The organism is Brachybacterium sp. GU-2 (assembly GCF_030866705.2).
GTDB classification, from domain to species: Bacteria; Actinomycetota; Actinomycetes; order Actinomycetales; family Dermabacteraceae; genus Brachybacterium; species Brachybacterium conglomeratum.
On record NZ_CP133037.2, the window covers coordinates 2385108 to 2441317 of the forward strand.

Annotated in this window: 52 protein-coding genes and 1 pseudogene (2 of these 53 cut by a window edge); 39 read left to right on the forward strand and 14 right to left on the reverse strand. The window is 73.3% G+C overall.

What is annotated here, in order from left to right; all coding sequences use genetic code 11:
- Window positions 1-273, forward strand: the 3' portion of a protein-coding gene (locus RBL05_RS10885) for a GNAT family N-acetyltransferase (RefSeq protein ID WP_263311173.1). Its footprint begins 150 nt before the window's first position; the window shows 273 of its 423 coding nt (coding positions 151-423); its start codon lies off the left edge, out of view; it ends in the stop codon at window positions 271-273.
- Between the two features lie 63 nt (window positions 274-336).
- Here the strand turns inward: RBL05_RS10885 and hutG are convergent, their stop codons facing one another.
- A complete protein-coding gene (gene hutG, locus RBL05_RS10890) occupies window positions 337-1386 on the reverse strand; it encodes a formimidoylglutamase (RefSeq protein ID WP_308739470.1) in 1050 nt (349 codons plus the stop codon).
- Window positions 1387-1585: 199 nt separating this feature from the next.
- Between hutG and RBL05_RS10895 the strand changes: the two genes are divergently transcribed.
- From RBL05_RS10895 to RBL05_RS10930, 8 genes are all read left to right on the forward strand, one after another.
- The gene (locus RBL05_RS10895; RefSeq protein WP_308739469.1) at window positions 1586-2524 is read left to right on the forward strand and encodes a formate/nitrite transporter family protein; all 939 of its coding nucleotides are present in this window, start codon (window positions 1586-1588) and stop codon (window positions 2522-2524) included.
- 73 nt (window positions 2525-2597) lie between these two features.
- On the forward strand, window positions 2598-3398 hold the full coding sequence (locus RBL05_RS10900) for an IclR family transcriptional regulator (protein ID WP_308739468.1): 801 nt from the start codon (window positions 2598-2600) through the stop codon (window positions 3396-3398).
- Between the two features lie 185 nt (window positions 3399-3583).
- Window positions 3584-5266 (forward strand): urocanate hydratase, encoded by a 1683-nt coding sequence (gene hutU, locus RBL05_RS10905; protein WP_308739467.1) that lies wholly within the window; start codon window positions 3584-3586, stop codon window positions 5264-5266.
- A gap of 11 nt (window positions 5267-5277) precedes the next feature.
- Window positions 5278-6606, forward strand: a complete 1329-nt coding sequence (locus RBL05_RS10910; protein ID WP_308739466.1) for an amidohydrolase family protein — start codon at window positions 5278-5280, stop codon at window positions 6604-6606.
- 52 nt (window positions 6607-6658) lie between these two features.
- Window positions 6659-8068 carry a YjiH family protein gene (locus tag RBL05_RS10915; RefSeq protein WP_308739465.1) on the forward strand — a complete coding sequence of 470 codons (1410 nt, stop codon included), beginning with the start codon at window positions 6659-6661 and terminating at the stop codon, window positions 8066-8068.
- A 94-nt stretch (window positions 8069-8162) separates the two neighbouring features.
- Window positions 8163-9722, forward strand: coding sequence for a histidine ammonia-lyase (gene hutH / locus RBL05_RS10920; protein ID WP_308739464.1), 1560 nt, complete (start codon window positions 8163-8165; stop codon window positions 9720-9722).
- A 149-nt stretch (window positions 9723-9871) separates the two neighbouring features.
- Window positions 9872-10858: a TerC family protein gene (locus RBL05_RS10925; RefSeq protein WP_308739463.1), complete on the forward strand. Its 987-nt coding sequence runs from the start codon at window positions 9872-9874 to the stop codon at window positions 10856-10858.
- Window positions 10859-11402: 544 nt separating this feature from the next.
- Window positions 11403-12341, forward strand: coding sequence for a M4 family metallopeptidase (locus RBL05_RS10930; protein WP_308739462.1), 939 nt, complete (start codon window positions 11403-11405; stop codon window positions 12339-12341).
- 193 nt (window positions 12342-12534) lie between these two features.
- Here RBL05_RS10930 and RBL05_RS10935 read toward each other — a convergent pair whose 3' ends face one another.
- The 3 genes from RBL05_RS10935 to RBL05_RS10945 all read right to left on the reverse strand — a co-directional run bounded on the left by RBL05_RS10935 (window position 12535) and on the right by RBL05_RS10945 (window position 15569).
- The gene (locus RBL05_RS10935) at window positions 12535-13353 is read right to left on the reverse strand and encodes an SDR family oxidoreductase (protein ID WP_308739461.1); all 819 of its coding nucleotides are present in this window, start codon (window positions 13351-13353) and stop codon (window positions 12535-12537) included.
- Between the two features lie 147 nt (window positions 13354-13500).
- Window positions 13501-14073, reverse strand: coding sequence for a cysteine hydrolase family protein (locus RBL05_RS10940; protein ID WP_308739460.1), 573 nt, complete (start codon window positions 14071-14073; stop codon window positions 13501-13503).
- Entirely contained in the window at window positions 14070-15569 is a 1500-nt protein-coding gene (locus RBL05_RS10945; protein ID WP_308739459.1) for a purine-cytosine permease family protein, read from the reverse strand. The genes RBL05_RS10940 and RBL05_RS10945 overlap by 4 nt, the downstream gene beginning before the upstream one ends.
- Window positions 15570-15784: 215 nt before the next feature.
- Here RBL05_RS10945 and RBL05_RS10950 point away from each other — a divergent pair, with 215 nt between their 5' ends.
- The 5 genes from RBL05_RS10950 to RBL05_RS10970 all read left to right on the forward strand — a co-directional run bounded on the left by RBL05_RS10950 (window position 15785) and on the right by RBL05_RS10970 (window position 19478).
- The gene (locus RBL05_RS10950) at window positions 15785-16840 is read left to right on the forward strand and encodes an FUSC family protein (RefSeq protein WP_308739458.1); all 1056 of its coding nucleotides are present in this window, start codon (window positions 15785-15787) and stop codon (window positions 16838-16840) included.
- A 61-nt stretch (window positions 16841-16901) separates the two neighbouring features.
- Entirely contained in the window at window positions 16902-17426 is a 525-nt protein-coding gene (locus tag RBL05_RS10955; RefSeq protein WP_308739457.1) for a PH domain-containing protein, read from the forward strand.
- A gap of 49 nt (window positions 17427-17475) precedes the next feature.
- Window positions 17476-17997, forward strand: a complete 522-nt coding sequence (locus tag RBL05_RS10960) for a PH domain-containing protein (protein ID WP_308739456.1) — start codon at window positions 17476-17478, stop codon at window positions 17995-17997.
- A gap of 60 nt (window positions 17998-18057) precedes the next feature.
- Window positions 18058-18864 carry a methyltransferase domain-containing protein gene (locus RBL05_RS10965; protein ID WP_308739455.1) on the forward strand — a complete coding sequence of 269 codons (807 nt, stop codon included), beginning with the start codon at window positions 18058-18060 and terminating at the stop codon, window positions 18862-18864.
- Between the two features lie 182 nt (window positions 18865-19046).
- Window positions 19047-19478: a hypothetical protein gene (locus RBL05_RS10970; RefSeq protein WP_308739454.1), complete on the forward strand. Its 432-nt coding sequence runs from the start codon at window positions 19047-19049 to the stop codon at window positions 19476-19478.
- Window positions 19479-19518: 40 nt separating this feature from the next.
- Here the strand turns inward: RBL05_RS10970 and RBL05_RS10975 are convergent, their stop codons facing one another.
- Window positions 19519-20616: a hypothetical protein gene (locus RBL05_RS10975; protein ID WP_308739453.1), complete on the reverse strand. Its 1098-nt coding sequence runs from the start codon at window positions 20614-20616 to the stop codon at window positions 19519-19521.
- 498 nt (window positions 20617-21114) lie between these two features.
- On the opposite strand from RBL05_RS10975, the gene RBL05_RS10980 reads away from it, so the two are divergent.
- From RBL05_RS10980 to RBL05_RS10995, 4 genes are all read left to right on the forward strand, one after another.
- Window positions 21115-22128 carry a siderophore ABC transporter substrate-binding protein gene (locus tag RBL05_RS10980; RefSeq protein ID WP_308739452.1) on the forward strand — a complete coding sequence of 338 codons (1014 nt, stop codon included), beginning with the start codon at window positions 21115-21117 and terminating at the stop codon, window positions 22126-22128.
- 156 nt (window positions 22129-22284) lie between these two features.
- Entirely contained in the window at window positions 22285-23286 is a 1002-nt protein-coding gene (locus tag RBL05_RS10985; protein WP_308739451.1) for an ABC transporter permease, read from the forward strand.
- Entirely contained in the window at window positions 23279-24415 is a 1137-nt protein-coding gene (locus RBL05_RS10990; RefSeq protein WP_308739450.1) for an iron chelate uptake ABC transporter family permease subunit, read from the forward strand. The genes RBL05_RS10985 and RBL05_RS10990 overlap by 8 nt, the downstream gene beginning before the upstream one ends.
- Window positions 24412-25176 carry an ABC transporter ATP-binding protein gene (locus tag RBL05_RS10995; protein WP_270408626.1) on the forward strand — a complete coding sequence of 255 codons (765 nt, stop codon included), beginning with the start codon at window positions 24412-24414 and terminating at the stop codon, window positions 25174-25176. The genes RBL05_RS10990 and RBL05_RS10995 overlap by 4 nt, the downstream gene beginning before the upstream one ends.
- A 185-nt stretch (window positions 25177-25361) precedes the next feature.
- Here RBL05_RS10995 and RBL05_RS11000 read toward each other — a convergent pair whose 3' ends face one another.
- The gene (locus tag RBL05_RS11000; protein ID WP_308739449.1) at window positions 25362-26216 is read right to left on the reverse strand and encodes an aldo/keto reductase; all 855 of its coding nucleotides are present in this window, start codon (window positions 26214-26216) and stop codon (window positions 25362-25364) included.
- Between the two features lie 132 nt (window positions 26217-26348).
- Between RBL05_RS11000 and RBL05_RS11005 the strand changes: the two genes are divergently transcribed.
- The 15 genes from RBL05_RS11005 to RBL05_RS11075 all read left to right on the forward strand — a co-directional run bounded on the left by RBL05_RS11005 (window position 26349) and on the right by RBL05_RS11075 (window position 45549).
- A complete protein-coding gene (locus RBL05_RS11005; RefSeq protein WP_308739448.1) occupies window positions 26349-27917 on the forward strand; it encodes an LssY C-terminal domain-containing protein in 1569 nt (522 codons plus the stop codon).
- Between the two features lie 127 nt (window positions 27918-28044).
- Window positions 28045-29508, forward strand: coding sequence for an APC family permease (locus RBL05_RS11010; protein WP_308741179.1), 1464 nt, complete (start codon window positions 28045-28047; stop codon window positions 29506-29508).
- Between the two features lie 61 nt (window positions 29509-29569).
- Entirely contained in the window at window positions 29570-29983 is a 414-nt protein-coding gene (locus RBL05_RS11015) for a universal stress protein (RefSeq protein ID WP_263311198.1), read from the forward strand.
- Between the two features lie 260 nt (window positions 29984-30243).
- Entirely contained in the window at window positions 30244-32295 is a 2052-nt protein-coding gene (locus RBL05_RS11020; RefSeq protein ID WP_308739447.1) for a PhoX family protein, read from the forward strand.
- 457 nt (window positions 32296-32752) lie between these two features.
- Window positions 32753-35815 (forward strand): DUF4040 family protein, encoded by a 3063-nt coding sequence (locus tag RBL05_RS11025; RefSeq protein WP_308739446.1) that lies wholly within the window; start codon window positions 32753-32755, stop codon window positions 35813-35815.
- Window positions 35812-36141 carry a sodium:proton antiporter gene (locus tag RBL05_RS11030; protein ID WP_308739445.1) on the forward strand — a complete coding sequence of 110 codons (330 nt, stop codon included), beginning with the start codon at window positions 35812-35814 and terminating at the stop codon, window positions 36139-36141. The genes RBL05_RS11025 and RBL05_RS11030 overlap by 4 nt, the downstream gene beginning before the upstream one ends.
- Window positions 36141-37679, forward strand: a complete 1539-nt coding sequence (locus RBL05_RS11035; RefSeq protein WP_308739444.1) for a proton-conducting transporter membrane subunit — start codon at window positions 36141-36143, stop codon at window positions 37677-37679. Before RBL05_RS11030 ends, RBL05_RS11035 begins: the two co-directional genes overlap by 1 nt.
- Entirely contained in the window at window positions 37679-38233 is a 555-nt protein-coding gene (locus RBL05_RS11040) for a Na+/H+ antiporter subunit E (protein WP_308739443.1), read from the forward strand. Before RBL05_RS11035 ends, RBL05_RS11040 begins: the two co-directional genes overlap by 1 nt.
- Complete coding sequence (locus RBL05_RS11045) at window positions 38230-38490, forward strand: monovalent cation/H+ antiporter complex subunit F (protein WP_062947068.1); 261 nt, start codon at window positions 38230-38232, stop codon at window positions 38488-38490. The genes RBL05_RS11040 and RBL05_RS11045 overlap by 4 nt, the downstream gene beginning before the upstream one ends.
- Window positions 38487-38882 carry a cation:proton antiporter gene (locus RBL05_RS11050; RefSeq protein WP_308739442.1) on the forward strand — a complete coding sequence of 132 codons (396 nt, stop codon included), beginning with the start codon at window positions 38487-38489 and terminating at the stop codon, window positions 38880-38882. The genes RBL05_RS11045 and RBL05_RS11050 overlap by 4 nt, the downstream gene beginning before the upstream one ends.
- Window positions 38883-38985: 103 nt before the next feature.
- Window positions 38986-39906 (forward strand): hypothetical protein, encoded by a 921-nt coding sequence (locus tag RBL05_RS11055; RefSeq protein ID WP_308739441.1) that lies wholly within the window; start codon window positions 38986-38988, stop codon window positions 39904-39906.
- On the forward strand, window positions 39903-40250 hold the full coding sequence (locus RBL05_RS11060) for a GntR family transcriptional regulator (protein WP_308739440.1): 348 nt from the start codon (window positions 39903-39905) through the stop codon (window positions 40248-40250). Before RBL05_RS11055 ends, RBL05_RS11060 begins: the two co-directional genes overlap by 4 nt.
- Window positions 40251-40457: 207 nt before the next feature.
- The gene (locus RBL05_RS11065; protein ID WP_308739439.1) at window positions 40458-42656 is read left to right on the forward strand and encodes a S9 family peptidase; all 2199 of its coding nucleotides are present in this window, start codon (window positions 40458-40460) and stop codon (window positions 42654-42656) included.
- 285 nt (window positions 42657-42941) lie between these two features.
- Window positions 42942-43439: a hypothetical protein gene (locus RBL05_RS11070; protein WP_308739438.1), complete on the forward strand. Its 498-nt coding sequence runs from the start codon at window positions 42942-42944 to the stop codon at window positions 43437-43439.
- A 214-nt stretch (window positions 43440-43653) separates the two neighbouring features.
- The gene (locus RBL05_RS11075; protein WP_308739437.1) at window positions 43654-45549 is read left to right on the forward strand and encodes a serine hydrolase; all 1896 of its coding nucleotides are present in this window, start codon (window positions 43654-43656) and stop codon (window positions 45547-45549) included.
- A gap of 159 nt (window positions 45550-45708) precedes the next feature.
- On the opposite strand, the gene RBL05_RS11080 is transcribed toward RBL05_RS11075, so the two are convergent.
- A complete protein-coding gene (locus tag RBL05_RS11080; protein WP_308739436.1) occupies window positions 45709-46206 on the reverse strand; it encodes a glutathione peroxidase in 498 nt (165 codons plus the stop codon).
- A 248-nt stretch (window positions 46207-46454) separates the two neighbouring features.
- On the opposite strand from RBL05_RS11080, the gene RBL05_RS11085 reads away from it, so the two are divergent.
- Window positions 46455-48020 carry an HNH endonuclease gene (locus RBL05_RS11085; protein WP_318603641.1) on the forward strand — a complete coding sequence of 522 codons (1566 nt, stop codon included), beginning with the start codon at window positions 46455-46457 and terminating at the stop codon, window positions 48018-48020.
- Window positions 48021-48193: 173 nt separating this feature from the next.
- Here the strand turns inward: RBL05_RS11085 and RBL05_RS11090 are convergent, their stop codons facing one another.
- Window positions 48194-49237: an aminoglycoside phosphotransferase family protein gene (locus tag RBL05_RS11090; RefSeq protein ID WP_308739434.1), complete on the reverse strand. Its 1044-nt coding sequence runs from the start codon at window positions 49235-49237 to the stop codon at window positions 48194-48196.
- 343 nt (window positions 49238-49580) lie between these two features.
- On the opposite strand from RBL05_RS11090, the gene RBL05_RS11095 reads away from it, so the two are divergent.
- Together RBL05_RS11095 and RBL05_RS11100 are read left to right on the forward strand one after the other, a co-directional pair.
- On the forward strand, window positions 49581-50318 hold the full coding sequence (locus tag RBL05_RS11095; RefSeq protein WP_308739433.1) for a glutamine amidotransferase: 738 nt from the start codon (window positions 49581-49583) through the stop codon (window positions 50316-50318).
- Window positions 50319-50512: 194 nt separating this feature from the next.
- Window positions 50513-51400, forward strand: a complete 888-nt coding sequence (locus tag RBL05_RS11100; RefSeq protein WP_308739432.1) for a GH25 family lysozyme — start codon at window positions 50513-50515, stop codon at window positions 51398-51400.
- 172 nt (window positions 51401-51572) lie between these two features.
- Here RBL05_RS11100 and RBL05_RS11105 read toward each other — a convergent pair whose 3' ends face one another.
- Both RBL05_RS11105 and RBL05_RS11110 read right to left on the reverse strand, forming a co-directional pair.
- Complete coding sequence (locus tag RBL05_RS11105) at window positions 51573-52037, reverse strand: hypothetical protein (RefSeq protein WP_308739431.1); 465 nt, start codon at window positions 52035-52037, stop codon at window positions 51573-51575.
- A gap of 169 nt (window positions 52038-52206) precedes the next feature.
- Window positions 52207-52956 (reverse strand): DsbA family protein, encoded by a 750-nt coding sequence (locus RBL05_RS11110; protein ID WP_308739430.1) that lies wholly within the window; start codon window positions 52954-52956, stop codon window positions 52207-52209.
- A 93-nt stretch (window positions 52957-53049) separates the two neighbouring features.
- On the opposite strand from RBL05_RS11110, the gene RBL05_RS11115 reads away from it, so the two are divergent.
- Both RBL05_RS11115 and RBL05_RS11120 read left to right on the forward strand, forming a co-directional pair.
- Entirely contained in the window at window positions 53050-53175 is a 126-nt protein-coding gene (locus RBL05_RS11115; RefSeq protein WP_308739429.1) for a hypothetical protein, read from the forward strand.
- An 83-nt stretch (window positions 53176-53258) separates the two neighbouring features.
- Complete coding sequence (locus RBL05_RS11120) at window positions 53259-54023, forward strand: AAA family ATPase (RefSeq protein ID WP_308739428.1); 765 nt, start codon at window positions 53259-53261, stop codon at window positions 54021-54023.
- A gap of 84 nt (window positions 54024-54107) precedes the next feature.
- Here RBL05_RS11120 and pdxH read toward each other — a convergent pair whose 3' ends face one another.
- The 3 genes from pdxH to RBL05_RS11135 form a co-directional block, all read right to left on the reverse strand.
- Window positions 54108-54797, reverse strand: coding sequence for a pyridoxamine 5'-phosphate oxidase (gene pdxH, locus RBL05_RS11125; RefSeq protein WP_308739427.1), 690 nt, complete (start codon window positions 54795-54797; stop codon window positions 54108-54110).
- Between the two features lie 107 nt (window positions 54798-54904).
- Entirely contained in the window at window positions 54905-55240 is a 336-nt protein-coding gene (locus RBL05_RS11130; protein WP_308739426.1) for a hypothetical protein, read from the reverse strand.
- Window positions 55237-55569: a hypothetical protein gene (locus tag RBL05_RS11135; protein WP_308741195.1), complete on the reverse strand. Its 333-nt coding sequence runs from the start codon at window positions 55567-55569 to the stop codon at window positions 55237-55239. The genes RBL05_RS11130 and RBL05_RS11135 overlap by 4 nt, the downstream gene beginning before the upstream one ends.
- Before the next feature lie 30 nt (window positions 55570-55599).
- Between RBL05_RS11135 and RBL05_RS11140 the strand changes: the two are divergent.
- Window positions 55600-55752: pseudogene (locus tag RBL05_RS11140) on the forward strand (mandelate racemase/muconate lactonizing enzyme family protein); the annotation flags it as partial.
- Window positions 55753-55851: 99 nt separating this feature from the next.
- On the opposite strand, the gene RBL05_RS11145 reads toward RBL05_RS11140, so the two are convergent.
- Window positions 55852-56210, reverse strand: partial view of a GNAT family N-acetyltransferase gene (locus RBL05_RS11145; protein ID WP_308739425.1) — the 3' portion only. The gene runs 199 nt beyond the window's last position; 359 of the gene's 558 nt are visible here — the last part of the coding sequence; its start codon lies beyond the right edge, outside the window; its stop codon occupies window positions 55852-55854.

Below are 56210 nucleotides of genomic sequence, written 5' to 3' on the forward strand. Positions count from 1 at the left end.
CGACGGGACGGGGTGCTGCTCGGCCTCGCCCGCGTGGTCGGCGACGGCGCCGTCATCGCCTATCTGCAGGACGTGCTGGTGCGCCCCGAGGCGCAGGGCCGGGGCATCGGGCGCCGCCTCGTCGAGGAGGCCCTGGCCCCCTTCGACACGGTGCGTCAGCAGGTGCTGCTCACCGACGCGGAACCGGGTCAGCGCACGTTCTACGAGGCGCTCGGCTTCGTGGAGGCCCACGATCACGACCCCGGCCTGCGCTCCTTCGTGCGGCTGCGCTGAGCGCAGGACCGACGCGGCGCGCCGCGGCCGCCCGTCGCGCCGACCCGCGGAGCGTCGGGGAGGTCAGGCGCTCGCGCCGGTCACCGTGCGCACCGCGTCGTCGATGAGCCGCGCGGCCGTGCGCGCCGTGCGGGAGTCGATGTCGAGGGACGGGTTCAGCTCCACCACGTCCAGCAGCGCCAGCTTCCCCGAGCCCGCCGCGGTGCGGACGGCCGCGGCGATCAGCGGCAGCGGCACCCCGTGCGCGGCCGGCGCCGAGACGCCCGGCGCGACCGCGGCCGGGAGCACGTCCAGGTCGATCGTCAGATAGAGGACGTCGAGCTCCGCGGCGAACTGCTCCACGAAGCGGGTGATCCCCTCGGCGCCGGCGGCGAGGCACTGCTCGTCGGTCCACCAGGTGACGCCCAGCTCCCGCGCCCTCTCGAACAGCGCGCCGGTGTTCGAGGGCTCCGCGATCCCGAGCACCGCATAGCGCAGCTCCCGGCCTGCGGCGTGCTCCGCCTCGGCCATCTGCGCGAAGGGCGTGCCGGAGGTGGGGCGCGGCTCGCTGCGCAGGTCGAAGTGCGCATCGAGGTTCAGCACGCCCCAGCGCTGCCCGGCCCGCGGGCCGAAGCCGGAGCCCATCAGTCCCAGATACGAGGACCAGGCGGTCTCGTGCCCGCCGCCGAGCACCACGGTCAGGCGTGATCCGGCCCGGTCCAGGCCGTGGGCGGTCAGGGCCGCGGCCGCGGCCTGCCCTGCCTCGAGGCCCTCGCCGACGGTCTCCGCATCGCCGAGGTCGTGCAGCTGGACCTCGCCGTGCGCGAGCGGCCCGTGCAGGGCGAGCGGGGCGAGCGCGCGGCGCAGGGCCGCGGGACCGTCGACCGCGCCGACGCGACCGCGGTTGCGCCGCACGCCCTCGTCGGAGCGGAATCCGAGCAGGGCCACATGGTCTGCGGCCGGGTCCGGGGAGCCGGCGCCGGGCGCTCCCGGCGCTGCGCCCGCCGCACCCGCCGCGCCGTCGGCCGTTCCCGTCTCCCCGACCTGCACCGCCTGATGCCAGCGGGCATGCTCCGGGCCGTCGCCGTCGTGTCGGCCCGTCCACAGGGACGCGGGGGTGGAAGAGGTCGTCATCGAGGGCTCCTCGTCGGCTCTCCAAGGGGTAGGTTCGCTCCATCATGGCATCGTGCGCGTGACCGTCCCCGGCCGCGGCGGCACAGCCGTCCGGCCCACCGGACACCGCGTGCAGCACGGCTCGTCGACCGCGTTCCCCCTGGCCGGAGCGCCGAATGCGGCGTCACGACGGGCCGGGACCCCACCACGAGGAGGCACGATGGCAGGCACCGCCCCACAGGCCGACAAGTCGCCGCGCTCGGATCCGCCGCGCGAGGACCCCCACGGCGAGGCCGAGGAGCGCCGACGTCTCGGCGCGAGCGACGACGCGGTCGAGGACGCGCTCGTCCAGGAGTTCGAGAACACCGTCACCGAGGGCGCGAACCGGTTGAACCGCACCTGGCGAGCGCTCGCGGTCACGGGGCTCTTCGGCGGCATCGACGTCGGGCTGGGCCTGCTGGCGATGCTCGCGGTGATGGACGCGACCGGCTCGAAGCTGCTGGGCGGACTCGCCTTCGGCGTGGGGCTGTACGCGCTGCGGCTGGCGCACTCGGAGCTGTTCACCGAGGAGTTCCTGGTCCCGATCAACGCCATCGTGGCCGGGCACGGCACCTGGTGGCAGCTGTTGCGGCTGTGGGCCGTGACGCTGGTGACCAACCTCGCCGGCGGCTGGGCGCTGGCCTGGCTGGTCGTCGCGGCGTTCCCTCGCTTCGAGGACGTGCTGCTGGAGTCGACCACGCAGTACATGGAGCCCGGGCTCACCCTCGAGACGGCGAGCCTCGCGATCCTCGCCGGGTTCACCATCACGCTCGTGACACGAATGAGCCAGGGCTCCAGCGAGGGCATCGCCACCCTCGCCAACTCCTTCATCTCCGGACTGCTCGTGGTGGGGCTGGGCATGTTCCACGGCGCGCTGAGCTCCGCGGTGATCTTCGCGGCGATGCACGCCGGTGCCGAGACCACCTACCTCCAGTGGCTGGTCTGGTGCGCGTGGGTGATCCCGCTGAACATTGCCGGGGGTCTCGTGATCATCACCCTGCCGCGGCTCGTGCGCACCTGGGAGCTGGTCGCCGCAGAACGGGAGGCCCAGCGCCGGAAGCGGTCGGGTGGGCAGTCGGCCGACGGGACGGGCGGCGCGGAGCCGACCCCGGAGCGGTGACCTCCGGCCCCGGCTCGGCGTCCTCCGGCCCCGTCCCGGTGATCCGCGGTCCCGTCGGTGGCATGCTTCGGCCATGCCCACCCCGAAAGTCCCGGCGGCCGACGCGACGCTGCGTCTGCTGACCTTCCTCGCCTCGCGCCGCGCCCCCGTCGCCGCCGCACGGATCGCCGAGGAGCTGGACCTGCCCCGCTCGCGCACCTACGACCTGCTCGCCACCCTCGTCGAGCACGGATACGTCCTCCACCTGGACCAGGAGCGGCTGTATGGGCTGGGCCCGTCGGCCCATGAGCTCTCCGGCGCGTACGTGCGTCAGGAGCCGCTGGCCCGGATCGGCCGGCGCGTCGTCGAGCAGATGGTCGACGCGGTGGGGGAGAGCGGCCACCTCGCGGTCCTGCATGGCCGCGACGTGCTCTACGTGGTCGAGGAGCGCGCCCGGAACCGGCCCAGCCTCGTCACCGACGTCGGCGTGCGGATCCCCGCGCATCTCACCGCGAGCGGCCGCGCGCTGCTCGCCCACCTGCCCTCCGCGCAACTGCGCGCCCTCTACGGCACCGCCGCCGACTTCTCCGCCCGCACCGACGCCCCCGCGCCCGCCACTCCGAAGCAGCTGCGGGAGCTGCTGACGACCGTGCGCGCCGAGGGCATCGCGAGCGAGTCCGGCGAGGTCAGCGACGAGATGGGCTCGGTCGCCGCCGTGGTGCGCGACCACGCGAGCTGGCCCGCCGCCGCCGTGGCGCTGACCTTCGTCGAGTCCCGCGTCGGCCCCCAGGAGCGCGAGCGCTTCGGCGCCGCCGTGCGCAGCGGCGCGGAGGAGATCACCCGCCGCCTCGGCGGGCGGGCGGAGATGACGCGGGCTCCCCTGACCGGCAGGTGACCGGGCGCCTCGGCAGCGATCCCGGTCCACGGCGGCCCGGGGCCGAGGAACAGACCCGCGACGTCCGGTATACCGGACGGGACTCCCTCTGCGCCTCTCGACCGCTGGCCGGGGTGGTGGTGTCCTGAGGGGGCCCCGAGCAGTCCCGCCCTCGTGGCGCACCGCCCTCGACCCAGGAGCCGAAGATGTCCCTCCCCGGAGCCCGTCCCGTCCGCGCCGACCGCGGCACCGACCTCACCGCCAGGTCCTGGCAGACCGAGGCGCCGCTGCGCATGCTCATGAACAACCTCGACCCGGAGGTCGCCGAGCGGCCCGACGACCTCGTCGTCTACGGCGGCACCGGCCGCGCCGCCCGCTCCTGGGAGGCCTTCGACGCGATCGTCGACACCCTCAAGGACCTCGAGGACGACGAGACCCTGCTGGTCCAGTCCGGCAAGCCCGTCGGCGTGCTGCGCACCAACGAGTGGGCGCCGCGCGTGCTGCTGGCGAACTCCAACCTCGTCGGCGACTGGGCGACCTGGCCCGAGTTCCGCCGGCTCGAGGCCGAGGGCCTGATGATGTACGGCCAGATGACCGCCGGGTCCTGGATCTACATCGCCACCCAGGGCATCCTCCAGGGCACCTTCGAGACCTTCGCGGCCGTGGCCCGGAAGCGCTTCGGCGGCACGCTGGCCGGCACCATCACTCTGACCGGCGGCTGCGGCGGCATGGGCGGCGCGCAGCCGCTGGCCGTCACCCTCAACGACGGCGTCTGCCTGATCGTGGACGTGGACCGCACGCGCCTCGAGCGCCGCGTCGCCAAGCGCTACTGCCACGAGATCGCCGATGACCTCGACGACGCGATCGCCCGCGCCAATGCGGCAAAGGCCGAGAAGCGGGGGCTGTCCATCGGCATCGTCGGCAACGCGGCCGACGTCTTCCCCGCCCTGCTCGAGCGGCACCGGGCCGGCGACCTGCAGATCGACGTGGTCACCGACCAGACCTCCGCCCATGACCCGCTGAGCTACCTGCCCACCGAGGTCGCCGTCGAGGACTGGCAGCGCGAGGCCGCCGCCGACGAGGAGGGCTTCACCAAGAAGGCCCGCGAGGCGATGGCCCGCCAGGTCCAGGCCATGGTCGAGTTCCAGGACGAGGGCGCCGAGGTGTTCGACTACGGCAACTCCATCCGCGACGAGGCGCGACACGCCGGCTACGATCGCGCCTTCGAGTTCCCCGGCTTCGTCCCCGCCTACATCCGACCCCTGTTCTGCGAGGGCCTCGGCCCGTTCCGCTGGGTGGCGCTGTCCGGCGACCCCGAGGACATCAAGGTCACCGACGCTGCGCTGAAGGAGCTGTTCCCCGAGAACGAGCACCTGCACCGCTGGCTCGACGCCGCCGACGAGTTCGTCGAGTTCGAGGGCCTGCCCGCCCGCATCTGCTGGCTGGGATACGGCGAGCGGCACAAGGCCGGGATGCTCTTCAACGACCTCGTGCGCGACGGGAAGGTCAAGGCCCCGATCGTCATCGGCCGCGACCATCTCGACTCCGGCTCCGTCGCCTCCCCCTACCGGGAGACCGAGTCGATGCTCGACGGCTCCGACGCGATCGCCGACTGGCCGCTGCTGAACGCACTGACCGCCACCAGCTCCGGTGCCACCTGGGTCTCGATCCACCACGGCGGCGGCGTCGGCATCGGCCGCTCGATCCACGCCGGCCAGGTCGGCGTCGCCGACGGCACCGAGCTCGCCCGCCGCAAGCTCGAGCGCCTGCTCACCAACGACCCCGCCATGGGCGTGATCCGCCACGTCGACGCCGGCTACTCCCGCGCCGACCAGGTCGCCCACGAGCGCGGGGTCCGGATCCCGATGACCCCGGTGCGCCGGGACTGAGGAGGCACGCCATGACCTCGACCCTGCTCACCGGCATCTCCGAGCTCTGGACCCTCGACCCCGCCCTCGACGACCCCGCCCGCCCCGGGCAGGTCACCGAGGAGCAGGTGCTGCGCGAGGCCGCCCTCGTGATCGAGGACGGCCGCGTGGCCTGGACCGGCCCCGCCTCGCAGGCCCCGTCGGCCGACGAGAGCGAGGACCTGGGAGGACGGGCCGTGCTTCCCGGCTGGGTCGACTCCCACTCCCACCTCGTCTTCGACGGCGACCGCGCCGCCGAGTTCGAGGCCCGGATGGCGGGGCACGCCTATGCCGCAGGCGGCATCGGCGTGAGCACCTCGGCGACCCGGGAGGCATCCGACGAGCGCCTGCGCACCCTCGTCCGGGCCCGGCTCGCGGAGGCCGCCGCCGGCGGCACCACCACGCTGGAGACCAAGACCGGCTACGGGCTCACCGTCGCCGACGAGGCCCGGGCCGCCCGGCTGCTGGCCGCGCTCGCCGAGGCGGGGGAGCTCGACGAGGTCACCTTCCTCGGCGCGCACCTGGTGCCCTCCGAGTACGACGGCCGGGACGGCCGGCCCGGGGCGGAGGCGTACGTCGACCTCGTCGCGGGGGAGATGCTCGAGGCGGTCGCGCCGCACGTGCGCTGGATCGACGTGTTCTGCGAGGAGGGAGCCTTCGACCCCGCCCAGTCCGAGCGGGTGCTGCGCGCCGGCGCCGCAGCGGGCCTCGGCCTGCGCGTCCACGGCAACCAGCTGGGCCGCAGCGGCGGGGTCGCGCTCGCCGCCGAGCTCGGCGCCGCCAGCGTCGACCACCTCAACCACCTCTCGCCGGCCGACATCGAAGTGCTCGCCGCGACCGCCGCCCGGCCCGTGGCGCCCGCGGACGCCGCGGCGCCGTCGGCCGACGGAGCCGGCGCGGAGAGGGCCGCGGGCCGCGTCTCCGGCCTCCTCGCCGTCGACACGGGGCCGACGGTCGCGACCGTGCTGCCCGCCTGCGACCTCTCCACCCGCGCCCCGCTCGCCCCGGCCCGGGAGCTGCTCGACGCCGGCGCCGCCCTCGCGATCGCCTCGAACTGCAACCCCGGCACCAGCTACACCAGCTCCATGAGCTTCTGCGTCGCGACCGCCGTGCTGCAGATGCACCTCTCCCTCGCCGAGGCCGTGCGCGCCGCGACCCGCGGCGGGGCCCTCGCCCTGCGCCGCAGCGACGTCGGTCACCTCGGGATCGGCGCCCGCGCCGACCTGCACGTGCTCGACGCCCCTGCCGCGATCCACCTCGCCTACCGCCCCGGCATGCCGCTGACCCACCAGGTGCGCCGCCGCGGCCGGCGGATCACCTGACCCGGCCCCGCCCCGCCGCCTCACCGCCCCTCCTCCCGAAAGGACGATCTCGATGATGACGACGTCCGACGCAGCAAGCGGCCCCCGCCGCGACCTCGACCACCAGCCCTTCGACCGCTCCGCCGCCGCGCGCGCCCGCTCCGTCACCGCCGCCGACGGCACCGAGCGGCCCGTCCCACCGCACCGCTGGCGCTTCTTCGTCTACAGCGCCATCGGCCTGGTGATGTTCTTCGTGTCCGTCGAGATCGGCGGGAAGTCCACGATCCTCGTCGACCACGCCCTCACCTTCGTGCGCTGGGTGCTGGGCCCGGCCGTGCCGTGGGTGGTGGTGGCGCTGGTGCTGCTGGGCACCGTGCGGCCCTTCGTCACCGGCTCCTGGCGCCGCGGCGCGCTGCGCACCGTCTTCGCGGTCGCGAACGTGATCGGCCTGGTCGTCGCGGTCTGCGCGGCGCTCGGCTACTACCCGGGACCGCTCGGCAACCCCGACATCGGCCCGTTCCTGTGGGAGAAGCTCGGCATCCCCGTCGGCCTCATCGTGCCCGTCGGCGCCGTGTTCCTCGCCCTGCTGATCAACTACGGGCTGATGGAGTTCATCGGCGTGCTGGTCCAGCCGATCATGCGCCCGCTGTGGAAGGTGCCCGGCCGCGCCGCGGTCGACGCCGTCGCCTCCTTCGTCGGCTCCTACTCCCTGGCCCTGCTGATCACCGACCGGGTCTACCGCGAGGGCCGCTACACCGGCCGCGAGGCCGCGATCATCGCCACCGGCTTCTCGACCGTCTCGGCGACCTTCATGGTCATCGTCGCGAGCACGCTCGAGATCATGCACCACTGGACCCTGTACTTCTTCCTCACCCTGGTGGTGACCTTCGCAGTCACCGCGATCACGGTGCGGATCCCGCCGCTCAGCCGCGTGCCGGACGTGACCTTCGAGGGCGTGGAGCACCAGGCGGAGCCGGTCTCCACCGGGAACCGGCTGCGCCATGCCTGGGACGAGGCTATGCGCGCCCTGGACGGGGCGCCCGGCCTGATCCGCGGCACCTGGGACACCTTCAAGGACGGCGTGCTGATGGCCGCCGCGATCGTCCCCTCGATCCTCTCCGTCGGGCTCGCCGGGCTGCTGCTGGCCACCTACACCCCGGTGTTCGACCTGCTGGGCTGGCTGTTCGTGCCCTTCGCCTGGCTCGTGCAGCTGCCGGACCCGGCGCTGGCCGGGAAGGCCGTCTCCGTCGGCATCGCGGAGATGTTCCTGCCCGCCACCGTGGTCGCCGGGCACGAGTCCGAGGTGCTGCGCTTCACCGTCGGCGTCACCGCCGTCTCCCAGATTGTGTTCTTCTCGGCGCTGGTCCCCTCGGTCCTGGCCACCCGCATCCCCGTGAACGTCGGCCAGCTGGTGGTGCTGTGGTTCGTGCGCGTGGTGCTGACGATCCTGATCGCCGCCCCGCTCGCGCACCTGCTGCTGTAGCCCGCCCGCCCCTCCGCGCCGCAGACGCTCTCCCGACCCTGCCCGCCCTTCCGACCTCCCCCACCCGCGCCGCTCGCGCCCCGAAAGGACCCTCATGACCACCAGCACCGGCTCCGCCCCCGTCGTCACCCTCTGCGCCGAGGGGATCACGGCCGCCGATGTGCTCGCCGTCGCCCGCCGCGGGGCCCGCGTCGAGCTCGACCCCGCCGCCCGCGAGCAGGTCGCCTCCGTCCGCGCCCACATCGACGCGCTCGCCGCGGGCGAGACCCCCGTCTACGGCGTCTCCACCGGCTTCGGGGCGCTGGCCGACACGTCCATCCCGCCCTCGATGCGCCACGCCCTGCAGCGCTCCCTGATCCGCTCCCACGCCGCAGGCGCCGGCCCCGAGGTCGAGACCGAGGTGGCGCGCGCCCTGATGCTGCTGCGCGCCCGCACCCTCGCCTCGGGCCGCACCGGCGTGCGCCCCGTCGTCGTCGAGACGATGCTCGCGCTGCTGAACGCCGGTATCACCCCGATCGTCCACGAGTACGGCTCGCTCGGCTGCTCCGGCGACCTCGCCCCGCTCTCCCACTGCGCGATCGTGCTGATGGGGGAGGGGCGCGCCCGCGATCGCGACGGCGTGGAGCGGCCCGTGCCCGAGCTGCTCGCCGAGGCGGGGATCGAGCCGGTGCTGCTCGAGGAGAAGGAGGGCCTGGCCCTCATCAACGGCACCGACGGCATGCTCGGCATGCTGCTGATGGCCCTGGCCGACCTCGACGAGCTGGTGCGCGCCGCCGACGTCACCACGGCCCTGTCCGTGCAGGCCCTGCGCGGCCGCGACACGGTCTTCCACCCCGAGCTGCACGCCCCGCTGCGCCCCCACCCGGGCCAGGAGGCGTCGGCCGCGAACATCCTCGCCCTGCTCGAGGGCTCCGGGATCATCGCCGACGTCGCCGCCGAGGGCTCTCGCGTGCAGGACGCCTACTCGCTGCGCTGCGCCCCGCAGGTCGCGGGCGGCGTGCGGGACACGATCGAGCACGCCCGCACCGTCGCCGAGCGCGAGCTCGCCTCTGCGATCGACAACCCCGTCGTGCTCGAGGACGGCACCGTCACCTCCAACGGCAACTTCCACGGCGCCCCGGTCGCGTACGTGCTGGACTTCCTCGCCGTCGTCTCCGCGGACCTCGCCTCGATCGCGGAGCGCCGCACCGACCGGATGCTCGACAAGTCCCGCTCCCACGGCCTGCCGCCCTTCCTCGCGGACGACCCCGGCGTGGACTCCGGCTTCATGATCGCCCAGTACACCCAGGCCGGCCTCGTCTCCGAGATGAAGCGCCTGGCGGTGCCGGCGAGCGTGGACTCGATCCCCTCCTCCGCGATGCAGGAGGATCACGTCTCGATGGGCTGGCACGCCGCCCGCAAGCTCCGCACCTCCGTCGAGAACCTCCGCCGGGTCCTCGCGATCGAGCTGCTCACCGCCGCCCGCGCGATCGACCTGCGGGCGCCGCTGAGCCCGTCGGCCGGCTGCGCCGCCGCGATCGCGGTGCTGCGGGAGAGTGTCGACGGGCCCGGCCCGGACCGCTTCCTCGCCCCCGACATCGCCGAGGCGGAGGCGCGTCTGGCCGACGGGACGCTGCTCGCCGCAGTGGAGGGCGTCGTCGGCGACCTGCGATGACGATCTTCACCCCGGCCTGAGCGGTCGCAGCAGGCGGCGGAGCGGTAGCCTGAGGCACGCCCTCCGGCCCCCATGGGAGCCGGGGACGGCCGCCCTTTCCCCGCCCACCGCCCGGATCCCTGCCTCCGGCGCCCCCTGAAAGAAGTCCCATGGGAGAACTGCACCTCGGCTTCGAGATCGTCGCGCTGGTCGTGCTCTGCGCGATCCTGCTCGCCGACCTCCTGCTCGTGATCAAGCGGCCCCACCTCCCCTCGATGAAGGAGTGCGCAGGCTGGATCGGCTTCTACGTCGGCCTCGCGCTCGTCTTCGCGGTGGTGCTCTTCTTCGTGGGCGGCTCGAAGCCGTCCTCGGAGTTCCTCACCGGCTGGCTGCTCGAGTACTCGCTGAGCATCGACAACCTCTTCGTCTTCATCCTGATCATGGCGAAGTTCGGGGTCCCGCGTAAGTACCAGCAGGAAGCGCTGATGGTGGGCATCATCATCGCGCTCATCGCGCGCGGCCTGTTCATCCTCGCCGGCTCCGTGATCATCGAGCACTTCGTCGGCGTCTTCTACCTCTTCGGCCTGTTCCTGCTGTACACGGCCTGGAAGCAGGCCTTCGGCGACGAGGACGACGACGCGGAGTCGCCGATCATGCGCCTGGTGCGCCGGGTCATCCCGGTCTCCGAGGAGTACGACGGCAACAAGATCCGCACCGTCGTGGACGGCAAGAAGGTGTTCACCCCGATGCTGCTGGTGTTCATCACCCTCGGCATCACCGACGTCATGTTCGCGCTGGACTCGATCCCCGCGATCTTCGGCGTGACCCGCAACCCGTTCCTGGTGTTCACCGCGAACATCTTCGCGCTGATGGGCCTGCGCCAGCTGTACTTCCTGCTCGGCGGCATGCTGGACCGCCTGGCCTACCTGCACTACGGCATCGCCGCGATCCTCGGCTTCATCGGCGTGAAGCTGCTGATCCACGCGATCCACGAGGCGCCGCTGGGCTTCATCCCCGGCTTCTCCACCCTGCAGAAGATTCCCGAGGTGCCGATCTGGCTCTCGCTGAGCTTCATCGTGGTCGCGATGGGCGTGGCGATCATCGCCTCGCTCGTGGTCGCCCGGAAGAAGGAGGACGAGGAGATCACCTCGAAGTGATCCCGCCGGGGCGGCTCGCCCCCCGCGCCGCCGCCCGACGGGCGCTGCTCAGGCACCCCCGGGCACCGCTCCCGCACTGCGCCCCCGAAGGTCCTGCACCTCGGGGGCGCTTCCCTTCGTCGGGGTGCAGGGCGAGGATGGGGGCATGAGCCCGGCCCCGCAGGACCCTCTCCCGCCCCCGCCTCGGCAGGGGGCGGAGCGCCTCCTGCCGCGGTCGACGGCACGCATCCCGGTCCCGGGACCCGTGCACGGGATCGTGCCCCCGCACCTGCTGCGCAGGATCGCCGACGGGCCGACGGGGCCGAGCGCGGACGCGGCGCGACGGACCCTCGCCCTCGGCGCCCGCACGACCGCGACCAGGGAGGTGCGAGCCGCTCGGACCGGACGGACGGACGCCCCGACGGGCATGCGGCCGCAGTCCTCGCCGGACGCTCCGAGCGCCCCGGCGGGCCTGCTGCCGCCGTACGTCGCGCAGCGGCTCCCTCGCCCGGACTCCGCCGCCCGCTCTTCGGCGCCGGGCGGACGCGCGTCCGCGGCGGGTGCGATGCCGTCGACCGCTCCGGGAGCGGCGACGTCGGCCGCGCCGGAGACGGGGCTCGGCCCGCGCCGCAGCATCCACGACGCCGCGGGCGGCACCGCGCTGCCCGGCCGGCTCGTGCGCGTCGAGGGCGCGGACCTCACCGGGGATCCGTCGGCCGACGAGGCCTATGACGGGCTCGGCGCGACCTGGGAGCTGTACGCGCGGGCGTTCGGCCGCGACTCGCTCGACGGCGCGGGGATGGAGCTGGTGGCGAGCGTCCACTACGGCCAGGACTTCGCCAACGCCTACTGGGACGGCGAGCAGATGGTCTTCGGCGACGGCGACGGGGTCTACTTCACCTCGTTCACCGGCGCGGTGGACGTGATCGGCCACGAGCTCACCCACGGCGTCGTCCAGCACACCGCGGGCCTGATCTACCTCGCCCAGCCCGGGGCGCTGCACGAGTCGATCGCGGACTGCTTCGGCGCGATGACCGCGCAGCACCAGCGGGGCCAGAGAGCCGAGGAGGCGGACTGGCTGATCGGCGCAGGCCTGTTCACCGACGCCGTGCACGGGGTGGCGCTGCGCTCGATGAAGGCGCCCGGCACCGCCTACGACGACCCGGTGCTCGGGAAGGACCCGCAGCCGGACTCGATGGCGCACTACGCCGACCTCCCGCACGACGCCGAGAACGACAACGGCGGGGTGCACATCAACTCCGGCATCCCCAACCGGGCGTTCTACCTGGCCGCGACCGGGATCGGCGGGCGGACCGAGGAAGGGGCGGGGCTGCTCTGGTACGACGCGCTCACCCGCGGTGGTCTGCCCCGGGACGCGGACTTCGCGTCCTTCGCCGCCGCGACGCTCGCCGCCGCCGAGGCCCGCCACGGCGCGGACTCGGCCGAGCGCGCGGCCGTCGCGGAGGCGTGGCGCACGGTCGGCGTGCTCGAGGGGGAGGGATGAGGGACGAGGGACGCGCCGCGGACCGGATCGTGCCGGTGACCGAGGTGGCGGCGGGGGACGACGCCTGCTGGCTCGGGCAGCTGTGCCCGGAGTGCGGGGCCGTTCCAGAGGGGGCGGGGGCGCAGGACGCGACGTTGCCCTGCTGGCGCTGCGGGGCGGTGCCGGTGCAGGGCGGGGGCGGCGCCGGCGACGCTCAGACCGCGGGCGTCGCGAAGCCACCGTTGGACAGCAGCAGCTGACCGCGGATCCACCCGCCCTGCGGGGACAGCAGGAAGCGCACCAGGTCCGCGACGGTGCCCGGCGCGCCGAGCTCCCCGCCGGGCGTCTGCGCCGCGCAGGCGGCACGGACCTCGTCGTCCATCCAGCCGGTGTCGATCGGGCCGGGGTTGATCACGTTGGCGCGGATGCCGCGGTCGGCGAGCTCGTGGGCGCCGGCCAGCACCAGGCGATCCAGCGCGCCCTTCGTCGCCCCGTAGGGCAGGTTGTGGGCGGTGTGGTCGCTGGTCAGGGCGATCACCGCGCCGCCCGGAGACGCAGCTCCGTTCGGGGATGCAGCTCCGCCGGGCGGGTCGGTCGCGACGGGCACCTGCTCGGCGAAGGCGCGGAGCAGCAGCCAGCTCGCCCGCACGTTGACCGCGTAGTGCCGGTCGAAGCTCTCCACCGTCGTGTCCAGGATCGAGGAGTCCACCGACTCGCAGTGGCTCATCACCAGGGCGCCGAGCGGGCCGAGCGCCTCGCGGGCCTCGTGGACGAGACGCTCCGGAACGGCGGGATCGGCGAGATCGCCGGGCAGCAGCACGACCCGCCGGCCCAGGCCGCGCAGCTCCTCGGCCAGCAGCTCGACGTCGGCGTCCTCGCCGAGCACGCGCCGGTCGTACTCGCCGTGGAAGGAGAGCGCGAGGTCGTAGCCGTCCTCGGCGAGGCCGCGCGCGATCGCGGCGCCGATCCCGCGACGTCGGCCGACGCCGGTGAGCAGTGCGGTGCGGGGAAGGGCGGGGGCGCGGCGGTGCATGAGCGCAGACTACGGAGGCGGGCCTCGCCATGGCCAGCGGTTTCCCTGTCCCGGTCTCGGCGCGTGCGCCTCGGGTGCCACGCCGCCGGGCGGGTCACGGCGTGAGGGCGGTGCCGCTGCGTGGAGAGTCGGTCGCGGGGCCGTCGATCAGCGCGGCTCTTCGGCGCCCGCGAGGACCTCGGCGGTGCCGGCGAGCGTGACCTGCGGTCCGAACAGGCTCATCGTGTGCAGGGCCGCCGCCCCGTTCGCCTCGTCCGAGGCGGCGCAGGCGTCGGTCACCACCGTCAGGTGCGCGCCCGCGTCGGCGGCGGCGAGCACGGTCGCGATCACGCAGCAGTCGGTCGAGACCCCGGCGATCAGCAGCGGCGCACCCGTCGCCGCCTCGCCGAGGCTCGCGCGCAGCTGCGGCCCCCACTTGCCGAAGGTCGGCTCGTCGATCGTGGGATGGGCGGTGAGCTCCGCCGCGCCGTCGACCAGGTCGTACAGCGGATCCGTGGCGGGCACGTCCGCGAAGGGCCAGGCACGGAAGTACTCGCCCCAGGAGGTGGTGCGGTCCGCCGTCGGGAGCCAGCGGCTGACCAGCGTGCGCTCGGGGCCGACGCGCGCGGCGAGCTCGCGGATCCGCTCCCAGGCCTCGCCCCAGAACGGGGAGGCCCAGTCCGATCCGGGATCGGCGAAGATCCGCTGCGGGTCGACGATCAGCAGGCGCGGAGCGTTCACGCCGTCCGCTCCTGCGCGCGGATCCGCGAGCGGCGCGCGAACCAGGTCACCGCGAAGCCGAACACGAGCGCGAAGAGGACGCCGATGTTCGCGTAGGCCCAGTTCCCGTCCCAATAGGCGCCGGCCGGGTCCTCGACGAAGGTGCCCAGGCCCAGCGGCTCGAGCAGGTAGCCCTGCCAGTTGTTCCACGGCGCGGCCTCCGCGAAGGAGTTCACCACCAGGCCCCAGCCGATCACGGAGGCGACGACCATGGTGCCCACGGAGATCCAGTCGACCGAGCCGTAGCGGCCCTTCGGATCGAACAGGGCCTGCTCGTCGTAGTCGGCGCGGCGGGAGAGCACGTCGGCGATGAGGATCCCGGCCCAGGCCGCGATCGGGACGCCGAGGGTGATCAGGAAGCTCTGGAAGGGGCCGATGAAGTTCTGCGCGAAGAACGCCACCCAGATCGTGCCGGCCGTGAGGATCACCCCGTCGACCGCGGCGGCGGCCGGGCGGGGGATCCGGATGCCGAGGCTGATCAGGGTCAGACCCGAGGAGTAGATGCCGAGCACCGCGCCGGAGACCAGGGTCAGCACCGCCACGATCCAGAAGGGCACCAGCGCCCACAGCGGCAGGATCGTGATCAGCGCGCCGATCGGGTCGGACTCGATGGCCGTGTTCAGCGTGGGGTCGGAGCCGGCCAGGAGCAGGCCGAAGATCACCAGCACCACCGGGGCGGCCGCGCCGCCGATCGTGTTCCACAGGATGATGGACCCGTCGGACGCGGTGCGCTTCTGGTAGCGCGACCAGTCCGCGGAGATGTTGATCCAGCCCAGGCCGAAGCCGGTCATCACCATCACCAGCGCGCCGATCATCGCCTGCGGCGGGCCCGACGGGGCGCTCATCACCGCGGCGAGGTCGATGTGGGGGATCGTGAGGATCATGAAGAGGATCGTCATCGCGCCGGTCGCCCAGGTCAGGATCGACTGCAGCTTCATGATCGTGTGATAGCCGAGCACGGAGGCGCCGACGATCAGGGCCGCGATCGCGAGCGCCGCGATGACGGTGACGGCGCTGCCCGCCCCGATCCCGAGGATCTCGAAGACGGTGGCGGTGGCGAGCACCGCGGAGATCGCCAGCGAGGTCTCCCAGCCGATCGAGGTCAGCCACGAGATGATGCCCGGCACCTTCTGGCCGTGCACGCCGAAGGCGGCGCGGGAGAGCACCATCGTCGGCGCGGAGCCGCGCTTGCCCGCGATCGCGACCAGCCCGCACAGCGCGAAGCTGATGACGATGCCGAGGACCGCGACGATCGTCGCCTGCCAGAAGCTGATCCCGAAGCCGAGCAGGTAGGAGCCGTAGCTCATCCCGAACACGGACACGTTCGCGGCGAACCACGGCCAGAACAGGTCGCGCGGCCGGGCGGTGCGCTCCGACTCGGCGATGATCTCGATGCCGGTGGTCTCGACGAGCGGGGCGGTGCGGGCGCCCTCGGGCGCGGCGGGGGAGGTGGACATGGGCAGAGTCTCCCACGTCACAGCCCCGCAGGATGTCTCGCGCACCATGGCGGCCGACGACGGGCGGGGATAGCCTGGCCCCGACCTCCCCTGCCCCGGCGCGCGCGATCCGCCGCTGCCCCGCCCCGGCCGGGTCCCCGTTCGACGACGACCCCGGTCGTGCCTCCTCCTCGTGCGCCCCGACCGCGGTCGCGCCCCCTCCTGGAAGGAGCCGCGTGCCCCGGACCCCGTCCCCCCTCGCGCAAGCCCGACGTCTGCTCGCCATCGCCCCCGCCCGCGTCGACCACATCCCCGCCTTCCGCATCGCGGTGGGCCTGGCGATCCCGCTGGCGGTGCTGCTGCTGACAGACCGCATCGAGTTCGCGATGTACGTGGGCTTCGGTGCGTTCACCGGCATCTACTCCCGCTACGAGCCGACCCGGGCGCGTTTCCGTCGCCAGCTGCTGGCCGGCGCCATGCTCACCGTCTGCGTGACGATCGGCGCGGCCGTCGCGCAGCTCGCGCCGAGGATGCCCGAGACGCTCTCCTCCTGGATCGTGATCCTCGTCGGCGCGCTGGTCGCCGGCGGCTCGGCGATCTTCGTGACCTCGCACGGGCTGAAGCCGGGTGGGGCGATCTTCCCCGTCTTCGCGACCGCGGCGGTCGCCTCCGCGCCGCCCGCCGCTCCGTTCTGGCTCGCGGGGCTGATCGCGGCCTCCGTGGTCGCCCTGTGCGTGCTGCTGGGGCTGCTGGGCCACTGGGCGGGGGAGCGGCATCCGGACGTGGTGCTGGGCCGCGACCACGAGGACGTCACCCGCGCCGAGCTCGGCGCCGAGTTCACCCGCTACTTCGTCGCCGCCCTGGTCGCGGGCGGGATGGGTCTCGCCTCCGGGCTGCCCTTCCCGTACTGGGCCCAGGTCGCGGCCGTCGCACCGCTGGCCTCGCCCGGCCACGGGGCGCGGATCGAGAAGGGCGTCCACCGCCTCGTCGGCACGATCCTCGGCGTGGGCGTGACCGCGTTCCTGCTGTCCTTCCCGGTCGAGCCCTGGCAGCTGGTGGTCTGGGTGGTGCTGCTGCAGTTCCTCGCCGAGATGTTCATCCTGCGCAACTACTCGATCGCGCTGCTGTTCATCACGCCGCTCGCGCTGCTGATGGTGCAGCTGGGCCACCCCCAGCCCGCCGGCCCGATGCTCGAGGCCCGCGTTCTGGAGACCGCGATCGGCGTGGTCGTCGGGCTCGCACTGGTCCTCGGCCGTTACGCACGGGAGCGGCGGAGCGCGACGGCGGGCTGACCGGGGGGCCGTGCAGGGGCCGACGGGCCGCCCGCACGGCCGACGCCGCTAGGGTGGCGCCATGGTGCGAGGACGACGCGAGAGCCTGGAGCAGGCCGCCGAGCTGCGGCGACAGCTGAAGGCCGAGCACGGCGACGACCTCGTCGACGCCCTCGCCGAGCGGTGGGCGCAGGCAGGGCCGACGCGCAGCGCACAGACCTACCGTGCGGCGATGGCACGCAATGCCGGCATCGGCGGGGGCCTGCACGACATCGACCTGCCCGAGCGGATCCTCGACCCCGAGGAGACCGTGTACGACGTCGCCGTCGGAGGGCAGAGCGATGACACCTTCCCGCTGCTGATCGTCACCGACCGCCGGGTGCTCGTGACGAAGGACCTGCCCTGGAGGCGCTGGAAGATCCAGCGCGAGGTGCCCGCCGCCCAGATCGCCGGGGCCGAGCTCGAGACCCGTCTGCTGTCGGGCCGGATCCGGGTGCGGCTCCATCAGGGCCGGGACATCTCCTTCCGGGTCAACGAGCGGACCCGCTCCGCCGAGGTCGCCGCCCTGCTGCAGCACCTCGCCGCCGCGGGAGCGCCGCCTCTCTGAGGCGACTCGCGCCTCGTGCGCAGCGCTCGTGGTCAGTAGTCTCGAGGGCATGGGGAAGGGAATCGATCGACTGCGGGACGCCGCCGCTCTGCAGGAGCAGATCCGCGCCCGGCACGGCGAGGACGCCGACGCCGAGATGGCGGAGACGGTCGCCGGCCGGCCCGGCGCGAGCAGGGCTGAGACCACCTACCGCCGCGCGATGCGCCGCAACCAGAGCCTGCGCTTCCGGGCGTCGGACCTGACCCTGCCCGAGCAGGTCCTCTGCCCCGAGGAGACGGTGTACGAGGTCGCGGTGGGCGCCCAGCGCTCGGACACCTTCCCGCTGCTGATCGTCACCGACCAGCGGGTCCTTCACGTCATGGACCGCCTGCGCGGCTGGACCGTGCTCGAGGAGGCGCCAGCCGCATCGATCACGGGGGCCGAGCGCGAGGAGTGGCTGCTCTCCGGCCGGCTCCGCGTCCATGTGCGAGACGGCAGGGACCTGACGATGAAGGTCACCGAGCAGCAGCGCAGCCAGGAGGTCGTCGAGCTGCTGCAGCACCTCGCCGCCGGCGGCGCCCCGCCCCTCTGAGCCCGTTCCGCCAGGCGACCGGGCGAGGACCGGCCGCCGCGGTGGACGTACCGTCGGCCCATGAGCGATCCGACCCCGTACACCCACGGCTACGGCGACGCGGTGCTCGGCAGCCACCGCGCCCGCACCGCCGCGAACTCCGCCGCGCACCTCCTGCCGCATCTGCGCCCCGGGCAGCGCCTGCTGGACGTGGGCAGCGGCGCCGGCACGATCACCGCGGACCTCGCCCGGATCGTCGGCCCGGAGAACGTCACGGCGCTCGAGGTGGCGGAGGAGTCCGCGGCGCTCACCCGTGCCGAGCTCGCCCGTCAGGGGCTCGAGCAGGTCCGGGTGCTGGTCGGCGATGCGCACGCCCTGCCGCTCGAGGACGGCAGCGTGGACGTGGTCCACGCCCACCAGGTGCTCCAGCACGTCCACGACCCGGTGCAGGTCCTCGCTGAGATGCGGCGCGTCGCGCGCCCCGACGGGCTGATCGCGGTGCGGGACAGCGACTACGAGGGCTTCCGCTGGTGGCCGGAGACGCCCGCCTTCGACCGCTGGCTCGCGCTCTACCTCCGCGCCGCCCGCGCCAACGGCGGCACCCCCGACGCCGGCCGGCGCCTGCTGGCCTGGGCGCACGAGGCAGGGCTGGCGGACGTCGTCCCCGGCAGCTCCACCTGGCTGCACGCCACGCCCGAGAGCCGTGCGGCCTGGGCGGACACCTGGTCGGGCCGGATCACCTCCGCGCCCTTCGCCGACCAGCTCGAGCGCGAGGGCTGGGCCGACGCCGCCGAGCGGGAGGAGATCGCCGCGGCCTTCCGCGCCTGGTCGGAGGATCCCGACGGGTGGTTCAGCCTGCTGCACGGCGAGATCCTCGCCCGGGTCTGAGAACGGTCTGCCGGTCGGTCGGCCGCGGCACGTCGAGCGGTGGACGCATCTCGGCTGTCCGAGTCCGCGCAGGCCCCGTCGACCATCGCGTGGGACGCGTCCTCGCCGTACCCTCTCGACAGGCACCCCTCGGGGCGCGTACTGTGTGGTTGAAAGTACAACGATCTGAACCGGGAGTCACCATGAGCCTCAGCACCGCTATCCTCCGCGCCGTCCCCGGCGCGTTCATCCTCAACTCCGGCATCGGCAAGCTCGGCATGGACGCGGGCACCGCGGAGCACCTGCGCGGCATGGCCGCCCACGGTGTGCCGGTGCTCGGCAAGCTCACCCCCGAGCAGTTCGCGAAGTTCCTCAGCTACGGCGAGATCGCCGTGGGCACCTCGCTGCTGCTGCCCTTCGTCCCCTCGAAGGTCGCGGGCCTCGCACTCGCCGGCTTCTCCGGCTCGCTGGTCTCGATGTACCTGCGCACCCCCGGCATGACCGAGGAGGACGGCGTGCGCCCCACCCAGGAGGGCACCGCCGTCGCGAAGGACACCTGGCTGCTCGCGATCGCCGCGGCGCTGATCGTCGCCGGCGGCGAGTCCGTGAAGAAGCCCAAGGCCGACAAGGCCTGAGCCCCGGCCGCGCCGGCCGAGAAGCCCCGGGCGGACCCGCTCAGAGGACCGTGAGCCCCTCGACCATCGCTTCGAGGTCCGCGACCTGCTGGTCGTGGCCGAGCGCCGCGCCGCCGTCGAAGGCCGCGGGACCGTCCGGGGTGTCCACCACGATCACCACGCGGCGCCAGGAGTCGGTGGAGTGGAGCAGGGCCAGATCGGAGATCACCACGTCGGCCGAGACGACCCAGGCGTCGTGCCCGTCGACCGTGGTCGCCTCGGAGCGGAAGTCGCGCAGCATGGCCGGGTCGCCGTAGAGCTCCTCGCCCTGCTCGGGCTCGAGCGCGCACAGGAAGATCGCGCGCGCGGCCTCCTCGGCGCCGGGATAGCCGCCCTCCTCCTCGGGGAACTCGACCTTCCCGACGCCGGCGAGCGTGTACCAGCCCGCCTCCACGGGCTGGTCGGCGTGGTGCTGGTCGGTGACGTAGGCGCTCTGGTTGCCCCAGCCGGTGCCGACCTTCCAGCCCTCGGGCTGTGGGAACGCGAGGCCGCCGCCGCGCACCTCGCCCTCGACCTGCTCGGTCCCGGCCCCGTCCCCGTGCATGGTGCAGGCGGTGCCCGACGCCTCCGCCTCGGTCTCGGGCTCCTCGTCGGTCGGCGCCGTGGCGCCGCCCGCGCCCCCGCCGTCGGAGGCGCCCCCGCCATCGGACGGATCCGGCGAGTCCGAGGGGTGGGTCCCGCCCGAGGGCTCCGCCGCGCTCGTGGTCGGCCCGTCGCCCGGCTCGTCCCCGCCGCCGCTCAGCACGGTCTGCGAGAGCACCAGCGCGATCACGGCGATGATAACCACCAGGCATCCGCCGCCGCCGAGCAGCAGCGCGAGCAGCGGGCCGCGGCCGCCACCCGATCCGCCGGGCGACCCGGGGCCGACGGGAACGCCCGGGCCGACGGCACCGGACCCGCCCGGCTCGGCGGGGCTGTCTGAGGGGCCGCCGGAGAAGTCCGGCAGGGAGGAGCCGCCGGCGCCCCCGGTGCCTGGGCCGCCGGCGCCCTGTGCGCTGACGTCGTGCCCTCCGACGTCGTACGCGTCTGCGCCCTGCCCGCCGCCGGGCGCGGAGAAGTCCGGCAGCTGCGGTCCCTGACCGCCCCTGTGGTCGTTCATCGTTCGTCCCCTCGTCCCCGGCCGCCGTCCCCCGACGACCGGGCCCACCCTAGCGGGCCGCCGCTCCGTCCCCGCGCCCCCTGCCGGCCCCGTGCTCACTGCCATGCCCTGCTCCCCGCCGGGCCGTTGCACCGCAGGCGCTCAGCCCGCAGCCGACCGCGCATACCGGCCCCGACGCACGCGCAGCGCCAGGGGATGCAGCGCAGCCGCGATGTCCGCGACCCGCCGCCCGAGGTCGCCGGCCCGCACCAGTCGTCCACCCGCCTGCCGACGATGCCGGCCCGCCCCTGTCATCCATCCGCCGGCCTTCGCCGGCTTCCATCGGCACCGCGCCGAAGGTCCCCGCAGGTCAGCGAATGTAGCCGCGATCACACCTCCACAAGGTGAATAAAGCAAGCGACGAGTGGCATTAACCGAGCAGGTGAGGCTAGCCTCAGTTCTGTCGCAGGTCGGAACATCGCCGCGCACCCCTGGATCCCGCCGAGAGAAAGACTTCCCATGACCTCCTTCACCCGCCGCAGCCTCGGCGCCTTCTCCGCCGCCGGCCTCCTCGGCCTGGCCCTCACCGCCTGCGGCGGCTCCGGAGAGGACGACGCGACGGGCGCCGGCGCCTCCGCCGCGGGCGGCGCCGAGGCGGACACCGTCGAGGTCGAGGACAACAACGGCACCCAGACCGTGCAGGTCCCGCCGGCCTCCGTGGTCGCGACGGACAACCGCACCTTCGAGACCCTCGAGGACTGGGGCGTCACCCTCACCGCCGCGGCCCGCGCGCTCATGCCCACCACCATCGGGTACAAGGACGACGAGTCGATCGTCGACCTCGGCAACCACCGCGAGCCCGACCTCGAGGCCGTCGTCGCCGCCGAGCCGACCCTGATCATCAACGGCCAGCGCTTCGCCCAGTACCACGACGACTTCGTGAAGTACGCGCCCGAGGCCACCATCCTCGAGCTCGACCCGCGGGACGACCAGCCCTTCGCCGACGAGCTCAAGCGTCAGGTCTCCGTGCTCGGCGAGATCTTCGGCAAGCAGACCGAGGCCGAGACCCTCGGCGCCGACCTCGACGCCGCGATGGAGCGCGTGAAGAGCGCCTACGACGGCTCCTCCACCGTCATGGCCGTGAACACCTCCGGCGGCGAGATCGGCTACATCGCTCCCGGTCAGGGGCGAACGCTGGGCTGGGCCTTCGAGGCGCTCGGCCTGGTGCCCGCGCTCGAGGTCGAGGGTGCCAGCGACGACCACGAGGGCGATGACATCTCCGTCGAGGCGATCGCCGACTCCAACCCCGACTGGATCCTGGTGATGGACCGCGACGCGGCCGTCTCGGCCGATGACCCCGAGTACACGCCCGCGAACGAGCTGCTGGACTCCTCCGAGGCGCTCGCCGGCGTGACCGCCGTGGCCGAGGGCAATGTCGTCTACATGCCCGCGGACACCTACACCAACGAGGGCATCCAGACCTACACGGAGTTCTTCACCACCTTCGCCGATGCGCTCGAGGGCAAGGCCTGAGCCACGTCCGTCACCGCTGACCGCCGCACGGCGGGCAGGGCCTGCGTGCCCCGCCCGCCGTGCGTCGTGTCGTCGGAGCATCCGTCGGCCCGGTGCGTCGCGTCGCCTCCGGCGGCCGTGCGCCGCTGCGCCCATCGCCCCTCCCAGGAGTCCTGAATGACCGCCCCCCAGCTCACCTCCGAGGCGCCCCCGCCCCGCACCCGCGGGCGCGAGCGCCTCGTCGACGGCAAGCTCCTGATCGGCATCGGCGCGGTCGCGCTGCTGCTGGTCGTCTCCCTGTTCACCGGCGTCTACGACGTGCTCGGCGCCGAGAACGGCGGCGAAATGTTCGCCATCACCCGCGTCCCCCGCACCATCGCGCTGGTCCTCGCCGGCGCCGCGATGTCGATGTCGGGCCTGATCATGCAGCTGATGACGCAGAACCGCTTCGTCGAGCCGTCCACCACCGGCACCACGGAGTGGGCGGGGCTCGGCCTGATCCTGGTGATGGTGCTGGTCCCGTCGGCGGGGCTGCTGACGAAGATGGGCGTGGCGATCGTCTTCTCCTTCGTCGGCACGATGGTGTTCTTCCTGTTCCTGCGCCGGGTCACGCTGCGCAGCTCCCTGATCGTGCCGATCATCGGGATCATGCTCGGGGCCGTCGTCGGCTCCGTCTCCACCTTCGTCGCCCTCCAGTTCGACGCGCTGCAGAACCTCGGGGTGTGGTTCGCCGGCTCCTTCACCTCCGTGCTGCGCGGCAGCTACGAGGTGCTGTGGATCGTGCTCGCCGTGGGCGTGGCCGTGTTCGTCGTCGCCGACCGGCTGACCGTCGCGGGCCTCGGCGAGGACATCGCCACCAACGTCGGGGTGAACTACCGCCGCGTGGTGCTGCTGGGCACGGGACTGGTCGCGATCGCGACCGGAGTGGTCACCGTGGTGGTCGGGAACCTGCCCTTCCTGGGCCTGATCGTCCCGAACGTGGTCTCGATGATCCGCGGCGACGACCTGCGCTCGAACCTGCCCTGGGTGTGCCTGCTCGGCATCGCGATCGTCACGATCTGCGACCTGATCGGCCGCACCATCATCATGCCCTTCGAGGTCCCGGTCTCCCTGATCCTCGGGATCGTGGGCGCGGCCGTGTTCATCGCCCTCCTGCTGAGGCAGCGCCGACATGGCTGAGCGCACGACGACCCACGACGGGCGCCGCCTCGAGGCGGTCGCCGACGAGGCCGCCCCGGTCGAGCTCTCCACCGCCCCGGCCGACGCCGCAGGTGAGCTCGGCGCGCTCTCCGCCCCGCGGCGCGTGCGCGCCCGCTCCGGCGCCTTCCCCGACGCCGTCTCCCAGCGCCGCTACTGGATCGTGCTGGCCGTCCTCGTGGTCCTGGCCGCGGGCGCGGCGCTCGGGCTGCTCGCGATCGGGAACCCCATGCCGGTGGGCTCTCGCGGCTTCTGGCTGATCGCCGAGATGCGCGTGACCTCCCTGGTGGTGATGGCGGTCGTGGCGATCTGCCAGGCGGTCGCCACGATCACCTTCCAGACCGTCACCAACAACCGCATCATCACCCCCTCGATCATGGGCTTCGAGTCGCTGTACACCGTCATCCAGACGGCCGCGGTGTACACCCTCGGCGTGGCCGGCGTCGTCGCCCTGCAGGGGCCGGGCCAGTTCCTCGCGCAGGTCGCGGCGATGGTGGGGCTCTCGGTGCTGCTGTACGGCTGGCTGCTGCGCGGCCGCTACGCGAACATCCAGGTCATGCTCCTGGTGGGCATCATCATGGGCGGCGGGCTCGGCGCGGTCTCGACCTTCATGCAGCGCCTGCTCTCACCCAGCGAGTTCGACGTGCTCAGCGCCCGGCTGTTCGGCTCGGTGACCAATGCGAGCGCCGAGTACCTGCCCTTCGCGATCCCGCTGGTGATCGTGGCGACGACGCTGATCTGGCTCAACGCCCGCACGCTGAACGTCATCGCGATGGGCCGGGACGTGTGCATCAACGTGGGCGTGGACCACGGCCGCCACACCATCTACTCCCTCGTCCTGGTCTCGGTGCTGATGGCGGTCTCCACCGCGCTCGTCGGCCCCATGACCTTCTTCGGCTTCCTCGTCGCGACGCTGACCTACCAGCTCGCCGGGACCCACGACCACCGCCGCCTGCTGCCCCTCGGGGCGCTCACCGGCTTCGTGGTCCTCGCCGGCGCCTACTTCGTCATGAACCACGTGTTCTACGCGCAGGGCGTCGTCTCCATCATCATCGAGCTCGTCGGCGGGACCGTGTTCCTCGTCGTCATCATGCGGAAGGGGCGCCTGTGATCACCATCGACAAGGTGCGGAAGGAGTACCGGTCCGCGACCGGGACCGTGCAGATCGGGCCGGTCACCACCGACATCCCCTCCGGCGGGGTGACGGCGCTGGTGGGCCCGAACGGCGCCGGCAAGTCGACGCTGCTGACCATGGTGGGGCGACTGCTGGACATCGACGAGGGCCAGATCGAGGTGGCGGGCTACGACATCGCCTCCACCGCCTCGAAGGACCTCGCCAAGATCCTCTCGGTGCTGCGCCAGGAGAACCACTTCATCACCCGGCTCACGGTGCGCCAGCTGGTCGGATTCGGCCGATTCCCCTACTCCAAGGGGCGCCTGACCCGGCTCGACGAGCAGAAGATCTCCGAGGCGATCGACTTCCTGAACCTCGACGACCTCGAGGACCGCTATCTCGACCAGCTCTCCGGCGGGCAGCGCCAGCGGGCGTACGTGGCGATGGTGCTGGCCCAGGACACCGAGTACGTGCTGCTGGACGAGCCGCTGAACAACCTCGATATGCGACACAGCGTCCAGATGATGGGGCGCCTGCGCGATGCGGCCCGCGAGCTGGGCCGCACGGTCGTGGTGGTGCTGCACGACATCAACTTCGCCGCCCACTACGCCGACCACATCATCGCGATGAAGGAGGGCGAGGTCGTCGAGGCCGGGCCCGTCGCGCGGATCATGGACGGCGAGGTGCTCTCGCGCGTGTTCGACACCCCGGTGCAGGTCATCGACGGGCCGACGGGCCCGCTCGCGGTCTACTACTGAGCCCGGGCCCGTCGGCCCCGGCCGAGCCCCGTTGCCCCCGGGGCCCCGGCCCGGCTGTGTGCGGGGAGGGGGCCGCACCGTCTGCGCGCGGGATCCGGTGCCGAGTACTGCATGTGGACCGTCACCGGGGCGCAGCGGCGGTCCAGCTGCTTTACTCGGCCGGCGGCTCGCCTGCCCTCAGCGGGTCACTTGGTGGCGGGGTCCGTCCCGCCGCGGCCGTCCTTGCGGTCCAGCGCGTCGATCGCGGCGACCTCGTCGGCCGTGAGCTGAAGCTCCACCGCGGCGAGGTTCTCCACGATCCGCGAGGGCGTGACGGACTTCGGGATCGTCACGATGCCGTGCGCGAGATGCCAGGCGAGCACCACCTGGGCGGGGGAGGCCCCGTGCGCCTCGGCGATCGCGGTGACCGCCGGGTTCTCGAGCAGGTCCGACTTGCCCTGGCCCAGCGGCCCCCACGACTCCGTGAGGATCCCCTTCTCCTCGTGGATCCCGCGCAGCTCACGCTGCTGGAAGTAGGGGTGCAGCTCGATCTGGTGGATCGCCGGGGCTACGCCGGTCGCCTCGATGATCTCCGCGAGCTGCTCCTTCGGGAAGTTCGAGACGCCGATCGCGCGGACCAGGCCGCGCTCCTGCAGGGCGAGCAGCGCCTTCCACGCCTCGACGTACTGCCCCTGCGAGGGCACCGCCCAGTGGATGAGGTAGAGGTCCACGTAGTCCAGGCCGAGCCGTTCGAGGGAGGCCTCGCAGGCGGCGATCGCGTCGTCGAAGGCGTGGGCGTCGTCCCACAGTTTCGTGGTCACGAACAGCTCCTCGCGCGGAATCCCGGACTCGGCGATCGCCCAGCCCACGCCCTCCTCGTTGCCGTAGATCTTCGCAGTGTCGATGTGGCGGTAGCCGGCGGCGAGGGCCTGGGCGGTGACGTCGGCCGCGATGTCCGGGTCGACCTTGAACACGCCGTAGCCGAGCTGGGGGATCGGGGCGGCGCCGCGGATCTCGAGCGTCGGGACGGCGGGCTGCTCTGCGTTCTGCGTGGTGGACATGGAGTTCCTCTCCTCGGGACGGACTCGCTCCAGCCTACGGCGGGCGGCCGACGGAGGCGGACCGGCCCGCGGCCCTCCCAGCCCGTCCCTCTACGATGGCGGCATGACGTCGCCGAGCACGGGACGCCGGAGGTGACCCCGGCGCGGTCCGCCCGACTGGTGCCGCTGGGCCGTCCGGTGCCCGCGGAGCCGCCGGGCTACGACCACTCCCGCGGGCACACCCCGCGCGGCCGACGGTTCGAGCTCTACGCACTGCTGGACAACCTCTTCATCGCCGCGGGCGTGGTCGTCGCGATCTGGCTCGCGCTGCTGTACCTGGTCGAGGGCTTCTCGCTGACGCCGGTGCGGCTCCTGTACCTGCTGGGCTTCTGGATCCTGCTGACCTACATCACGCTGCCGCGACTGCACCAGCTGATGACCTGGATCTACCTGCCGGACTACTTCTTCGGCCGCACCCGCACCACCGAGGGCGTGCTCTCGGACCCGATCAACATCGCCCTGGACGGCCCCGAGTGGGACCTCCACGTGGCGATGCGGCGGGCCGGCTGGGTGCTCGCGGAGGAGCGGACCCTCTCCTCGGCCTGGTCGATGGTGCGCTCGACGCTGCTGCGACGCTCCTACCCGTCGGCCCCCGTCTCGGACCTGTACCTGATGGGGCGCCGCCACGACTTCACCTATCAGCAGGAGGTGGGCGGCACCACCACCAAGCGCCATCACGTGCGCTTCTGGCGGATGCCGCCCGACTTCGTGCTGCCGGGCGGGTACCGCTCGGACTGGCTCGCGGCGGGCACCTACGACCGCGCCGTCGGCTTCTCCTTCTTCACCCTGCAGATCACCCACCGCATCGACGAGAACATCGACGTGGAGCGGGACTACCTCGTGGACACGGTCCGCTTCGCGGATCCGGAGGTGGAGGTCGAGGTCATCGAGGAGTTCTCCACCTCGTACCACGACCGCAACGGGCAGGGCGACCGGTTCCGCACCGACGGCGACCTGCCGGTGATCGACGTGACCGGCGCGGCCTCCCGCTCCGACGGGGCGAGCGCGATCATGCTGCCGCGACACCGCCCCACCGGCAGCTCGGTGATGAAGTCCCGCGCCCGCGCAGCGACGCAGACGGCTCTGAGCGCGACCCGCTTCGGCGGGCGCCGCACCGAGGTGGCCGACGAGCTGACCGCGCAGTGGCACGGCACGGTCGGGGACTTCCACGAGGTGCTCGCCCGCGCCGCGGACCACCACCTCCCGCCGCCCTCGGTGATCTTCACCGGCTTCCTCGCGCTGCTGCAGGCGGCGATCGTGGCGATCCAGTGGTTCACGCTCGGCTCCGGTGTCGACCTCACCGAGCGCTTCCCCGACGCGTCGCTGATCCTGCCCGAGCAGGGCACGATCTGGGGCGCCACCGCGTTCGCGGCCGCGCTGCTGCTGCTCCAGATCGGGGTGCTGCGCCGCAGCCGCTGGGCCCGCATCGCGCTGATGGCGCTCTTCACGGCCGACGCCTTCGCCCGCCTGGCCGTGGCGACCTCGATGACTGGGGACGTCGCCCACTCGCTGCTGGTGGGCGCCGGCGCCTCCGCGCTCGGCGTGATGGCGATCAGCTCCGATGCCTCCCGCCAGTGGGTCCAGACCCTGCGCCTGGACCCCCGCGAGCGTCGGGCCGACGAGGACCCGGAGGAGGAGCGCGAGGCCGCGCCCGCGCTGTGAGGGCGGTCACCGGAGAGTAGAGTGCGTGCACCGCCGTCCGGTGATCCCCGCACCGGCGTGCACCGACCTCGTGCTCGCCCTGCTGCCGTCGGCGGTCTCTATCCCAGTCTTCCCGGGAGGAATCCCCATGAGCGAGTCCCACGAGACCGCCCCGGCGAACGCCGGCGACCCCGGCACCGATCACGGCTCCGATCAGCCCGAGCTCAAGAAGGCGATCACGCCCAAGCTCCTGCTGCTGTTCATCGTCGGCGACATCCTCGGCACCGGCGTCTACTCGCTGACCGGCAAGGTCGCCGGCGAGGTCGGCGGCGCCGGCTGGCTGCCGATCATCATCGCCTTCGGCGTCGCGATGGTGTCGGCCCTGTCCTACGTCGAGATGGTCACGAAGTACCCGCAGGCCGCGGGCGCCGCGCTCTACGTCCACAAGGCCTTCGGCATCCACTTCCTGACCTTCATGGTCACCTTCGCGGTGCTCTCCTCCGGCATCACCTCGGCCTCCACCAGCGCGATCTTCCTCTCGGAGAACGTGCTGAAGGCCTTCTCGCTGGAGGAGCCGCTGGGCGACTCCGCCGGAGCCGTCGCCACCACCATCGCGCTGCTGTTCCTGGCCCTGGTGGCCCTGATCAACCTGCGCGGAGTCTCCGAGTCGGTCAAGGCCAACGTGGTCCTGACCTGCATCGAGCTGACCGGTCTGGCGCTCGTGATCGTCGTCGGCTTCTTCGCCGTCGGCAGCGGCGATGCGGACCTCTCGCGCGTGGTCCTCTTCGAGACCCAGGACGACAAGAGCATCTTCATGGCCGTGATCGGCGCGACCGCGCTCGCGTTCTTCTCGATGGTCGGTTTCGAGGACTCGGTGAACATGGCCGAGGAGACCGTCGACCCGGTCAAGAACTTCCCCCGTGCCCTCATCGCGGGCCTGTCGGTCACGGGCGTGATCTACGTGCTGATCTCGATCCTCGCCGTCGCGGTGGTCCCGATCGGCCAGCTCACCGAGTCGACCACCCCGCTGCTCGAGGTGGTCAAGGAGGGCGCCCCGGCGATCCCGATCGACACGATCTTCGCGTTCATCTCGATCTTCGCGGTCGCGAACACGGTGCTGATCAACATGATGATGGCCTCCCGTCTGCTCTACGGCATGGCGAAGCAGGGAGTGCTGCCGGGCTTCCTGCGCGGCGTGCTGCAGAAGCAGCGCACCCCGTGGGCCGGCATCGTCTTCTCCACCGTGCTGGCCTTCGCGCTGGTGCTCTCGGTGCGCTACGTGCTCGCCGACGAGACCATCTCGGCGCTCGGCGGCACCACCGCCCTGCTGCTGCTGACGGTCTTCGGCCTGGTGAACATCTCGGTGCTGGTGCTGCGCAAGGACAAGGTGGACGTGCGCCACTTCCGCACCCCGACGGTGCTGCCGATCATCGGTGCGATCACGTCCTTCGCGCTGGTCTCGCCGATCGCGCAGCCGCGGGAGAACTACGTGATCGGCGGCGGTCTGCTCGTGGTCGGGCTCGTGCTGTACGTGATCACCTGGTTCTACAACAGCGCTGTGCGGGCACGCCGCACCCGCTTCCGCCACCCCGACGACCTCGGCAAGGACTGACCCCGCCGTCGGCCTGCCGTCCCGCCCCGTTCCCTGAGACCCGCACCCCGAGGGAGAACCCATGTCGAAGATCCTGCTGGCCTACGTCCCCAGCGCCACCAGCGAGGCCGCGTTCGCCTTCGCGGTCGAGGAGGCCGAGCTCCGCGGCGCCTCGCTGCTCGTGCTCGCCTCGGAGCGCGCCCCCGACCCGCGCAAGGCGCGCGGCGTCACGGACCATCGCCCCCTCCAGGAGCGTCTGGAGGAGACCGGCCTCGCCTTCGAGCTGCGCACGGTCCCCAAGCGCGACGATCCGGCCGACGACATCCTCGACGCGGTCGAGCACGACGACGTCGATCTCGTGATCCTCGGCATCCGCAAGCGCACCCCGATCGGGAAGATCCTGCTGGGCTCGACCTCGCAGCGGGTCGCGATCGAGGCGCCCGTGCCGGTGGTGATGGTCAAGCCCGAGGGCTTCGTCGCGCCGACGAGGTTCTGAGGAGACCCTGAGCGGGGCCCGTCGGCCCTGCTCCTCGCCGGGAGACGGCGGCGGTGCCCTGCGCGGCGGCGCCGTCGGGCGTCCGGGGCAGCTACGCCGCGTCCTTCCGATTCCTCCGGGCTCGGGGGCCTTCCTTCGCCCGGTGTTCATCTGCCCGTTCCCCGCATGCCGGGAGCGACTCACCTTCGTGACGCACCGTCATCTGGTCCTGCGCATCGTGATGCGCGGGGAGACGAGTACACCAGCGAAGGATGTCAGCCATGGCTCTGATCGACCTGCCCCTGCTCATGAAGGACGCGGTGCGCGGCAAGCGCTCCGCCGTGACCTGCCAGCTCAAGTGCGCCAGCCAGTGCGCCTTCGGAGACTGCAACCACTCGGACAACCCCACCTTCCGCGACATCGCCTCCAGCGCGCTGTCCCGTCGCGCCGTGATCGGCGGCTCCACCGCTGCGCTCGCGATCGGCCTCGCCGGCACCCAGGGCGCCCTCGCTGATCCCGGCAGCGGGAAGGGCAAGGGGCAGGGCAACGGCAACGGACGCGGTGGTCACCGCCCCCCGAACGGCACCAAGCTCACCTTCACGCCGATCGAGCCTGTCGACGCGGCCGTCGACGAGTTCACCGTGCCCCGGGGCTTCGCCTGGTACCCGATCATCCGCTGGGGCGACCCGCTGTTCGACGACGCGCCCGAGTTCGACTGGAACGCCCAGAGCGCCGAGGCGCAGAAGCGACAGTTCGGCTACAACAACGACTACACCGAGATCCAGGAGATCCCGGGCAGCGCCGGCAAGCGCGCGGTGATGTTCGTGAACCACGAGTACACCAACGAGAACATCATGCTGCCGGCCGACACCGACGCCGAGGAGGCGATCGAGATCGGCCGCGCCGCCCACGGCCTCACCGTCGTGGAGCTCGAGCGCAAGAACAAGAACTTCCCCTACCGGCACGTGCAGGGCGCGGAGCTCAACCGTCGCATCCTGCTGGACGACGAGTTCGCGCTGACCGGCCCCGCCGCCGGCTCCGACCTGGTCAGGACCGTCGAGGACCCCGAGGGACGCACGGTCCTGGGCACCCTCGGCAACTGCGCCGGCGGGCTCACCCCGTGGGGCACCCTCGTCTCCGGCGAGGAGAACTTCCACGGCTACTTCCGCTCCGCCGGCACCTCCGACGCGGAGAAGCGGTACGGCCTGCGCGACGCGGCCACCGCCCGCGGCTGGGAGAACGCCCACGACCGCTACGACGCCCGCAACGAGGGCTACGAGAACGAGATCAACCGCTTCGGCTACATCGTCGAGGTCGACCCCTTCGACCCCACCTCCACCCCGCGCAAGCACACCTCGCTGGGCCGCTTCAAGCACGAGGGCGCGAACATCATCATCGCCGAGGACGGCCACGCGGTCGCCTACTCCGGCGACGACGAGCGCTTCGACTACCTGTACAAGTTCGTCTCCCGAGACCGCTACGTCGAGGGCGATCGCGAGCACAACCTGACCCTGCTGGAGAACGGCGACCTCTACGTCGCGAGGTTCACCGGCAACTCGCCCGCCGCCGAGATCGACGGCTCCGGCGAGGTCCCCGCCGACGGCGCCTTCGACGGCTCCGGCGAGTGGCTGCCGCTCGTGGTCGACGGCGAGTCCAAGGTCCCCGGCTTCACGATCGAGGAGGTCCTCGTGCACACCCGCCTCGCGGCGGACGCCGTCGGCCCCACCAAGATGGACCGCTGCGAGGACGTCGAGCCCTCGCTGCACAGCCGCCGCGTGTACGTGGCCTGCACCAACAACTCCGATCGCGGCACCGACGGCAAGGCCGCGGCCGACGAGGCCAACCCCCGCACCCAGAACCGCGACGGCCACGTCGTCGAGATCGACGAGCAGGGCGACCAGACCTCCACCGCCTTCGCATGGAACCTGCTGCTGGTGGCCGGCGACCCCGCGCAGGGCGATCAGACCTACTTCTCCGGCTTCCCGGTCGAGAAGGTCTCCCCGATCTCCTGCCCGGACAACCTCGCCTTCGACTCGGTGGGCAACCTCTGGATCTCCACCGACGGCGCCCCCTCCGGCATCGGCTACAACGACGGCCTGTTCCGCGTCACCCTGGAGGGCGAGGCCCGCGGCCGCGTCGAGCAGTTCCTCTCCGTCCCGATCGACGGCGAGACCTGCGGCCCGATCATCCGCGACGAGGACCGCTCGGCGTTCGTCTCCGTCCAGCACCCGGGCGAGGACGGCGAGTTCGGCGCCCAGCGCTCCTACTTCCCGGACTACGACGGCCAGGGCCCGAAGCCCACGGTCGTGCAGGTGCTGCCCCAGCGCGGCTGACCCCGTGCTGATCTGGCCCTGAACTCGCACTGATCTGCCGCTGATCCGGTGCTCCGCCGGTGCGGGGTCGGCGTCGCTGCGACGTCGGCCCCGCACCACGCCTGAACGGCCCCGCGCGCCCCGCGAGAACCCTCGCGTCGTGCGGGGCCCTCGTGGTGCCCGCGTGCGCTCGGGAACGGCGGCCGGCGGGGCCGCACCGGATCCGACGGCCCGCGCCCGGCCCGACAGCCCCGCGCGCGGCCCGTCGGCCGCCCTGCCCCGCGGCCTCGCTGTGAGCCTGCTCACCGGATTCCGTCCTCGCCCGCGGCGCGCGGCCGGGGCGGAGACGAGTTTCTCTCGCACGCGCGCGCGAGAGCCCGCCCGGCCGGAGAGGTGGCGGCGCGTTGGAGCCCTCAGTCCGCTTCGCTAGACTCCCCGCCATGACCCGCCGTGACGCCGCCGCCCACGCACGTCCGGGGTGCTGACGGTGTCAGTGCTGTGGACCCTGCTGCTCCTCGCCGCGACCGTCGCCGTCACCCCGGTGCTGGACCGGCTGATGGGCCGCACGGCCTGCTGGGTTCTCGCCGCCCTCTACCTGGCCGCCGCCGCGGCGCTGCTGCCCGCCGCCGCCGCCGTGATGGCGGGCGGGGCCGGTGGCCCGGCCACCACCTTCGCCGTCCCGTGGGCGCCGCAGTGGGGCGTGGAGCTCGCGCTGCGGGCCGACGGGATCGGCATCGTCTTCTCGATGATCGCGCTGGTGATCGGCGCGGTGGTGCTCGCCTACTCGGCGCGATACCTCCCAGTGGGCCGCAATCTCAGCTTCTCCCTGGTGATGGCGCTGTTCACCCTGTCGATGGTGACCCTGGTGCTCGCCGACGACCTGGTGCTGCTGTTCATCGCCTGGGAGCTCACCTCGATCGCGTCGTTCCTGCTGATCGCCCGCTCCGGCGCGGCTGGGCAGGCCGCCTCGATGCGCACCCTGCTGATCACCTTCCTGGGTGGCCTGGCCCTGCTCAGCGCCGTCACGCTGATGGTGCTGCGCCTGGGCACCACCTCCCTCAGCGAGGTCCTGGCCGATGAGATCTGGCAGCAGGACCCGGCGTTCACCACGCTGGTCGCCCTCCTGGTCGCGCTCGCGGCGTGCACGAAGTCCGCCCAGTTCCCGTTCCACGTGTGGCTGCCGGATGCGATGGCCGCGATCACGCCGGTCTCCGCCTACCTGCACGCGGCCGCCGTGGTGAAGGCCGGCATCTTCCTGCTGCTGCGCTTCAGCCCCGCCTTCCACGACGTCCCCGCCTGGAACGTGCTGCTGATCGTGGCGGGGATCGTCACCGCCTTCGTCGGCGGCGTCCTGGCCCTGCAACAGGGCGATCTGAAGAAGCTGATGGCCTATTCGACGGTGAGCCAGCTGGGGCTCATCGTCGCCCTCATCGGCGTGGGCACCGAGTACGCGATCCTCGCCGCCGTGCTCCACACCATCGCGCACGCCCTGTTCAAGTCCGGGCTGTTCATGATGGTGGGCGTGGTGGACCACGCCGTGCACACCCGCGAGCTGCGTCGCATGCCGGCGCTGTGGCGCACGATGCCCGGCTCCTTCGCGGTGACCGTGCTGGGCTGCATGTCGATGGCGGGCCTGCCGCCGATGCTCGGCTTCGTCTCCAAGGAGTCGCTGCTCACCGGCGCGCTCGAGACCGGCGGCCCTGCCTGGGCTCCCTGGGCGGTGGCGCTCGGCATCGCCGGCGCCAGCGTGCTGACCTTCGCCTACTGCGCGAAGATCGTGCTGGGCGCCTTCGTGGACGGCCGCGACGAGGAGCTCCTGGCTCGCGTGGACGGGGAGCGGGCGCCCTCGGCCCCCGACGCGCACGACGCCACCGGCGCGCTTGTGCGCGCCGAGGACGCCCACGCCCCCGGCCTGCTGTTCCTGGGCCCGGCCGCGCTGCCGATCCTGGTGGGCCTGCCGCTCGCGCTGGTGGTGGGGGTGCTGGACACCCCCGTCGGCCGCGCGATGGACGCCGCCCTCGGCGGCGAGTTCCACCCCCACCTGGCCTTCTGGCACGGGATCACCCCGGAGCTGGGCCTCACCGCCGCCATCATCGCGCTGGGCACCCTGATCGCGCTGGCGCGGGAGCGGGTGCTGCCCGCCCTGGAGGCGCGACCCTTCCCCGTGGACGGCGCCCGCGTGCTCACGACGGTGGACCGCCTTGCCGAGCGCGTCGCCGCGTGGCTGGTGCGCCCCATCGCCTCCGACGACCCGATGCGCCACCTGGGCGCGATCCTGCTGGCCTTCGCCGCGGTGATGCTGGGCTCCCTCGCTGTGCTGTGGGGGGACCTCGCCCCGCTGCAGCAGGGCATGAACCGCGGCATCGACGTGATCCTGCTGGTGCTGGTCACCGTCGCCGTGATCGTGGTGTGCACGCGGCGGGACCGGCTGGGTGCGGCAGTGGCGCTCTCCGCCGTCGGCATCCTCGCCACCGCGCAGATCCTGGCGTTGGGCGCCCCGGACGTCGCCCTCACCCAGCTGCTGGTGGAGTCGCTGACGATCATCGTGATCATGCTGGTGCTGCAGCGGCTGCCGCAGCGCTTCGAGGCCCCGGAGCGGGACGGCGCCCCGCGCCGCTCCCGCCGGGCAGGCGCGCTGCTGGTCGCGATCGCGGTGGGCCTCGGCGCCGGCGCCGGCGTGTTCCTGTTCATGGGCCGGCGCGGCCGCAGCGAAGTCGCCGAGTACTACATCGACCACGCCGAGGAGATCACCGGCGGCCACAACATCGTCAATGTGATCCTGGTGGAGTTCCGTGCGCTGGACACGCTCGGCGAGCTCTCCGTGCTGGGCATGGCGGGCGTGGCGATCGTGGCCGTGCTCTCCAGCGTGCGTCACATGTTCATCGACCCGGCCCGTGCTGACGAAGATGTCGACACGCCCCAGCTGCGCGAGGAGGGCACCTCCGCGCACCGTGCCATCTCCTCGGCCTGGGGCAACGCCGCCGCGCTGCAGCTGATGGTGCGCGTGGTGGGCCCGATCCTCGCGCTGCTGTCGCTGATGCTGTTCCTGCGCGGCCACAACGCCCCCGGCGGCGGCTTCATCGCCGCCCTGGTGGGCTCCGCGATCGTGGCGCTGCTGTACCTGTCCACCTCGCGGGACCGCCAGATCGGCCCGCCGCGCCTGCCGCTGCTGCTGATCGGCGGGGGCGTGCTGGTGGCGCTCGGCTCCGGGGTGCTGGGCTTCCTCCACGAGGGCTTCCTCGAGCCGCTGCACGGCTACCTGCTGGGCCAGCACGTCTCCACCTCGATGATCTTCGACCTGGGCGTGTACCTGGCGGTGCTGGGCCTGGTGATGGTGGCCGTGAACCTGCTGGGGGCCGGCGCCACCACGGGCGAGAAGTCCGGCGAGGGCACCCGTGAGCGCACGGACGAGGCGGTGGAGGGCGAGCTGCCCGGCCCGCTGGACACCACCCGCGGCGAGCCCGCGCGCCGCCGACGGGTCGGGGTGGGCACCGCGCACCTGACCGCCGGAACGAAGCCGAGGGAGGCCGGACGCCGATGATCCTCGCCCTGACCGTGGCCGTGCTCGTCACCGGCGGTGTGTACCTGCTGCTGCAGCGCAGCATGGTGCGCGCCGTGTTCGGGATGACCCTGCTCAGCCACGCCGCGAACTTCGCCCTGCTGGCCACCGGCGTGCCCGGCTGGCGGGCCGAGCCGCTCACCGACCTCTCCTCCCGCGCCGACATGGCCGATCCGCTGCCCCAGGCGTTCGTGCTCACCGCGATCGTGATCACGATGGCGGTCACGATCTTCATGCTCACCCTCGCGGTGATCGGCCGGGACGACGACATGACCGCCTATCCCGACACCGGGGAGACCCACGACTGATGATCCCCGCCGTGAACCCCGCCCTGCTGCCGCTGTTCGTGGTGGTGCCCCTGCTGGGCGCCGCCGCGCTGGTGGTGGTGCGCCGCCGCCCCGTGGAGGTCGCGGTGATGCTGGGCGCCCCGCTGCTGGTGGCGCTCGGCGCGCTGTGGCTGCTGGCCTTCCACCGCACCGTGCCGGTGCTCTCCCACGCCGTCGGCGGCTTCTCCGACGTGCTGGCGATCCCCTTCGTCTCCGACACCCTCAGCGCCGTGATGCTGCTGGTGACGGCGCTGTCCACGCTCGCCGCCAGCGTGTTCCTCGTGCTCACGGGGGAGGCGCGGTACCGTTTCGTGCCGCCGCTGGTGCTGCTGCTGAGCGCCGGCGTGAACGGCGCGCTGCTCACCGGCGACCTGTTCAACCTGTTCGTGTGGGTGGAGGTGATGCTGATGCCCTCCTACGCGCTGATCGCGCTGACGGGCACCTGGCGTCGCCTCGGTATCGGCCGACTGTTCGTGCTGGTCAACCTGCTCACCTCGACGGTGCTGCTGATCGGCGTGGGGTTCGTGTACGGCACCGCCGGCACCGTGAACCTCGCCGCGCTGGCCGGTGCCGGCGGCGAGAACCGGGTCACCGCCGCGGCCCTGGCCGTGGTGCTGCTGGCCCTGGCCGTCAAGGGCGGCATGGTGCCGGTGCACTCCTGGCTGCCGCGCGCCTACCCCGCGACGTCGGCCGGGATCATGGCGCTGTTCTCCGCCCTGCACACCAAGGTGGCGCTGTACGCGATCTACCGCATCGTCGCGGTCGCCTTCGGCGACGAGCTCCCGTTCCTCACCGTGTTCGCGGTGCTGGTGCTGGCCACGATCCTGGTGGGCGCGTTCTCCACCGCCGCCGCCACCCGGGTGCGCACCGCGATGGGCCATCAGATGGTCACCGGCGTGGGCCACATCCTGCTGGGCCTGGTGCTGCTCACCCAGCTCTCGGTGACCGCGGGCATCCTCTACCTGGTCCACCACGTGATCTCGATGTCCTCCTTGCTGCTCACCACCGGCGCGCTCGAGCACACCTACGGCTCGGGCCGCCTGGACCGCCTCAGCGGCCTGGCCCGGCGCGAGCCGTGGGTGATGGCGGTGATGGCGCTGGGCATGTTCAGCCTGGTGGGCCTGCCGCCCACCTCCGGCCTGTGGGGCAAGGTGGGCCTGCTGCAGGCCCCCTCCCAGCAGATCACCGGCGGGGACGCCGTGCTGGGCTGGGCGGCGCTGTGCGCGGTGGTGCTCGCCTCCGCGGGCTCGATGCTGGGCCTGCAGCGGGTGTGGCGCCGCCTGGCCTGGGGTGAGGACATGACCACCTACCGGCCGGACGATCCGACCACGGGTCGCGGCGAGGAGCAGCCGCTGCCGGACGAGGTGCGGGTGCCGCGGCGGCTGCTGGCCCCGGGCGCGGCCATGATCGCGCTGTCGCTGGCGCTGTTCGCGGGGATCGGCGCCGTGCTGCCCAGCATCGACGCGGCCGCCACGGACCTGCTGGATGTCGAGGCCTACGTCGAGGCGGTGATCGGCTGATGCGCGCCTGGTACACGTTCACCTACGTGCTGTGGATCATCGGCGAGATCGTGAAGGGCTCCTTCGCGGTGGCCGGCGGGGTGTACAGCCCGCGCACCCGCAGCTCGCCCGCGATCGTGGAGTACCCGCTGCGTGCCGCCACGGACCTGGAGATCATCGCGATGGCCTCCTCGATCACGATCACCCCGGGCACGCTGGTGGTGGGTACCGCCCACGGCACCCTCGAGGAGGGCCCGAGCCTGTTCGTGCATGTGCTGTTCGCCCAGTCGCGCGAGCAGGTGGTCGAGGACCTGCGCGAGATGGAGCAGCGCCTGCTGCGCGCCTCCCGCGGGCCGGGCGGGGCCGAGGCGGCGCTGCTCCCGCGCCGGTCGCGCAGTGCGGCCGACGAGCGCTTCGCGGACGGGCGCGCCGTGCGTCGGATCCGCGCCGCGGGCCATCGGACGGGTCCCGGCGGGCGCTCCGAAGCCGGTGCGCACTCCGTGCCGGGCGGGCACGCCGGAGCGGGCGGGTCCTCGCACGAGCAGCCCCGCGAGCAGGAGGAGGACGAGCGATGACCATCATCCTGTGGACCACCGTGGTGCTGCTGGGCGCCGCGATCCTGGTGGGCCTGTTCCGGGTGGCGACAGCACCGGACCCGGCCAGCCGCGCCGTCGTGGGGGATCTGGTGTTCTTCTCCGGCATCGGGGTGATCGTGCTGATCGGCCTGGTGAACTCCTCCGCCGCGGCGGTGGACGCCGCGCTGATCGCCTCCGTGCTGGGGATCCTCGCCACCGTGGCCCTGGCCCGCATCCTCACGAAGGGGCGCCGATGAACCCCGTGCTCGACCTCGCCCTCACCGTGCTGATCGGCGTGCTGCTGATCGGCGGCGCGTTCTGGATGCTCACCGCCGCGCTGTCGATGTTCCACGCCCGCGACTCGTTCAGCCGCATCAACGTGCTCTCCCCGGCCACCGGCCTGGGCCTGCCGATGATCGTGACCGGCGCCTTCCTGCAGCACACCCGCACCAGCGGGCTGGACCCCGTCGTGCTGGTGAAGACGCTGCTCACCGTGCTGGCACTGATCATCGTCTCTTCGATCGCCTCGAACGTGCTGGCGCGAGCCGCCTACCTCTCCGGCTCGCCGGTGGATCCGCGCACGGCCCCGCAGGACCTCGCCCGGGCGCCGGGCGAGGGGGAGCAGGAGCCGCACAGCGAGGAGCGCTGAGCGAGCAGTCCGCAGGGACGGCAGCGGCGCGCGCGACACCCCAGGTGTATCAAGCGGCTGATACGGTGTGTGACACTGCACTGGTGCACCGCGGAGGTTTGGCATGACCTGGACGATGTTGTGGATGCTGCTCTGGCGACACCCGGCCGGGATCGTGCTCGGTGCGCTCGCATGGGCGGTGCGCCGTCGCGGGCTCCCAGCGCTGGAGGCAGGTCTTGCCGTCACGGCGGCGGCAGCCGGAGGGGCCGTGGTGCTCCTGGCGGCCTACTCCGGGCTCGGGGCGATGCCGCTATGGGTCGAGGCGCCCCGGGAGGTCTGGTCGGCCGTCTTCCGGGCCCGCTACGCGCTGCCGCTGGTGCTCGGGCTGGCCGTCATGATCGCGCTGGGCGCCGTCCGCCCGCACCGCGCGCCGATTGCTTGGGCGACGCTCGCGCCCCGCACCTGGCGCTCCTTCCTCGAGGTCCGCTGGCTCTCCGCTGTCCTCCTCACCCTCGTGCTCGTTATCGTGCTCACGCTCCCCGCAGGCACTGCCTCCCGGCCGGACGAGGACGGCGAGTACACCCGTTACGTGGTCGACGTCGGCTCGGGCACGCTCGGCACGGGCATCTACGGATGGCACCACTCCGCCCTCCCGCTGGTGCTGCTGATGCCGCTGGGTGCGGCCACCTGGTGGGCCCTGTCCAGGATCGCGCGCCCGCCGCTGGCCGAGGCGGAGCCCGCCGACACGGCGAAGCGTCGGCGTCGCAGCGCGAACGTGGCGCGGGTCGCGCTCGGGGCGCTGCTGCTGCACCTCGGCACGATCCTGACCTCGCTGGCGAACACCTCGCGGCTCTCCGGCACCTTCTCCGGCGGGGATCGTGGGCAGTTCTCGATCAGCACGCCGTTCGCCGCCCTCTCGGGCGCGCTCGACGTGCTTGGGGCGGTGGCCGCCTGCGCGGGCTGTGCGCTGTGGGTGTTCACGGCCCTGACCGCCGTGCCCGCGCGGTCCCTCTCCCGCTCGCGACGCAGCGCGGTCCCGTCGTGATCCTCGCCCTGAGCCACGAGGACGGGAGCCCCGCCCGGCAGATCCACGATCAGATCAGCGGCCTGATCACCATGGGTCGGCTGGGCCGGGGCGAGCGCCTGCCCTCGGTCCGGCAGCTCGCCGCCGACCTCGCCGTCGCCCCTGGAACCGTGGCGAAGGCCTACCGCTCGCTGGAGGCGGACGGCCTCCTGGTGACCCGGGTGGGCTCGGGCACTCGGGTCAGCGACGAGGCGGCCCCGGTCTCCTCGGCCGTCGCGCAGGCGGCGCGCCATCTGGCGACCGCCGCGCGCGACGAGGGCCTCTCGCTCGAGGACGCGCTGCGGGTGCTGCGCGGTACGTGGTGAGGGAGACGCGGAGCCGTGTCCTGCCGCCTCGGCAGGACAGGGCCCGCTCCGGCGACGTGCAGAGAATCGACCGGCGGAGGATGGGCCCATGACCGTCGCGCCCGACCCTGTCTGCTCTCCGCGGGAGGAACGAGTCCATGATCCGGCCGCTGGATCCGGACGCACGACTCGACCTCCCGGGACCGTTCGCCTGCATAGGCTGGACGCATGGTGACGACTCTCCCGTACGGCTCCTGGCCCTCGCCCCTGACCGCCGACCTCCTCGCGACCGGCGGCACCCGCCTGGGCTCGCCGCGCCTCGTCGGCCGGGAGGTGTGGTGGAGCGAGGGGATCGCGACCGAGGGCGGCCGCCAGGCGATCGTCCGCACCGCGGGTCCCGTCGCGCTCCCGCCGGCCGAGGGTGCCGAGGGACCACCCGCTGCGAACGGCGCGGCCGACCGCGTCACCGTCCTGCCCGCCCCCTTCAACGCCCGCTCGCGCGTGCACGAGTACGGCGGATCGAGCTGGAGCGTCGTCCCCGCGCCGGGGCCGGACGGGCAGGGGCCGCTGGTCGTCTTCGTGAACTTCGCCGACCAGCGCGCCTACGCGCTGCGCGAGGGGCAGCAGCCCCGCCCGCTCACCCCCGTCGGCCCCGCGGTCGAGTCCGCGCACGGACCCTCGCTGCGCTGGGCGGACCCCACCGTCGTCACCCTCGCGGACGGCACGACCGAGGTGTGGTGGGTGTGCGAGGACCACACAGGCGGCGAGGAGGGTCCGCGCACCGACGCCGACGGCGCCCCGCACATCGAGCGCAGCATCGTCGCCGTGCCGCTGGACGGCTCCGCCGCAGAGGATCCTGCCGCCCTGCGCCGCATCACCCCCGCCTCCCGCTTCGTCGCCCACCCGCGCCTCAGCCCCGACGGCACGCGCCTGGCGTGGATCAGCTGGGAGCACCCGCAGATGCCGTGGGACGGCACCGAGCTTCACGTCGCTCCGCTGCTCGGCGGCAGCGCCGGGGAGGGCGAGATCATCGCCGGCGGCACCGACGTCTCGGTGCTCCAGCCCGAATGGCTCGACGACGAGCGCCTCCTGTTCCTCTCCGACGTCACCGGCTGGTGGAACCCCTGGACCTGGTCGTCGGCCGACGGCGCCCGTCAGGTCCTCGCGCGCGAGGAGGAGTTCGCCGGGCCGATGTGGGCGCTGGGCACCACCTGGTACCAGGTGCTCGACGCCGACCGGGCCCTCGTCCAGCACGGCCGCGCCGCGACCTCGCTGTCCGTGCTGCGGATCAGCACCGGCGAGCTCGCCCCGCTGGACTGCCCGCTCACCGAGGTCGGCGGCATGCAGCGCCGCGAGGACGGGCTGCTCGTGCTCGCCGGCGCCTCCCCGACGGCGTTCGGCGCGATACATCTCGCCGAGCTGCGGCTCGAGGAAGGGAGCGCGCAGGCCGATCTGTCGGCCGACCCGTCCGACGCCGCGCCCGCGGCCGCCTCGACCGGTGGCGCGCCGTCGGCCGGACGGACCCCGTCGGCCGCGCCGTCCCTCTCCCCGCTCACCCTGCTGCGCTCCTCCCGCGACGACGCCCCGGACCCCGGCCTCCTGCCGGAGGCGGAGAGCATCGAGGTGCCGCTGGCGGACGGCGGAGTGGTCCACGCGATCGTGCACCGCCCCCGCCAGGAGGGCCTCGCCGGGCGCGAGGGCGAGCTGCCGCCGTTCATCGCGCAGGTCCACGGCGGTCCCACCGCGCACGTCCCGCCGGTGCTCTCGCTGCCGGTCGCCTACTACACCTCCCGCGGGCTCGGCGTGGTGGTCGTGAACTACGGAGGCTCCAGCGGCTACGGCCGCGCCTACCGCGACCGGCTCAAGGGCCAGTGGGGCGTGGTCGACGTGCAGGACACCGTCGCGGTGATGGAGCACCTGGTCGCCGAGGGGATCGCCGACGGCAAGCGGCTCGCGATCGAGGGAGGCAGCGCCGGCGGCTGGACCACGCTGGCGTGCCTGACCCGCACGGACGCCTTCGCGGCCGGGGTCTCCAGCTTCGGCGTCGCCGAGCTCGAGCAGTTCCGCCTGGACACGCACGACTTCGAGTCCCGCTACATCGACGGGCTCGTCGGCCCCTATCCCGAGCGGCGCGATCTGTACGTCGAGCGCGCCCCGCTCAACCACGTCGACGAGCTCGAGGTGCCGGTGCTGCTGCTGCAGGGCGACGAGGACCGGATCGTCCCGCCCAGCCAGTCCGAGGCGTTCCGCGACGCGCTCGCCGCCAAGGGCATCCCGCACGCCTACCTCCTGTTCGAGGGGGAGCAGCACGGATTCCGCAAAGCGGAGACGATCGTGACGGCGACCGAGGCGTCGCTGTCCTTCTACGGGCAGGTGCTCGGCTTCAGCCCCGCCTGCGTGCCGGTGCTCGCGCTGGAGAGGAGCTGAGGGTGCGGTGACCGGGAGCCGGGGGCGGGGGAGATGACGATGGATCCGAGCACGAACGGCGAAGGCCCCGGGGCATACGGGTCGGGAGCTCCCTGGCCGGGAGTCGGGGACCCGGGTGCCCACGGGCCGGGATCGGGCTGGCCGGGACCGGTCGGTCCGGGAGCCCAAGGGCACCGGGCCTACGGGCCGGGAGCGGGCGGGCAGAACCCGGGCGGTCCCGCTCCCGTGCCTCCGGCCGACGGCGGGTCGTGGCCGCCGCGCTCACCCGTCCCGCCCGCACCCTCCGTGCCACCGGTCCGCACGGCGTACGCCCTGATCGCGGTGATGGTCGTGATGGTGCTCAGCGGCCTCGTCGGCCTGCTCCTGGAGCTGTTCGGGGCGGGACTGCCTCTCGTGACGTGGACCGGGCTGCTGACCGAACCCGGCGGTCGGTCCGCGGTGGTGGCCGTCATGGTGCTCCTGCTGCTCGGGAACCTGGCGCTCTGGGTCGCGGCGTTGGTGCTGTCGATCGTCGTGATCGTGCGCGCCCGTCGCGGCAGCCGGCTCTGGACCGGCGGGGTGCTCGCCATCGCCCCGGTCCTGCTCGGTCTGCTCTTCGGCATCGACGTCTCCGGCGATCTGGACACGCTCCCCGACGGTCTCGTGCTCGTCGCCCGGCTGCTCGGCATCCTCGGGGCGCTGGTGGTGGCGGGGCTGAGGGCGGCCTCGATCGTCCTGCTGGTGCTCGGCCTGCGCGAGGTGCGGGCGGCTCGACGGGGCAGCGGCCGCGTCGGCGGTCGCTGACCTGCCCCACCGCCCCCATGCCCGCGGCCGCCCCAGCCCGTCCTGTGACGGTTGCCATAGGAAGGGGCCGGGGATAGGTTGGTGGGCGGTGCGCGAGGCTCCCGACCAGGGGGAGCGGAGCCTGTGTGCCTCCCGGTCCGACCAGCGGAGACGGAGGTGCGGCGTCATCGAGGACGCCCCCGGCCGCGCGACGGACCCGATGCGAAGGAGCCCCATGGACCAGCCCGGCACCGACCAGCCCCGCGACGATCGGCCCCGCCCCGACCAGCCCGGCACCGACCAGCCCGGCCTCACCCGGCGCACCGGCCTCGCAGCGGGAGCCCTCGCGGCCTGCGCCGGAGCCGTCGGCCTCCCCGCCGCCGCGCACGCCATGGGCGATCCCGCGCCGCGCAAAGAGCGCCCCGAGAAGCAGGCCGCCGCCTCCGCCCCCGGCTGGCGGCCCGGCGGACCCCACCCCCACCCCTGGAACCGGCGCGGCTCCTCGAAGACGCTCGAGGACGTCGAGCCCGCCGACGTCGGCCTGGACGCCGACGTGCTCGCCCAGCTGCCCGGCATCCTCCGCGCCGGCCTCGACAACGACCCGCCCCGCTTCTCCGGCGCCACGCTCCTGATCGCCTCGCAGCGCGGCATCGCCTACGAGCACGCCGACGGGTACGCGCTGCGCTGGCAGGACGCGAGCACCGAGCTGCCCGAGGCCGAGCGGATCCCCGCCCGCGTCGACACCATCTACGACCTCGCCTCGATCTCGAAGATCTTCACCGCCACCGCCGTCATGCAGCACGTCGAGGCGGGACTGCTCGCGCTCGAGGACCGCGTCGCCGACCACCTCCCGCGCTTCGCCGAGAACGGGAAGGGTGAGGTCACGGTCCAGCACCTGCTCACCCACGTCGGCGGACTGCCCGCCTTCATCAACCTCTACTCCGCCCACCCCGACGTCCCCTCGAGGATCGACGCGGTGCTCACCGTCGCGCCGAGCACCCCGCCCGGCACGAAGTACGTCTACTCCGACCTGGGCCTGATCACGCTCGGGCTCATCGTCGAGAAGCTCTCCGGGACGAGCCTCGACGCGTACGTGCGCGATCACATCACCGGCCCGCTCGGCATGGACGAGACGATGTACAACCCGCCCGCGGAGCTGAAGGCTCGCATCGCCGCGACCGAGTACGTGGAGCACTACGGCCGGCTCGTCCACGGGCACGTCCACGACGAGAACGCCTACTCCCTCGGCGGCGTCGCCGGGCACGCCGGGGTGTTCTCCACCGCCCGCGACCTCGCCGTGTTCGCGCAGATGTTCCTGCACGGCGGCATCTACGGCGGCGCTCGCATCCTCCAGCCCGACACCGTCGAGTCCATGTTCACCGACCGCATCGCCGAGATCACCGGGGTGGGCGGCGCGCGGCGCGGCCTGGGGCCCGAGCTCGAGGCCTGGTTCTATCACGCCGGCCTGACCAGCCCGTACAGCGGCGTGCACACCGGATTCACCGGCACCTCGCTGGTCATCGACCCGCTCACGGAGACCGTCGTGGTGCTGCTGACGAACTCGGTGCACCCCACCCGCGAGTGGTCCACCACCTCGGTCACCCGTCGCGAGGTCTCCACCTGCGTGGCCCATGCGCTCGGGATCGTCCCCGAGAGCGTGCGGTCCGGCTGGCGCGCCGGGGACCGTGACGCCGCCACGGCGACCCTGGAGATCTCCGCGGACCTGCCCGGCCGTGAGCCCGTGCTCGAGGTGGAGCTGTTCGCGCACCTCGAGACCGCCTACGACCTGCTGGTCCTCGAGGTATCGGCCGACGGGGGAGAGAGCTGGAAGCCCCTGCCGGGCCGACTCACCGCCCGCCACCAGGAGCCGGTCGAGATCCCCGACGGGACGATCACCGGCTGGGGCCGACGCGTGGCATGGACGGGGACGTTCCCGCTGGTGGACGCGTCGGGTCCGCTCTCGGGCGAGGTGCAGGTGCGGCTCGCCCTGACCACCGACGGCTCCACCCGCGGGCTCGGCGCGTGGGTGGGGAGGCTGCGGGTGCTGGACCGGCGTCAGGTGCTCGTGGACACCGATCGCGCCGCGGATCGCGAAGCCGTCGTCGCCGACGGGTGGTCGCTTCCCGGGTGAGGCCGGCGGCGCCGGGCCGACGGCCTCGGGGCGCGACCGCGGGGTCCGCACCCGACGTCATCGCGCCCCGAGCCGTCGCGCCCGGAGCCGTCGGGCCCGGCACCCCGGCCGGCACCCCGGCCGGCACCCCGGCCGGCACCCCGGCCGGCCGTCGGCCGCTCAGGCGCCGAGCGCGGCCTCGATGTCGTCCGCGATCTCCTCGGGAGTGGTCTGCGGCGACCAACGACGCAGGACCTGCCCGTCCCGGTCCAGCAGGAACTTGCCGAAGTTCCACTCGATGTCCCCGGCGGGGATCTTCAGCCCGCCCTCGAGCTCGTGCTCGCCGGTGAGCCACTTGTACAGCGGGTGCGCGCCCTCGCCGTTGACCTCGATCTTCGAGAACATCGGGAAGGTGACGCCGTAGTTGACCTGGCAGAACTCGGAGATCTCGTCGTCGGTCCCGGGCTCCTGATTGTTGAACTGGTCGCAGGGGAAGCCCAGCACGGTGAGGCCGCGGTCGCCGAAGCGCTCGTGGAGGGCCTGCAGGCCCTCGTACTGCGGAGTGAGTCCGCACTTGCTGGCGGTGTTGACCACGAGCACGACGGAGCCGAGGTGCTCGGAGAGGTCCTGCTCGGTGCCGGAGAGGGTGGTGGCGGTGAAGTCGGCGAGAGTCGTCATGCCTCCATTGTGGGTGCCGAGGCTGGGCGGAGGTCGAGGGCGGGGCTTCCCCGGCGCAGGGACGCGCCCGCACTCCACCTGGTGCCCGGCCCCTCGACGGTGACCGTTACTCCACACCGCCCTCCCCACCAGGTGCCCGCTCCCTCGACGCCGACCGTTCCTCCACACCGCCCCGCCGTCCCCATTTCCCGTCTCTGCCTGGTGATCTGCCGCGGGCGCCGGAAGCATGGAGGCATGACGAGCGCGCCGTGGTTCCCGGGTTCCTCGGGGAGGACACCCCCGAGGAGGTCCTCGCCGCGCTGCGCCGCACCGACCCGGTCGGGCTCGCCCAGCACCTCGGTGACCTGGCGTTCCTCCTCCAGGGGATCGCCGGCGACCCCGCCGAGCTGTTCGCGACCGAAGGCAGGTCCCGTCGCGAGTTCTCCGACCTGCTCGGCGCGATCCAGGCCTCCCGCGGGGCGCTCGACTCGCTCGAGGCCCGCGCACTGATCGCGCTGCAGGACACCACGCGCCGCGAACGCTGGGAGCAGGCGCGGGCCGACGCCGCCCACGAGGACGCCGCCACCCCCTCGCGCAGCCGCATCGAGCAGGAGGCCGACGGCTCCACCGTCACCGACATCTCCCTGATCACCCGCCGCTCCCCGCACATGGCCGGCCGCACCCTCGCCTCCGCCCGCCGCCTCGTCGAGACGCTCCCGCGGATCATGTCGGCGCTGGCCGGGGGCCGGATCGCCGGGGACTCCGCCTACGCCGTCGCGGGCGCCTCGGCCGTGCTGGACCCGGACCTCGCCCGCGAGGTCGACAGGATCCTCGGCGAGCGGCTGCCCGAGCTCGACGGCGCCGGCACTCGCAGGTGGCGGGACGCGGTCGCGACCGTCGCCGGGGACGTCGACCCCGAAGGCTCAACGCTCCGCCACCGGCGGGCGCGCAGCGACCGTCACGTGACGATGACCCCCGGTCAGCACGGGATGGCGACCCTCACGGCGCGGCTCACCGCGCTCGACGCCCAGCAGATCCACCGCCACCTCAGCCGCCAGGCGGAGCGTCGCCGCGCCGCCGGGGACCGCAGCGGCCACTCCGCGGTGATGGCGGACGTCCTGGTCGACACCGTGCTCCGCCCCGGCGAGGGGGCGCCGCCGCCCGTCACGCTCGAGGTCGGCGTGATCATCACCGACCGTGCCCTGTTCCGTCCCGATGCGGGCGACGTCGCCCATCTCGAGGGCTACGGCGCGGTGCCGTCCGAGGCGGTGCGCGAGCAGCTCCTGGCCTGCACGACCCCGCCTGCTGAGGGGGAGCGCGATCCCTTCGGCTCCGACGGCGAAGAGGTGCGGGCGACGCTGCGACGCCTCTACGCCCACCCCACGGCCGACGAGCTCATCGCGATGGACTCCGCCTCGCGGCCCTTCCCGCCCGCGATGCGACGCTTCCTCAGCCGGCGCGACACCACCTGCCGCGGACCGTTCTGCAACGCCGCGATCCGTCAGTACGACCACATCGTCCCCGTCTCCCGCGGCGGACCCACCAGTCTCGACAACGGACAGGGCGCCTGCGCCCACTGCAACAAGAAGGAGCAGCTCGCCGCCCGCGTCGAACGGGTCGAGAACCCCGCCCTGCCCGGGCACCGGGTGCGCTGGACCGGACACTCCGGTGCAGTGCGGGAGACCGGGCCGACGCCGCTGCTGGGCCCGACAGACCGGGCCAGGGCGCCGGGAGCAGACGACGCGCCAGCAGCGGGACACGACGGATCGGCGGCTGGCCCCGAGGGCGGCCACGGAGACGGACCGAGCAGCGGATCCGACGACGGTGGGAGCTGAGGGTAGGCCGGGGCACCGGGAGCAGCTGACGGCCCGGCGACCGGATCCGACGGCGTGCCCGGCAGGTGGTCCGACAGTGGCGGCACGTGAAGGCGGGCCCGGTGCGGGACCTGAGGGAAAGGCCCGTGCGGCTCCCACGACGGACCACGTCGAGGATCAGCGAACCGCAGCGGTCACTCGACCCCGTCGGCCGCGAGCCGGAGCGCGGCCGACGCCGCCCCATCGAACTGCGCCGCCTCCTGCACGCAGCGGGCCAGCAGCCACCGCCGGGTCCGCCGACGGTCCAGCCCCGCGAGATCAGCCATCCGATCGGCGAACGCCTCCGGATCGGCGACCAGGCGCTCCCCGCCGTTGAGCATGTGCTGCAGCACGTCGTAGTGCGGATCGCCGATGTACGGCTTCGGATCGATCATCAGCCACCGCTCCGGCCCGTCATGGGTGAGGATATTGCCCGGGTTCAGGTCCGTGACCAGCAGGACCTGCTCCCCGTCCCACTCCCGGGGCAACTCGCGGAACAGACCGAGGCCGTGCTCGACGAGCCCCGGCGGCAGCAGCGACGGGACTGCCTCGGCCTGCCGCCGGGCGGCGCTGTCGGCCCACCACGCGCACATGTCGGCGAGCGGCCGGAACGAGAAGAGCGTCGGGTCGCCGGAGTGAGGTGCCGGGGTCCTCGGGCTCGGTGCCGTCGCACTCGGGTCCGCGCACGGGACGCCGGAGTCCGCTGTCGGAGCGTCGCAGTCAGGTGCCGGATCGTCGTCCCCGGAGAGCAGCTCCTCGACCGGGACGCGCAGCCGGCGCAGCACCGCCGCGGTCACCTCGTCCCGCTCGGGCCAGGTCAGGCAGCTCGCGAGGGGCACCCCGGGCTGTACACGCTCCATCAGCAGCGCCGCCGTGTTGCCGCTTCGTTCGCTGCGGAACAGTGCCGCGACCCCACGGCCCTGCCAGGCCCGCATCCCGGCGGCCTCGTCGCGGGACTCCTCGTGCGCCCACGCCACCTTCAGCACCCGCTCGGCCCCGTCGGCGGTGCGCACCGGCGCCACCCAGGCGCTCGAACCGCCCGGTCGGAAGGGCGGCAGCGCCGTCAGCTCCCAGCGCTCCAGCACCTCCGCGACCAGAGCGGGGAGCCCCGCGAGCCACGCCCGCAGAGCGGGATCCTCCGCAGCCCGCAGGCCTTCCGGTAGCGGATGCCCCGCGACCAGCGCATCCGGTGCGGTCACCAGGTGAGCGCCCGCTCTGCGATCAGCGGGGCGACGCGTTCGACGGTCCCGAATGGCAGCGCGGGAAAGGGAGCAGGGAATGCGGCCACGGGATCTCCTCGATGAGCGTCGTCGACGCCCCGCAGACTACGGGAGAGGCCGGCCCGACCGTCGGGACCGCGGTGCGCGCCGACAGGACAGCAGTGCGCGCCGAAAGGACAGCGGTGCGCGCCGACAGGACCGCAGCGCGCCGACATGCCGCGGCACGGTCCTGCGGCACGTCCGCTGAGCCGTCCATCACCGGCGATGCAAGGGCCTGCCCCGGCGGCCGGGAGCACCGCGCGCCAGTGGATACGATGCGCTGGTGAAACCGTTCGTGCAGATCGCCACCCGTCCCGAGGACGACGTCGCCGTCACCGAGCGCGCCGCCGTGCTCGACTTCACCGGCCTCCAGGAGCAGGACCTGCTCTGGGCGCGCCTGGACCGCGACCCCTTCCCGGACCTCGCGATGGACGACATCTCCGGCATCATCCTGTGCGGCAGCCCCTTCACCGTCTCCGACCCCGTCGACTCCAAGAGCGAGGCGCAGCTGCGGGCCGAGGCGGAGATCGACCGCGTCCTCGACCAGGTCATCGCCCACGACGTCCCCTTCCTCGGCGCCTGCTACGGCATCGGCACCCTCGGCACCCACCAGGGCGCGCTGATCGACCGCACCCACGGCGAGCCGCTCGGCGCCGTCGAGGTCACCCTCACCGATGCCGGTCGCGAGGACCCCCTGGTCCGCGCCGCGCAGCTGGAGGACACCTTCCTCGGGCTCGTCGGCCACAAGGAGGCAGTGCACACGCTGCCCCCGCACGCCACCGCGCTCGCGAGCGGACGCACCGCACCGGTGCAGATGTTCCGCGTCGGGACCAGGCAGTACGCCACCCAGTTCCACCCCGAGCTGGACGTCCCCTCGATCATCGAACGGGCCCGCGCCTATCGCGACCATGGCTACTTCTCGCCCGACGAGATGGAGGAGATCTTCACCGAGCTGCGGCACGTCGAAGCCGACCAGCCGCCGCGGCTCCTGCGCGCCTTCGCGGAGCTTTTCGCGCGCTGACCCGGTTCGCGCGCTGACGCGGCTCACATGCCGGCGCGGCTCGCACACTGACCCGGCACGGACGCCGACGCGGCTCGGACGCCGACGCGGCTCGCGTGCTGACCCCGCCGGGAGCCGGGAAGCGTTGTCCTTCCTCCGCTCCCGACCGGCACGTCTCCCGCGACGGCCTGGCCTGCTCCGGTAGCGTCCGGTGCGTGCCACGATTCACGCCTGAGCAGGTCCGCCGACGTCAGATCGTCGCGGGCTCCCTCGCGCTGCTGCTCGTGCTGGTCATCGGCGGATGCTCCGTCTCGGTGATCCGCGGCCTCGGCGGGGGCGGGCAGGAGGCGGCAAAGAGCGATCCGGCGCCCTTCGCCGCCGACGACGCGGCGATGGAGGTCGCCGCGACCTCGACCGACGCCGCCGCGCTCGAGAACCTGCCCGCGGAGACGACGCTCGCGCCCGACGAGGTGATGGGCATCGACGTCTCCGCCCACCAGGAGGAGATCGACTGGGCCGCGGTCGCCTCCGACGGGTACGGCTTCGCGTACATCAAGGCGACCGAGGGCGCGGGCTTCGTCGACTCCCGCTTCCAGGAGAACTGGGACGGCGCGCAGGCGGCCGGGGTGGTGCCCGGCGCCTACCACTACTTCACGCTCTGCTCCTCCGGCGCGGACCAGGCCCAGGACTTCCTCGCCGCGGCCCCGCCCGACGACTCGGCGCTGCCGCCCGCTCTCGACCTCGAGTTCGACGGCGCCTGCGAGGAGCGGCCCGGCGCGGTCGACGCGCAGGCCGAGGTCGACGCGTTCACGGCGATCGTCGAGGAGGCCTGGGGCCGTCGTCTGTTGATCTACTCCTCCTCGGAGTGGCGCGACCACTACGGGCTGCCGGTCACGGACTCCCGCCCCGACTGGCTGTTCTCGGCGGGCAGCCGCCCGAAGCAGGGCGACTGGGCCGTGTGGCAGCTGCGCTTCGACGGGACGGTCTCCGGCGTCTCCGGCGGCGTCGACATCGACGTCGCGCGCATCGAGGTGCTGCGCGAGCACTCCGCGATCCCCGACGGCGAGGGTGCGATCGGGCACGAGGTGGAAGAGAAGAGCTGACCGGCGGGCCTCGGCCCGGGAGAGCGAGGGCGGGCGGGGCTGGTCGCGTCCTCGTCAGGGTGACTGGAACCTCGGCCCGGGAGAGCGAGGGCGGCCGACCGGACAGGGCCGAGCCGTGCGCGGCGGCCAACGCCCGGCGCGTTCGCACCTGCGGCGGTCGACCCGGGGGCGCTCAGCCCTGCAGGTCGAGACGTCCCATGGCGAGCTCGCGCCCGTGGGCGGCGACGACGTCGTCCAGGACGAGGTTCCAGTGGTCAAGCAGGCCCTGACGCTCGGCGGCCCCGAGCAGGCGCTCCTGGTGGATCTCGAGGATCGTGGCGTGGCCGAAGGACTCCGGCACCTCCTGGAGCGTCACTTGGAACACCGTCTCGTGGTCCAGGGTGTCCGGGGTCCAGCGCAGGCGGACGCGGCGGCCGACGTGGCAGCCGATGACACGGCCGTGGACCCGGCCCCCGCGGCGCACTGGCGCACCGACCATCTGAGGGACGGACTCGACGCCCAGCCACTGCGGGAGCCACTCGGCGAGCAGTCGCTGCCAGATCTCGGAGGGCGGGGCGGGAAGGGTGCGTCGGACGTCGAGCTCCCACCCGGCGTCGTGCGTGAGGCCGACGGGGGAGTGCCAGGTCTCGCTCTGCATGATTCCACGGTAGGACCGGTCCTGGAGAGAACCCAGGGCGGGAGCTGGACTGTCCTCAGGTGTTCGCCCGGGCGTCGCCAGGGGGACACCCAACGGGCTGCGGGGAGTGACCGGGGACATCTCCTGCGGTGCTCGCGCGCTCCCGAGCGGTCGGTTGGGCGCGCGGTGCTCAGGCCGCTTCGACGGCCTTCCGCACGGACCCCGAGCTCGTGAGGTCGCCGTTGATCTGCTCGCCGTCGATGAGCACGGCCGGCGTGCCCGGCACGGCCTGCTGGGCCTCCGGCTCGACGACCTGCTCCAGCCAGGGCAGGTAGGTGCCCTCGGCCTGGCAGCCGGAGATGTCGACCGACGTGGCCTCCTCGACGATGCCGATGAGCTCCTCGTCGGGGAGCCCCGCGGAGCCGGGCTGCTGCGCGAACAGCGCGGCCGACGCCGGGTACCAGTTCGCGGGGTCCTCCGCGGCGGCGCAGAGCGCGGCATTGGCGGCGCGGCCCGAGTAGCCGGCGGGGGAGGAGGTCGCATCGAGCATCGGACGGGGGTGCATCCGCAGCGTGATCTCCCCGGCCTCGGCCATCTCCTGCAGGTCCGGTCCCTGGGCCGCGTCGAAGGTCTGGCAGTGCGGGCACAGGAAGTCCAGGTAGACGTCGACCTCGGGGCCGTCGTCGCTGGTGCTGAGCTCGAGATAGGGCTGGTCGGCCGACGCCCCGGGCGGTGCCACGACCTCGCCGGAGCCCGTCGAGCCCTCCGCGCCCTCCGTCGGGCCTTCCTCGGTGGCGGTGGCGGAGCCGGGGTCCGAGCCCTCGCGAAGGACCAGGAAGCCGACGATGCCGCCGAGCACCAGCACCAGGACGAGGCCCAGGCATGCGACGCCGCCGATGATGCCGAGCACGAGCGGGGTGCGGGAGCGTGGCTGGGACATGGAGGACCTCGCGAGGATCGGGGGGAGGGAGGGGCGTGCACGAGGGTAGCGGTCCTCGGGAGGGATGTCCCGACGACGGTGCATGCTGGGGGCATGAGCTCTCACGACTCCGCCCAGGTGCCCGACGCCCCCGCCGCATGGCGCACCCGCCCGGAGCGGCCCGACGACGCCCCGACGCCGCGCGGCGAGATCGCCTACCCGCCCGCCTTCGGCGTGTGACGGGACGGCCCCGAGGGAGCGGCCCGGCCAGCCGAGCCGACGGATAGTGCCACGGACAGCAGAGCGGAGGTGAGCAGCAGCTGATGGACGGCCTCTTCGGCGACGACTTCGACGAGCCCGGGCTCCCGCGCTCGCCCTTCGACACCCCGGTCCTGCCGGTGCGGGAGCTGCGCGAGCACCCCCTCGCCCCCGCGGACCACGCGGCGTGGCCGGCGACCCTCGCCCCGATCCGCCAGGTGCTCCGCGACGGCCTCGAGCTCGGCCCGATCACTGTGCTGACCGGCGACAACGGCGCCGGGAAGTCCACCCTCGTGGAGGGGCTCGCCGGCGCGTTCGGGCTGAATCCGGAGGGCGGCGGGACCGGAGCGATGCATGCGACCCGTCGGACCGAGTCGCCGCTGGTCGAGCATCTCCAGCTCGTGCGCGGCGCCGGCGCCCCGCGCTCTGGCTTCTTCCTGCGCGCCGAGACGATGCACTCCCTGTTCACGTACTACGAGGAGATCGGCGTCGGCGGGATGATGCACGAGCGCAGCCACGGCGAGTCCTTCCTCGCGCTCGTCGAGGAGCGTTCGAGGATCCGCGGGCTGTGGCTGCTGGACGAGCCCGAGTCGGCGCTGTCCCTCAGCGGCTGCCTCGCCCTGCTCGACCTGCTGCAGCACATCGCCGACGCCGGCTCGCAGATCGTGCTGTCCACCCACTCACCGGTCCTGGCCGCGCTGCCCGATGCCGACCTGTACGAGCTGGGGGAGTGGGGGCTGCGCCGTGCCGACTACGACGACCTCGACCTGGTCCGCACCTGGCGCAGCTTCCTCGAGGCGCCGGAGCGGTTCCTGCGCCACCGGGGGTGAGCGGGCGCTGCGCGCGACGGCATCGCGCGGCGGCGCCCGCGGCACCGGCATCGCGTGCCGCCGTGCCGGCGTCGGGTCGCGGTCTCAGGGCTGCAGGCGGTGCCGCTCCCAGTCACCGGCGCCCGCGTCGTCGCCCGACCGCTCGTAGACGATCCGGTCGTGGACCCGGTGCGCCCGGCCCTGCCAGAACTCGATCCGCTCCGGACGGATCCGCAGCCCGCCCCAGAACTCCGGACGCGGCACCTCGGCGCCCTCGAAACGTGCCTCGACCTCGTCGTACTGCGCCTCGAGCGATTCCCGCGAGTCGATCCGGCGGGACTGGTGCGAGGCCCAGGCGCCGAGCTGGGAGCCGCGCGGACGCGTGGCCCAGTAGGCGTCGGACTCAGCCGCGGGGACCTCCTCGACGGGCCCCTCGACACGCACCTGCCGCTGCAGCGGGTACCAGGGCATGAGCAGAGCGGCCCGCGGCGTCGCCCGCAGCTCGCGGGCCTTGTCGGAGCCGAGGTTCGTATAGACCACTGCACCGTGCTCGTCCAGGCCCTTCAGCAGCACGGTCCGCGAGCGCGGCCGGGGTGCGCCGTCGGCGTCGAGTGCAACGGTGGAGAGCACCACTGCGGTCGGGTCCGAGATGTCGCCGTGGGAGTCGCGGCGGGCGAAGGCGTCCTGCAGCCAGGCGTCGCACAGGGCGAGCGGGTCCGCGGGGGCGGCGTCCGCGAGGGAGCCGGCGAGGTAGTCGAGTCGTTCGCCGGCGAGACGGTCCGAGGCGCTGGTCATGGCACTGATCCTAGGCCGTCGCACGGCGCGGGCCCATGCCCCGTCCTCCCCGCGCCGACCATGGCGTCGGGACGCACGGGGAGCTGAGGGCGACGTCGACGGCCGGCTCAGGCGGCCGCCAGGTGCTGGCCTCCGCCGCGGACCTGGCGCGGGGTCCCGTCGCCGCCCAGCAGACGGGCCCACAGGCCCCGACGCGTGGCGCGGTGAGCAGGGGCCCGGCGCGGAGCGACCGCGGAGCCGTCGGCCGAATCGCGCGTCGTGGCGAGCAGGGCCGGGAGCTCCAGCGTGCTCGGGTCGAGCCCCTGGGCGGCGGCGAGCGCCCGGCGCTCGCGCACGGCGTGCAGCGCGTCGACGTCGCCCCAGGCGCTGGGGAGGGGTCGGTAGGCGATGAGGTGGTCGGAGGTGGCTCGGGTGCGGCTGGTGGCGATGGTCGCGTTCTTCATGCCTCTACGATCCGTCGAGGGGTGCGGCGGGCGCGTCCGCCCGGGCGGGCGGCGCCGTCCACCTGGGGGAGGATCTTCGAGCGGGCACGGTCCGACCCGCGGCGCGGGGGTGAGGTCCCGGCGGAGGGGAGGAGCGAGGCCGGAGGGACGGACCGCGGCATGGACCGTGGGCCGACGGCTCGGGCCGGGGCCGGCGCGGACTTCGCGATGCGGTCCCGCGCCGCGCGCAGGGCGGCGAGGATCTCCGCCTCGTGCGCGGGGCTCTCGGCGAGGATCGCGCGGCCCAGCGCGGTGTGCACGGCGGGCAGGCGCCGGCCGACGCGAGGCACGACCCGCGGGTACTCGCGCGACTCGACGGTGTCGAGATGGTCGACTGGCTCGACCCGCTGTTCGAGGAGCGGCTGGAGACGCGCGAGGGCCGGATGCTGGTCCCGGACCGGCCGGGGCTCGGCATCACGCTGTCCGAGCGCTGCCGCGCCCTCACCGCGGACCCTGTCGTGCTCTGGGTCTGAACGCGGGGCCTGCCGCTCGGGCGCCGAGCACGGATCGGCGCGCTGACCGGCAGGCCAGTGCCGTGATCGAGCGCCGGGCCCGGGCTCTGCAGCCTGGACTCAGCGCACCATGCGGATGTCGGGCAGTGCCGGCCACCGCGGATCCACGTGCCGGGCCCCGTCGGGCGCAAAGCCGAGCTTCGCGTAGAAGCGCTGTGCGCGGGGGTTGTCCTCGGCGACCCACAGGCTCGCCGGCTCCTCGCCGATCAGCGCTGTGACCAGCGCGCGCGCCATGCCGGTGCCGTGCCACTCCGGCAGCACGTAGAGCACCGACAGCTCCCGGTCCCGCACCGGCTGCGGATCGCGGGGCGGCCAGGAGGCGGCGAGGCCGACGGGGATGCCGTCCCCGTCGCGGCCCACCCGGAAGATGCCCTCGTCGGCATCCGGCGTGCCCGGGGTCAGCCAGCAGGTCCAATGCT

Excerpts from the sequence above, each read along its gene's own strand:
- hutG (WP_308739470.1), bottom strand. The coding sequence starts at position 1,386 with ATGACGACCTCTTCCACCCCCGCGTCCCTGTGGACGGGCCGACACGAC.
- RBL05_RS10895 (WP_308739469.1), top strand. The coding sequence starts at position 1,586 with ATGGCAGGCACCGCCCCACAGGCCGACAAGTCGCCGCGCTCGGATCCG.
- RBL05_RS10900 (WP_308739468.1), top strand. The coding sequence starts at position 2,598 with ATGCCCACCCCGAAAGTCCCGGCGGCCGACGCGACGCTGCGTCTGCTG.
- hutU (WP_308739467.1), top strand. The coding sequence starts at position 3,584 with ATGTCCCTCCCCGGAGCCCGTCCCGTCCGCGCCGACCGCGGCACCGAC.
- RBL05_RS10910 (WP_308739466.1), top strand. The coding sequence starts at position 5,278 with ATGACCTCGACCCTGCTCACCGGCATCTCCGAGCTCTGGACCCTCGAC.
- RBL05_RS10915 (WP_308739465.1), top strand. The coding sequence starts at position 6,659 with ATGATGACGACGTCCGACGCAGCAAGCGGCCCCCGCCGCGACCTCGAC.
- hutH (WP_308739464.1), top strand. The coding sequence starts at position 8,163 with ATGACCACCAGCACCGGCTCCGCCCCCGTCGTCACCCTCTGCGCCGAG.
- RBL05_RS10925 (WP_308739463.1), top strand. The coding sequence starts at position 9,872 with ATGGGAGAACTGCACCTCGGCTTCGAGATCGTCGCGCTGGTCGTGCTC.
- RBL05_RS10930 (WP_308739462.1), top strand. The coding sequence starts at position 11,403 with ATGCCGTCGACCGCTCCGGGAGCGGCGACGTCGGCCGCGCCGGAGACG.
- RBL05_RS10935 (WP_308739461.1), bottom strand. The coding sequence starts at position 13,353 with ATGCACCGCCGCGCCCCCGCCCTTCCCCGCACCGCACTGCTCACCGGC.
- RBL05_RS10945 (WP_308739459.1), bottom strand. The coding sequence starts at position 15,569 with ATGTCCACCTCCCCCGCCGCGCCCGAGGGCGCCCGCACCGCCCCGCTC.
- RBL05_RS10955 (WP_308739457.1), top strand. The coding sequence starts at position 16,902 with ATGGTGCGAGGACGACGCGAGAGCCTGGAGCAGGCCGCCGAGCTGCGG.
- RBL05_RS10960 (WP_308739456.1), top strand. The coding sequence starts at position 17,476 with ATGGGGAAGGGAATCGATCGACTGCGGGACGCCGCCGCTCTGCAGGAG.
- RBL05_RS10965 (WP_308739455.1), top strand. The coding sequence starts at position 18,058 with ATGAGCGATCCGACCCCGTACACCCACGGCTACGGCGACGCGGTGCTC.
- RBL05_RS10970 (WP_308739454.1), top strand. The coding sequence starts at position 19,047 with ATGAGCCTCAGCACCGCTATCCTCCGCGCCGTCCCCGGCGCGTTCATC.
- RBL05_RS10975 (WP_308739453.1), bottom strand. The coding sequence starts at position 20,616 with ATGAACGACCACAGGGGCGGTCAGGGACCGCAGCTGCCGGACTTCTCC.
- RBL05_RS10980 (WP_308739452.1), top strand. The coding sequence starts at position 21,115 with ATGACCTCCTTCACCCGCCGCAGCCTCGGCGCCTTCTCCGCCGCCGGC.
- RBL05_RS10985 (WP_308739451.1), top strand. The coding sequence starts at position 22,285 with ATGACCGCCCCCCAGCTCACCTCCGAGGCGCCCCCGCCCCGCACCCGC.
- RBL05_RS10990 (WP_308739450.1), top strand. The coding sequence starts at position 23,279 with ATGGCTGAGCGCACGACGACCCACGACGGGCGCCGCCTCGAGGCGGTC.
- RBL05_RS11000 (WP_308739449.1), bottom strand. The coding sequence starts at position 26,216 with ATGTCCACCACGCAGAACGCAGAGCAGCCCGCCGTCCCGACGCTCGAG.
- RBL05_RS11010 (WP_308741179.1), top strand. The coding sequence starts at position 28,045 with ATGAGCGAGTCCCACGAGACCGCCCCGGCGAACGCCGGCGACCCCGGC.
- RBL05_RS11015 (WP_263311198.1), top strand. The coding sequence starts at position 29,570 with ATGTCGAAGATCCTGCTGGCCTACGTCCCCAGCGCCACCAGCGAGGCC.
- RBL05_RS11020 (WP_308739447.1), top strand. The coding sequence starts at position 30,244 with ATGGCTCTGATCGACCTGCCCCTGCTCATGAAGGACGCGGTGCGCGGC.
- RBL05_RS11030 (WP_308739445.1), top strand. The coding sequence starts at position 35,812 with ATGATCCTCGCCCTGACCGTGGCCGTGCTCGTCACCGGCGGTGTGTAC.
- RBL05_RS11035 (WP_308739444.1), top strand. The coding sequence starts at position 36,141 with ATGATCCCCGCCGTGAACCCCGCCCTGCTGCCGCTGTTCGTGGTGGTG.
- RBL05_RS11040 (WP_308739443.1), top strand. The coding sequence starts at position 37,679 with ATGCGCGCCTGGTACACGTTCACCTACGTGCTGTGGATCATCGGCGAG.
- RBL05_RS11045 (WP_062947068.1), top strand. The coding sequence starts at position 38,230 with ATGACCATCATCCTGTGGACCACCGTGGTGCTGCTGGGCGCCGCGATC.
- RBL05_RS11050 (WP_308739442.1), top strand. The coding sequence starts at position 38,487 with ATGAACCCCGTGCTCGACCTCGCCCTCACCGTGCTGATCGGCGTGCTG.
- RBL05_RS11055 (WP_308739441.1), top strand. The coding sequence starts at position 38,986 with ATGACCTGGACGATGTTGTGGATGCTGCTCTGGCGACACCCGGCCGGG.
- RBL05_RS11065 (WP_308739439.1), top strand. The coding sequence starts at position 40,458 with ATGGTGACGACTCTCCCGTACGGCTCCTGGCCCTCGCCCCTGACCGCC.
- RBL05_RS11075 (WP_308739437.1), top strand. The coding sequence starts at position 43,654 with ATGGACCAGCCCGGCACCGACCAGCCCCGCGACGATCGGCCCCGCCCC.
- RBL05_RS11080 (WP_308739436.1), bottom strand. The coding sequence starts at position 46,206 with ATGACGACTCTCGCCGACTTCACCGCCACCACCCTCTCCGGCACCGAG.
- RBL05_RS11105 (WP_308739431.1), bottom strand. The coding sequence starts at position 52,037 with ATGCAGAGCGAGACCTGGCACTCCCCCGTCGGCCTCACGCACGACGCC.
- RBL05_RS11110 (WP_308739430.1), bottom strand. The coding sequence starts at position 52,956 with ATGTCCCAGCCACGCTCCCGCACCCCGCTCGTGCTCGGCATCATCGGC.
- RBL05_RS11115 (WP_308739429.1), top strand. The coding sequence starts at position 53,050 with ATGAGCTCTCACGACTCCGCCCAGGTGCCCGACGCCCCCGCCGCATGG.
- RBL05_RS11120 (WP_308739428.1), top strand. The coding sequence starts at position 53,259 with ATGGACGGCCTCTTCGGCGACGACTTCGACGAGCCCGGGCTCCCGCGC.
- pdxH (WP_308739427.1), bottom strand. The coding sequence starts at position 54,797 with ATGACCAGCGCCTCGGACCGTCTCGCCGGCGAACGACTCGACTACCTC.
- RBL05_RS11130 (WP_308739426.1), bottom strand. The coding sequence starts at position 55,240 with ATGAAGAACGCGACCATCGCCACCAGCCGCACCCGAGCCACCTCCGAC.